Below are 49,314 nucleotides of genomic sequence, written 5' to 3' on the forward strand. Positions count from 1 at the left end.
CCCGGACCTGGTGGTCCGGGCCGCCGTCGCCTCGCGCATGAGCGAATCGAACTCGCAACCGAGACCGTGCGATCTGCGAGAGGCCTTCCTCCCCTGAGCGCCGCCCGGTTCAGATCGCGCCGATGAGTTCGGCCAAAGCGCCGTTCTTCGCGAAGACCGGGATGACTTCGATCGGAGCCTCCACCGCGAGCCACTGCCCGCCCTCATGGCTCGTTCCAGTCCGCAGCTCCGTCCATGAAGCGCCCTCAGGGAGGTAGACGCGGCGGCTCGTGGCATGCAGTTCCACCACCGGGGCCACCAGGATGTCCGGGCCGAACATGTACTGGTCGGCGAGGTCCCAGCAGACCGGGTCGGCGGGGAACTCGTGGAACATGCCGCGCATGACCGGCTGGCCGTCGGTGTGCGCCTCCTCCATCAGTCGCCGTGTGTAGGGCCGCATCGCCTCGCGGAGCTTCACGTAGCGCACGAGGATCTCGTAGACGTCCTCGCCGAAGCTCCACAGCTCGTTGGGGGCGCCGGAGTTGTTGCGCGCCGAGCCGTCGGCGGCGGTCACCCGCTCACTGGGCTGGCGGTCGCCGTGCATGCGCATGACCGGGCAGAACGCGCCGAACTGGAACCAGCGCACGAGCAGGTCGCGGAAGTCGGGGTCGTCGATGTTCCCGCCGGCGAACCCGCCGATGTCGGTGGTGAACCAGGGGATGCCCGCGACGCCCATGTGGATGCCCGCGGTGATCTGCTTGCGGAAGTCCGCGTAGGTCGAGTGGATGTCGCCCGACCACACCAGCGCTCCGTAGCGCTGGGACCCGGCCCACGCGCAGCGCACCAGGTTCACGATCTCGTCCTGGCCCGCCTCGCGTTGGCCCTCGTAGAACATGCGGGAGAACGCCTGCGGGTAGATGTTGCCGACTTGGACGTTCGGTCCGGCGTGGTAGCGGTAGTTGTCGAAGTCGTAGACCCCGTACTCGGGTTCGGCCTCGTCGAGCCAGAAGACTTTGATGCCCAGGTCGTGGTAGTTGCGCCGCACGATCTCCCAGGCCTGTTCGCGGGCCCGCGGGTTCGTGGCGTCCAGGAACATGCTCGGCCCCTGGAACCCCATCTGGACGTCCAGGCCGCGTTCGGTGCGGACGAGCAGGTTGTCCTTCTTGAACGCCGCGAAGTTCTCCGACTCGAGCGAGACCTGGGGCCAGACCGAGACCATGAGCTCGACGCCCATCTCTTGGAGTTCTTTGACCATCGCGGCCGGGTCCGGCCAGAACTCCTCCTCGAAACGGAAGTCGCCCATCTTGGGCCAGTGGAAGAAGTCGGCGACGATCACGTCGAGCGGGAGGCCGCGGCGCTTATGCTCACGGGCGACTTCGAGCAGCTGCTCCTGGTTCCAGTACCGCAGCTTGCACTGCCAATAGCCGAGCCCGTACTCGGGCATCATCGGAGCATGGCCGGTGGCATCGGCGTAGGCGGCGCTGATCGCTGCGGGAGTCGAACCGGCGGTGATCCAGTAGTCGAGCTGCTCGGTCGACTCGGCGATCCACTCAGTCCGGTTGGCCGCGAAGGATGCCGAACCGATCGCCGGGTTGTGCCACAGGAACCCGTACCCGGCGCTGGAGACCACGAACGGCACACTCGCCTGCGAGTTCCTGTGCGCCAGTTCGAACGTGGAGCCCTTCACATCCAAGATCGCCTGCTGGTACTGGCCCATCCCGTACAGCTTCTCCCCCGCCACGGGCTCGAACGCGGCCCGCAGCCGGTGCGCGCCGCCGGCCAAGGGCCGAAACTCGCGGGCGCTGAGCTTGAGCGCACCACCGCTGCCGAGCTCCCGAAGCAGCACCCGGCCGCTCGCGTCACGGAACTCCACCGAGCATCGGAAGACGTCATAGCCGGTCTGGTAGTCGAAACCGCCCCATGCGCGCAGCACTGCCGTGATGGCGCCGTTGGTGAGCGTCGCGGTGTCGCCGTCGACCTCGATGGCGACCTGGACCGGCTCAGGCTCGATAAGCGCGAAGTCGGTGTCGAGCACCTCCCCCGTCCGGGTGCTCCGCACCCGCAGCGAATCGCGGCCCCACGCCTGGACGACGAGCGTTTCGCCGTCACCGCGCCAGGTGATGGCGTCCGCAGAGGACTCGAAGGTGTTCATCAGGTTGTCACTCGTTTCTGCTAGTTCTTGACGGCGCCGGCGGTCACACCCGCGGCGACGTACTTCTGTGCCACCACCAGCAGCACCGCCGCCGGGATCGAGGCGACCACCGCCGTCGCCATCATCGGGCCCCACTCCTGGTTCTGGGCGCCGATGTAGTTGTAGATGCCCATCGTGATCGGTCGGAGCTGGCCCCCCTCGCGGTTGAGCGTCGAGGCGAAGATGAAGTCCGACCATGCCCAAAGGAACGCGAACAGCGCCGATGTGATGATCGCGTTCCGAGAGACCGGCAGGACGATCGACCGGAACGTCCGCCAGTGCGAGGCGCCGTCGATCTGGGCCGCTTGGAGCAGTTCGCGGGGGATGCCCGCCATGAACGCGGTCAGGAGTAGGACGGCGAACGGGACCGCGATCGTGGAGTCGGCCAAGATCAGGCCCGGGAGGGTATCGAGCAGCCCGACGGTGTTGTAGATCGAGTACAAGCCGAGCGACATGACCACGGCCGGGACCATCTGCGCCACGATCAGCGCGAAACCGATGACGCGGCGTCCCGGCACGGCCATGCTGGCGAGCGCGAAGGAGGCCGGCGCCGCGATCGCGAGGGTGAGCACGACGGTCCCCGTGCCGATCACAAGGCTGGTGCCGAGGTAGGGAAGCTGATCGCCGAAGACGACGGCGTAGTGGTCGAAGGTGAAGTCGACCGGCACGAGGTCGCCGCCGCGGATGCTCTCGCGTTTCGTGAACGAGACGTTGAGCATCCAATAGAGAGGGAAGAGCATGAGCGCGGTCATTACGAGCGCGATGGGATTCTTCCACCAGGTGCGAGACATGTCAGTGCTCCTGCTTCCGTTGGGCTGCGATGTAGATCAACCCGAAGGCGAGTGCGGCCAGCAGCAGAACCGTCCCGACGGCCGAGGCTTCGGAGTAGCGGATGACCCCCGAGGCGCCCTTCCCGACCGACATGCCGTACGCCCAGGTGGCGAGCGTCTGGGACGTGCCGGTCCCCATCGACATGATCCAGATGATGTCGACGACCTTGAGCGTGTATACCAGGCCGAGGAGCAGGGTGATGAGCGTGACCGGGCGCAGCATCGGGAGGGTGATGCGCCGGAACTGCTGCCAAGGGGTGGCGCCGTCCATCGACGCGGCCTCGTACAGCTCCTTCGGGATGCCCTGGAGTCCCGAGTAGAGGATCACGAGGTTGAACGGGATGCCCAGCCAGATGTTCGCGATCGCCACCGACATGAGGGCGTTGTCGGTACTGAGCCACCACACGGGATCGGCACCGAACAGGCTGAGGAACGTGTTGAGGATGCCGTCGTCCGGGTTCATCATCCACTGCCACGTGGTGCCCGAGACGATGATGGGAAGGAGCCAGGGGACGAGGAACATGCCGCGAAGCGGTGCGGCGAGCCGGAACCCGCCGCGGTGGAAGAAGACCGCGATCGTCAGCCCGATGAGGTACTGGAAGGCGAGCGAGACGGCGGTGAACACCGTCGTCTGCCACACGATCGCCCAGAACTTCGGGTGCGCGAACACGTCTCGGTAGATCTCGAGCCCGACGAACGGGGCACCGCCGTTGATGAAGGTGCCGCGGTCGAAGCGGTGCAGGCTCATCGTCAGGTTCTGGACGAGCGGGTAGGCGTAGAAGAGGAGGAGATAGATCACCAGCGGGATGACGAACGCGATCGCCGCCCAGTGGGCGGCGCGCCGTTTCGGCTTCGCGGTCCCGCGCTCGGGCGAGGTCGGCGCCTCTGTTCTCGTGGTCAGCGTGGTCATTCGAATTGCTCCGATCCGGTTGCCGGGCCGGTCGGCCCGCCCGAAGGCGGGCCGACGATGCCTCAGAATCCGCCGGCGTCCTGGAACGCGGCCTCGACGGCGGCCTGGTCGCCCGCGGCGTTGAGCGCCGCCTGGATCGCCCCGGAGAGCGAGGCGGAGGCGTCGACGTACTCGCTGCCGAGATCGGTGGTGCGGCCTTGCGCGCCCTCGACGGCGCCGACCCACGGCTCCCACAGCGGCGACTGGGTCGCCTGCTCGGCGCGGACCTCGGGCTTGGCCGAGAGGTAGCCGAGCGTCTCGTTGGTCTGGAATCCGGCCTCGCCTTCGGTCAGGCAGGCGATGACGGAAGAGGCGTTCGCGTAGTGGTCGGACGCGTTCTCGGACTGGATCGGCGCCACGGCGAACTCGCCGCCGGTCGGCACCGGCGCGACGCCGCCGTCCTTCGACGGGATCGGGATGACGCCGACCTCGAAGTTCGCTTCGGCCGCGGCCGAAGCGAACCAGGAGCCGTTCTCAGCGAAGGCGTATTCGCCGGTCAGGAACAGGTCCCAGGCCGCGGACTGGTTGTCGGTGGCCGCCGATTTGGGGGCCAGGCCCTCCCCGATCCAGCCCGAGAGGAGCTGGCCGGCCGCGACGGCCTCGTCCGAGGAGATGTCGGACAGGTCGGCCCCGGCGCCCCAGAACCAGGGAAGGAACTGGAAGACGCCCTCTTCACCGGTGACGCCGGAGAAGGTGATGCCCTTGCCGCCGTTGGCGACGGCCTTGGTCAACGCGGCGTTCAGCGAGTCCCAGTCGGTGATCGAAGCGGGGTCGATGCCGGCCTCGGACAGGAGGTCCGCGTTGTAGTAGAGGCCGAGCGCGTTGGAGCCGAACGGCACGCCGTAGGCGGCGCCGTCGACCACGCCGGGTCCCATCAGGTTCTCGTCCACGCCGCTGGTGTCGATGCCCGCCTGCTCGGCGGTCGCCAGCATTCCGGCGCCGACGGCTTCGGGCATCATCGGGTTGTCGAGCAGCACCACGTCGGGGGCGCCGCCCTCCTTCACCGCGGTCGTGAGCTGGTTGAACAGGTCGGTCTGCGGGGCACTCGTGCGAACGATCGTCGATCCTTCGGGTGCGCAGGACTTGACGTGCTCGTCCCAGGCGGAGCCTTCGGCGTGCTGCGGGTACGGGTCCCAGAAGACGATCTCCGCGGTCGTCGAGCCTTCGCTCGCATTGCCGTCTTCACCTGGTTCGGGCGTGCCGCCGGAGCAGGCGGCGAGGGCGCCCATCGTCAGGGCGGCGCCGGCGGCGACGCACCAGCGCAGTGTCGGGTTGGTCATTTTCATCGGCCTCTTCATCGAGTCGGGATCGCCGGTGACTCGCTGGCTCGAGGGATTCCGACAGTCAGCGAACCGGTTCGCTGACGATACTGCCAGACCGAGTGGCCGCCGTCAAGGCGAACCGGTTCGCTAGCTTGTGAGCTGGGGTCGAGCGCCGGGAGATACAGTCCCGAACGTGGGCCTATGCGACGGTTTCGACGCTGCCCTTCGCCTCCAGACGCGGCACGATCAGCCGCTTCTGCACCGGGCTGTCGGGCGAGGCGATCCGCTTGGCGAGCATCTCGACGGCGGTCTGGCAGACGGCCACCGGCTCGGACTCGACCGAGGTGAACGAGAGGACGTAGAGCCGCGCGAGCTCGGCCGCGTGCAGCGAGACGACGCTCCGGTCGGCGGGCACTTCGAGCCCGAGGTCATACAGCGCGAAGGGGAGCATCGCGACGGCGGCGTCGTTGTGGATCAGCAGCGCACGCGGGTTCTCGGGGTCCTGGAGCACCGCGCGGAGGGCCGCGCGCACCTGCTCGGGCCCCACCGGCAGGGCGACCGGGACGAGCCGCAGGCCGCGCTGTTCGGCCCGCTCGCGGGCCGAACTCGCGAACCGGTTCGCGTAGGTGCTGCCCGAGTCGTACAGCTCTTCGGGCCATTTGAGGAACACCGCTTCGCGGTGGCCCGCGTCGGCGAGGTGGTCGACCAGCATCGCGGCCCCGGCGGCGAAGTCGAGGTCGACCGCGTCGACCCCGCGGGTGTCCTGGGGCATCCCGAGCAGGACTGCGGGGTAGCGCGCCTGGTTGATCGGTTCCAGTCGCGGGTCGTCGTCGACCACGTTGAGCAGGATGAATCCGTCGACCTGGCGGCCGGAGATCGCCCGCCGCACCGCCTCGACACCGTCGGGCTCGGTCAGCAGCACGACCGAGTAGCCCTGCTCGCGCGCCGCGTCGGAGAGGGCGATGAGGTACGCCGCCAGCGCCGGGCTGAACTCGGCCTCGTGGAAGCCGACGACGACTCCCAGCGCCATGGTGCGCGAGGTCGCCAGTGCCCTGGCCCCGGCGTTGACGGAGAACTGGAGTTTGGCGACCGCCGCGTCGACCTTGGCCCGCGTCTCGGGGCTGACGTACTTGCGGCCGGTCAGGACCGAGGAGACGGTACTGCGCGACACCCCGGCCTCACGTGCTACATCGCCGATCGTGGCCACGCTGCTCCTTTCGCTCCTCGCTCGAACTCGGTCCAGTGTACCGGTTCGCTGTGGAGGGTCGATCGACTGAGCGGCGGGCGCCCGCCCGGGCCGGGGGCGCCCCACAGGGGGGGAAGACGGGGGTGGGCGACGGGGGGGGGGGGCGGGGGGCCGCGTCCTCGATCGGATCGAGCTGCAGCTCGAAGCCCGAGTGCCGCAGGTGCTGGGCCGGGAAGTTGTATGACTGGAACGAGGTGCACCACTCGTCGGCCAGTCCTTCGGTCATCTTGAACGTGGCGTCCTTGTCGAACAGCGCCGTGCCGTCGTCGCGGGCCAGCACCATTTCGAAGAACGAGTGCCGCAGGTAGTAGCCCGGGTGGTTCACCGACTCGAACGACACGTACCCGGCCGAGCCGTCGGCCAGTCCCGGGACCATCCGGAACTGCGCGTCAGCCTCGGGGCTGGGGTCCGGTTCCAGCCGGACGTTCCAGTTCTCATGCCGCACCAGGTGATCCGGGTAGTTGTGCGACTGCAGCTCGCGCCAGGCGACATCGCCGAACAGCGGGGTGACCGCGATCCGGTCGAGGTTCGGAGCGAACTGCGAGCGCAGCGGCACGCCGGGCCAGGTGTCGGAGGCGTAGGTCGTGCCGTCGAACTGCGGCTTCTCCTCGCCGCGTACGACGATCGAGTTGACTCCGGCTCGGAGGTCGACCGGGACGGTGAGCTCCCAGAAGTTGTTCTCGTGGAACGTGTGCGGGAAGATCACGCGGACCGGCTCGGCGCCGTTGATCGACACCAGGGCGTACCGCGCCACGGGGTCGGGGTTGTAGTGCGTGGAGGGCGACTGCTCCTCGTTGGAGTACCGGAAGGTCAGCGCGTACTTGCCGGCCTTCGACACTTCGACGTCGTTGAACGTCAAGGTGTTCCCGTTGCCGGGGTCGCCGCCGACGCCCGTGACCGCGGCCCCGCCGGAGGCGAGGGACAGGCTCGTGTCCTGGGCGCTCCCGGCGACCGTGCCGTCCTCCGCTTCGTAGACGGCCCCGGTGGCTTCACCGGAAGGCGTCACGACGAGTCGGTCCACCTCGAGCCCTTGGGCGCCTTTGACGGTGACCTGGTTGATGCCGCCGAGCAGGAAGGCGTTGACGATGCCGCCCTGTCCGGTGGTCACGGTCTGGCCGTTGACCTCGAGTTCGACCTTGCGGTCGCCGCGCGTGGCGACGTCGAGCAGCGCGGACGCGTCGTCCGGGGAGTAGACCCAGAACGTCGCCTCGCCGCCGCCCGGTACTGCGGCCGCGCCCGGGCCCGAGCCGCGGTGCGTGCTCGCGTAGGTGGGGGCCGCGCCGCCGTCGAGTTCGGCGAACTCGGCCTCGTACACGTCGCCGGTGGAGCCCGGGTGGGGCAGCGACAGGTCGATCTTGTCGAGGATGACGTCGCCGGTGATGGCTCCGGTCCCGTCGAGGCTGCGGGTGGCCAGGGTGATGACGTGGTCCCCGGCGGTGAGTTCGACCTTGGTGTCGGTGTGGTCCCACACCACCCACTTGTAGCCCAGGCTCAGGAAGAGCTCCTGCTCGGTGGCGGCGTCGCCGTCGACCCGCAGGAACATGTTCGTCGGCCCCTGGGCCTGCACGTCGGCATCGGTGTTGAGGGAGCTGGCGAAGACGCTCAGGTCGTAGACGCCGTCCTGGGGGACGCTGACATTGAACTCGATCGCGTTGTTCGCGCCGGTCCGCATCCCGCCGACGTTGTAACCGCCGGAGGTGTAGAACTTCGCCAGAGCCGAAGGGGAGCCTTCAGGGCCGTTGCGCTGCAGGCCCGTGCCGGTCCAGGTCGCGGTCTCCGCCTCGTATGTCGCCTCCCACGCCGTCTGCGGGACGGCCGCATCACCGGGTGAGACGCTCGGGGTCACGATGACCTCGTAGGCGGATTCCGCATCGAGTGCCGGCAGTCCGCCGGAACCAAAGGCGAGCTCGGCGGTGCCGCCCGAGACTGCCAGGTCGACTTCGGCCACCGTGGAGGGTTGGGCCGAGTCGCCGAGCTGGCCGCTCCAGCCGATCTCGCGCACGACCGCGTGTACCTTCTGGCCGAAGGTCCCGGACGGGACGTTGTCGAGCGCGAGCTTGAACGCCCCGCTCGCGCCGCCGAGCAGGACGCGGGCCTGCCGCTTGTCGGTGTCGAGGGCCGCCACGCCTTGCAGGGTGTAGCTGACGCCGGGGCGCGGCGGGGTGACCTTGACGGTCTGTCCACCGTGCATCTGGCTGTAGGCGTGCAGCAGCCACCACTGGCCGTTGGCCCGGTTGGCCTGCACGGCCGAGTCCGACAGGTTGCCGTCGATGTTCCAGTAGGCGATGTCGCCGTAGACCTTCTTGTCCTCCAGCGCGGAGATCCACTGGATCATCTGGCCGGGCACCGAGGTGTGGTAGTTGTACGCGTACTCGGTGATGTTGATCGGCAGCTTGGTGCCCTCGTACTCGGTACCGGCGAAGTGCTCGGTCTCCCAGCCGCGATACTTGTCGACGTTGCTGCGGATCGTGGCCGGGTTCGACAGCTCGTGCCACACCATCGCGTCCGGCACCGTTCCCGCTTGGACGGTGTGTTCCAGGAAGCCCTCGACCTGGTTGTAGAGGGTGCTGGTGTTCGGACCGCCGATGCGCGCGTCGGGCAGGACGGAGTGGATCACCTCGTAGGCGCGGTCCCAGGCGGCGAAGAAGTACTGCGGATCGGTGTGCCAGTGGATGCGGTTGTAGCTCCAGGGGCCGGTGCCGAACATGTTCCCTTCGGGCTCGTTGTACGGAAGGAAGACGATGTTGTCCTGCTGCTCCACCGGCAGGGTCGCGACCTGCTCGACCTGGACGCGGAGCTTGTCCATGTAGCCGTCGAGCTTCTCCTGAGGGGTGTCACCGGGCCACTGGTAGGGGAAGCCGCGGTAGATGTCCGTCGTGTAGATGTAGACGTCGCCGTTCGAGGCCTCCACCGCCGAGCCGAGGACTTCGAGCGCGTCCGCGCCCGGGTGCTGCGGGCCGTCCTGCGCTTTGGTGGCGACCGTGGTCAGATCGATGCCGTCGATGAGGTTCTCGGAAGGAAGGCCCTCGTCGTACAGGCCGTACAGGGAGCCGGACGCTCCTCCGAGGAAGTCGCCGGTGGTCTGGCCGAGGTCGACCCTGATGACACCCGCTTCCTGGCCGGCGGCGGGCACCGCAGCCAAGGGGATGATCGCGGCAGCCGCGACCACACTGCATATTCGAGCGGCACGCCGTGTTCGTACGTTCATTTTCGCCTCACTCTCAACATTGAGAAGTCCGCCTCGCGTCGGCACATTCGGGCAGTGCCACAGCAGCGAACCGGTTCGCTGATCAACGTACCGGCTCCGATCAGCGGAAGCAAGAGCTTGGCGCACCGGTTCAGAATCGTGACCCGGCACGTCACCGCCGCAGCGGAAGCGGACCGTGGCGGTCGGCGGCGCCACCGCAGGCGAAGATCGGGGAGCGCGCCGCCGCCTCCGTCGTCGGCTTCGGCAAGGTGGCGACACCGTCCTGAGCACGGTCAATGCCCAGGATCTGTCCTATGTAGCTACGGACAGCAGCGGCGGTCTTCGGGCGGCACAGCAAGAAGCCGACCGGCTCAATCGAACCGGTCGGCGATTGTTTGGTGCGGGGCGGGCAGCCGGAGGTGGATCCGCACGGTGGTGCCTGAGCTGCTGGTGTGCACGCGGACGAGGTCAACGATGTGGTTGGCCAGCAGCAGTCCGCGGCCGTGGCGTTCATCGCCATTGGCAGGGCGGCGTCCGGCGAGCGGATCGGTGAGATGCCCGGCGTCGCTGACATCGCAGATCAGGTGGCGGTCGTCGGCCCAGACGCGCATGGTGCCGCTGCCGCCACCGTGCTTGATGCTGTTCGCGAGCAGTTCGGTGACGGCGATTTCAAGGTCGATGAGCTGGGCGGCTGAGAGGCCGACCTTCCGGCCGTAGGAGGTGAGGAACCAGCGGGCGTTGTTGAGGGTGGCTGGGTCGACGGCGCGCTCGATCGCCGACCGGGGCGGGGTCGGGAGCTGCTGGTTGTGGTCGGCAAAGACGCGCTCGGGGTCGTACTGGTCGCTGTGGCGGCGCCCGGTGTGATCGATGAGGACCGGATGCGTTGCGCGGGCGTCGGCGATCATGTGCCGGTCGAGTCCTGCAGTGTCGTAGGGGCACAGGATGGTGGCGGCGCGGCCGGCGAACGCGAGGTTGGTGAGTGCTTCGTGTTGGGCGCAGGCGGGGTATTCGGCCTCGGTGCGGCCGGGCCAGATCGACTCGGTGATGATCCGCACCCGATGATCGAGGTGGGCGTCGGCGAAGGCATGCAGCACACCCGGGATGATCCGCCCCGGGTTGGCGCCGGCCTCCGCCATGTCGATCAACAGGACGTGTTCGGCGCAGGCGCCGAGCGCCTCCCGCACCGATGCGAGATTGGGCGTGGGCACGGCGACCGCGACCGGCTCGTCGGCGCTGAGGCCCGCGTCGATGTACGGGATCGTGCCTGCCAGGTAGGCATCGGCGCCGCAGTAGAACAGTGCGGGGTGCTCGAACAAGACCTCCGTGGGGAGGTGTGCTCCGGTCATGGCGCGGCTCCTTCTCGTGGCCGCAGCGCCCAGCGCGACACGGTGTTCAGGATGCGGGGCTGGACAGGCTCTCCTTCAGGTCGGTGAGTGTGCGTTTGAGCAGCCTGGAGACGTGCATCTGCGAGATGCCGACCTCTTGGGCTATCTGGGTTTGGGTCATGTCGCCGAAGTAGCGCAACCCGAGGATCGTGCGCTCGCGGTCGGGGAGTTCCTGCAGGAGCGGCGCCAGCGATTCGTGGTTGTCGACCCGTTCGAGGGCGATGTCTTCCTGCCCAAGGGTTTCGGCGAGGGGCGCCCGTTCCTCGTCCGAGAACGGCGACTCGTCGAGCGATACCGCTCGGTAGGCTTGGGCAGCCTTGTAGCCCTCGGCCACTTCGCTTTCGGTGACGCCGAGGTAGCTGGCCACCTCGGCGCCGGTGGCAGCCCTGTCGAGGTGCTGGGACAGTTCGGCATTGGCCTGAATGATCGACGCCCGCAGCTCTTGGAGCCGGCGAGGGACCCGCATCGGCCAGCTGGTGTCGCGGAAGTGGCGGCGCACCTCTCCCATGACCGTGGGCACGGCGTACGACAAGAAGTCGGCACCACGCCCGGGGTCGAACCGGTCGACCGCGTGGATGAGTCCGATGGAGGCGACTTGGACCAGGTCTTCCTTGGCTATGCCTTTGCCTGAGTACCGCTGGGCGATGTGTTGGGCCAGCGGTAGGTATCCGGTGACCAGACGGTCCCGGAGCCGGGAGCGTCGCGGGTCGTCGGATTCGAGTAGCTGGAGCTCCTCGAAGATCGGCGCGAGATGGCCGTACTCGTTCGGAGCGGAGCGGGGTGCCGGGGCATGCTTGTTCATCATGGATTCCGTCCTGCCGGGTTGGCTGCTGGTCGCCGGCTGCATCGTCGGCTTGCTGGGACCGGCCGCCTTGGCGACCGGGCATGCCCGGAAACCAGAGCTCCCCTCCGGTGGGTATCGGCACCGTACGGTGTCGGTGCGCATCTCCCTACGGGAAGACAGGATCCTTGTGCCACCACTTCACTTGCGATTCACCACAGCCGCGGGAACTGACTCGTAAAATATTTGCATCGACTCCCATCATTAGATCGACACTATCACGATATGACATGAAGCCATTCGCTCGCAGGCAGGCGATATCGCTAAACCTCAAAAGCGTGCCAATCAAGAATATTCGCCGAAAAAGCGCCGCATCCCTTCTCACAATATCCCCAGAAAATTCGAATGACCTGACGCAAAGCAAACCTCGGATTCAGGAATATCAAATACTGCGGACTGACTCTGCAGGTGAACCGGCAACTTGCGACGGATTCGAAGTCCATCGGCGAAAAATCCGCAGACCTCCACCAAGATCCATCTGAGGCTCGCGCCCGCATTTACGGGCCGGAACACCCCCACATTCGACTGCTCTATGGATTGCCCATTCGCTTTTATGCGTCGCGGCGCGTAGCATTTGTCAGATCAGCCGTGCAGGTGCCACAGGAGCAGCAGCTCCCAGGAGTACCGTCGGGGCTTCGTGGCCATATAAAGGCGGAACAATGCCAAAGCGCATCAGCACCAGAGCCGATACCGTAGCCAGGCCCGTTCCCTCATCGCCGCCGGCAAAGGTAGAACATCTCGACGATTCGCTGGGGATCACCGAATACGGTAGCCCGCAGATCGTGGGTCTGCGCGCGACTGGAGGCATCGACCTGCGCAGCCACATCGCCTGGGACCACGCACTGCGGCGGGCGGTCGGCCATGGCGAGGAAGTCCACCTGGATCTGACCGGCCTCGAATTCATCGACTCCCGAGGCGCCGCCGCGCTCGTCGAAGCCGCGAACCACCTGACCGGCGGACACCAGATCGTGGTTCACCACGCCCCTCCTTACTTTCAGCGGATCATGCAGGTCCTGTGGCCTGAGGGAGTGCCCTCCATCGTGATCGAACGCGCCGCACGATAATCACCACTCACGATCCATCGGTCACCAACTACTGCGATCGGCTCAACACACCTCAACGCGGCCAATCCTCAAGCAGCCCAAACCGAATCCTCACCGCTCCCCTCCTGGGGCCCCCGCATGCTCCTAGCCCCGCTCGAGCGCCCGTGCGGTCGCCGTGCCTCGCATGTCCGCCACGGGACCCTCGTACAGGACCCGTCCGCCGTGGCGACCCGCGCCCGGACCGAGGTCCACGATCCAGTCGGCGCGGCGGATCACCTCGACGTTGTGCTCGATGACCACGACGGTGTGACCGCCCTCGACCAGTTGGAACAGCACCTCCATGAGCGTGTCGATGTCGCGCAGGTGCAGCCCGGTCGTCGGCTCGTCGAGCACGTACAGCGACGGCTCGGCGGCGTCCCGCAGCTCCTTCGCGATCTTGACGCGCTGGCACTCGCCGCCCGACAGCGTCGTGAGCGGCTGTCCCAGGCGCAGGTAGCCGAGGCCGACCCGGTCGAGATCGCGCAGTGCCTTCCGGATCGCCGGGTCCGCGAGCCGGTGCAGCGCATCCGAAATGGTCAGACCGTCCACATCGGCGATGGTGAGCCCGTCGACGCGGTGCCGCAACGCCTCCTTGGTGAACCGGCGCCCGCCGCACGTCTCGCACACGGTCTCCTGCCCGTCCATGAACGCGAGGTCGGTGTAGACGATGCCTAGCCCCTTGCAGTCGGGGCAACCCCCTTCGGAGTTCGCACTGAAGTACTTGGCCGGCAGGCCGCTCGCCTTCGCGAACAGCCGCCTGACAGGCACGGCGATCCCCGTATAGGTGATCGGCGTCGACCGGCGGTTGGCGCCGACGGGGCGCTGGTCGACGACCATCGCGCCGTGCTGCTCGACGAGTTCGGCCGCCAGGCTCGACTTCCCGGACCCGGCGACGCCGGTGAGGACGGTCAGCACCCCGGCCGGGACGTCGACGGTGACGTCCTGGAGGTTGTTCCGCTCGGCGTGCTTGATCGTGATCGCGTCGGCGGGCTCACGCGGCGCCGTGGTGACCGGCGCCCGTTTCGCCAGGGCGAGCGCGGTCGGCGTCCCGGCCTTCCGAAGCTGCGCGAACGTCCCCTGGAAGACCACCCTGCCGCCGTCGGTCCCGCCGTCGGGACCGATCTCCACGATCTGGTCGGCGACCGCCATCACGGCCGGGTCGTGCTCAACCACGAGCACCGTGTTCCCCTTGTCCCGCAGCCGCTTCAGCAGTCCGATCATGGCGTGGACATCCTGCGGGTGGAGGCCCACGGTGGGTTCGTCGAAGATGTACAGCATTTCGATCAGGCTGCTGCCCAGGTGCTTCACGGTCCTCACCCGCTGCGACTCGCCTCCAGACAGGCTCGTCGTGGCCCGCCCCAGGTGCAGGTATCCGAGTCCGATCGCGTCCATCACGCGCAGCCGCTCCACCAGCGCCGACACCACCGGTACGACGGCCGTCTCCTGAACGTCGGCAACGAGGTCCGCGAGTTCGGCGACTTCCATGAGGGCCATCTCGCCGATGGTGCGCCCGAGCACGGTTACCGCCCGGGCCTCGGCGTTCAATCGGTCGCCGCCGCAGTCCGGGCACGTGCCCGATCTCGTGAACCGGTCGATGGCCTCCTGCTTGCGGTCCGAGAGGCTGTCGGAGGTGTGCAGGTAGATCCGTTCGAACCACGCCACCAGGCCCTCGAAGTCAGCCGGCGGCTTCACGCCGAGCCGGGTGACGTGCGCGCCGCCGTACAGCAGCGCACCGCGCTCGTCGTCGGTCCAGGACCGCAGCGGCGCGTCGACCGGGAGCCACCCGAGGTCGGTGTACTTGGAGAGCCAGTAGCCGCCGTCCACGAAGCCGGGCAGGAGGATCGCGCCCTCCTTCAGCGACCTGGAGAGGTCGAGGAACGACGCGGTGTCGATCTCCACGACCTCTCCCAGGCCCGAGCAGGTGGGGCACATGCCCGCGGTCTCGTTGAACGAGAAGCGGTTCGACTCGCCGAGGTGCGGGTCGCCGATCCGCGAGAAGAGCAGCCGCAGGTACGTCCACGTGTCAGTGATCGTCCCGACGGTCGATCGGGTGTTGCCGCCGAGACGACGCTGGTCGATGACGACCACGGGCGACAGGCCCGAGATCTCGTCGGCCTCGGGCCGCGTCCATTTCGGCAGCCGGTTCCGCAGGAACGGCGGATAGGTTTCGTTGACCTGGTGGCCGGCCTCGGCGGCGATCGTGTCGAAGACCAGTGACGACTTCCCGGAGCCGGAGGGCCCGGCGAACACGGTCAGGCTCCCGCGCGGCACTTCCAGGTCCACCGATTTGAGGTTGTTGGACCTGGCGCCGCGGATGCGGATCATGCGTTCGTTCATGCCTGCGACGCTAGGCGCAGATGCGGCCGGTTTCTGACCGCATTTTCAGGCACACTGGGAACATGTCCGATGTCACCCGCAGGATGCTCTCGCTCCTGGCGTCGCTGCAGACCGGCCGCTCGTTCAGCGGTGGTGAACTCGCCTCGCGGCTGGGAGTGAGCCCGCGGACGCTGCGGCGAGACGTCGACCGCCTGCGCGAGTACGGCTACCCGGTCGAGACCCGCCCAGGACCCGGCGGTCACTACCGGCTCACCGCCGGCACCGTGATGCCGCCGCTCATGCTCGAGGACGACGAGGCCATCGCGGTCCTGCTCGGCCTCGCCGCGCTCGCGGCCACCGGCAGCGCCGATGAGGGCTCGGTCGACGAAGCCGCCACGCGCGCTTACGGAAAGGTCGAGCAGTACCTGCCGAAACGCCTTCGTCACCGGATCGCACGGGTCCGCTCCAGCCTGGAAACCAGCGAGGTCCGCGCCCCGAGCACCAGCGCCGGAGACCTCGGCGGACTCGCCGACGCGATCGCGGCCAGGCAGGTCGTCACCTTCGACTACGAGCGCAAGGACGGCGCGGCCTCGTCCCGCCGCGTCGAGCCCTACCGGCAGGTCCACCACCTCCAGCGCTGGTTCCTCCTCGCCTGGGATCTCGACCGCGGCGACTGGCGCGTGTTCCGCACCGACCGCCTCTCCGGTCTGCGCCTGACCACGACCGGGTTCGAACCGCGGCCCGCTCCGCCGGCCGTCGACTACCTCACCGAGGGCATCGGCAAGCACCGGCAGCCCGTCGTGTTCATCATCGAGGGGAACCCGGGGCCCGTCGCCGAGGCGTTCCGCCACGACACCGTGGAGCTGAGCGCGCTCGACGGCGGGCGCACCCGCGTGGCCCTGCGCCTCGACTCATGGGAGTGGCCGCTCGTCACGCTCGCCTTCCTCGACGCCGACTTCACGATCGAGGCCCCCGACGCCTTCCGGGAGGGGTTTCGCCGCTTCGCCGAGCGCCTGCATGCGGCCGCCGTCTGAGCCCGACCGGGCACGTCGCTCAAGCTCAGCGGCGCCCGGGGCTGCGGGGCCCCGGGCTCGACGTCTTCCTGCTGCGCCGCCGGATTCGACCGGCCGACGCACCAACCGCTGCACACGTCAGCGGTAGCCGCTGGTGTCGGCCGGCTTTCCGGCGTCCTGGACTTCGGTGATGTACCGCCATGCGTCAGGCTGCGAACCGTCCAAGTCCGTGAAGCCGTACTCCTTCGCCAACTCCCCGCTCGAAACCGACCGGCCGTTCCACCGCGCTCGATCAGAGTCCCCCGCAAGCGCCGCGGCGGCGCGCCCGAGATAGCGCGGCGTCTCGGAGATCGCGAAGTGCGGTTCCCTGGCGATGGCGTCGCGCCAGTTCTCCTCGGTGACGCCGAAAACGTCGAGCATCATCTCCGACCGCATCCAGCCCGGGGTCAGCGAGACCGCTGCGGCCCCGTGCTTCTCGAGGTCCTTGGCGTGCGCCCAGGCCATGCGGTTGACCGCCGTCTTCGCCACGTCGTAGAACGGCGAGTTGCGGTAGTGCTGGGCGTTGTACTCAGTCGTCCCGTCGGTGACCTCGATCAGGAGGCCGCCCGGGCGTTCGATGAGCAGCGGGAGCGCGTGGTGGGCGGTGACGAGGTGAGTGTCGACGGCCAGGCGGAGCAGGCGCAGGCCGTTGTCGAGATCGTGCTCCCAGACGGTCTTGTCGAACTCGAACAGGTGCTCGCCGCCCCAGATATTGTTTACCAGCACGTCGAGACGGCCCCGCTCGTCCCGGATGCGGTCGACCAGCGCCCTCACTTCCTCCGAGACGAGATGGTCGACGGAGACGGGGATGCCGATGCCGCCGGCCCGCTCGACCAGTTCGGCGGTGTCCTCGATGGTCTCCGGTCGGCCGTACTCGGACGCTCGGTCGCGCGTGGTGCGGCCGGTCACGTACACCGTGGCTCCCGCTGCGCCGAGTTCGACGGCGATGCCTCGGCCGCCGCCTCGCGTGGCGCCGGCGACCAGCGCGACTTTTCCCTTGAGGTTCAATGCAAGCCCTCTCTCGAGATTATAAACGTACGTTCGGTTATACTATATGCATGACTCGACCGAAGACCCAGACCGACGCCCGGGTGCTCGACGCCGCGCTCCTGCTCGTCCGCGAAAGCGGCGTCGCCGGCCTGACCTTCGCGGCACTCGCGAACCGATGCGGCCTCTCCGCGGCCACCCTCGTTCAGCGCTTCGGGAACAAGGCCGCGCTCACTCAGCGCACCCTGCTGCACGCGTGGGACGAACTCGACGCCCGCACCCGGGAACTGGCCTCGAGCACGCCGCTCACCCCCAGCGGCGCAGTAGAACTCCTTATCGGACTGTCCGAAGGCTACGACGGCGTCGATTCCTACGCGGAGGGCCTACTCCTCCTGCGCGAGGACGTCCGCGACCCGATCCTCCGCGCACGCGGCGCCGCATGGGAATCAGCGCTGACCTCGGCACTCGAAACACGTTTCACGACGGTCCCCGAAGCTCCCGCGGGCATCGGCTTCGCGATGGCCGCGTACTGGCAAGGGTCACTGACGTGGTGGGCCTTCCGTGCGGCCCCGCCCCTTCGCGACTACCTGGAGGCCAAGCTGACCGACTTCCTCGCAATGACCACTGCGAAATAGCGGCGGGGTGCTGGCCGGTTGACCGGAAATCCAGGTTGCTGGCTGTTAGCCAACCGTTCCACCAGTGGATGCCCGCGGGAGGTTTGCGCAGATGGTGTGACAATCTGCGAGGATGCTGCGAAGAGAGTTTGCGGGCCACCGGTTTTCCATCACGGCGACGTACGTCTTGGACGAGGCCTCGTGGGCCCTCGAACTGCGCGAGGAGGCGCCCGCATCGGAGCCGCTGGTCGCCATGAAGTCGTACAGTCCTTCTGGCTGTCAGCGTCGGCGGCGAGGTCGCCGCGGGTGTCGGCCAGTTCGGTGGCGGTGGGGGTCGATGCGGCCGAACAGCATCATGAGGTCGGCGCCGTGGCAGGCGCCCATCTGCGGTCCCATCGGCTCGGCAGCGAGCAGGTAAGTGTGCGTGCGGCCGCCTGCCGCCGTTTGGGCGACGGCGAGGCGGGTGGCCGGGAGGCGGTAGACCGCATCGGTCAGGAACATCGTTCGCAGCCCGGTCTGAGAGGGTCGCGCGGGAGGACGCGCCCATCCAGCACGATGCCCCGGGCACGCCCGCCCGGCAGGCTGCGGCGGCCCATGTCGGTGTCGACGACCGTGTTCTGCGCCTTGAGGATCTGCTCGACCGGCACCTGCAGGAGGTCGTCCACTTTGCTGAGACCGAGGGCGGCGAGCAGGTCGGCGGCGATCGCGGTGCCGGTGTCGGCCTTGGCGATGCGACCGGCGTTGCCGCTCTGCAGGATCGCCCGGTGGAAGGTGCCCGCAGCGGCGGGAGCGGCCAGGAGCGCGGCGATGGAGAACGCCCCTGCGGACTGCCCGGCGACGGTGACGTTGTCCGCGTCGCCGCCGAAGGCCGCGATGTTGTCGCAGACCCACCGCAGCGCGGCGGCCTGGTCCTGCAGGCCCAGGTTGGTGCGGTCGTCCCAGTCCTCGCCACCGAGATCGGCCAGGTGCGGTACCCGAGCGGGCCGAGCCGGTAGTTCGCCGCGACCATGACGGCGCCGGTCAGCCGGGACAGCGCCACCCCGTCGGTCACCGGCGGCGCGGCCGAGCCGCTGTCGGAGCCGCTGTCGGAGCCGCCGCCGTAGATCCAGACGAGCACGGGGCGGCGGCCGCCCGGATCCGGAGTCCAGACGTTGAGGTACAGGCAGTCCTCGTCACGGTCGTCCGGCTCCGCACACAGGTCGTCGTTCGAGGAGGACGCGGTCTGGGTATCGCCGATCAGCGCGCTGACGCGCTGCGCGGGTGCGGAACGGAACCGGGTGGCGTCCCGGACGCCGGGCCGCGGTCGCGGCGGCTGCGGTGGGTGCAGCCGCAGCGGCCCGACCGGCAGTGCGGCGAAGGGGATTCCGGCGAACCGTGCGCCGCCGTCGGGTATCGCCGTGCCGCGCAGCGTGCCCGCGGGGGTGTCGACCAAGTAGGAGTCGTTCATCTGATCGTCCCTTCGAACGGATCGGCTCGGCGGGGTCGGGCACGCAAGCGGGTCGTTCGCGTGGCACGGCGTTCGGGGCCACGATATCGACGTCGGCGACCCTGCGCGCGGAATCGGAGGCGTCCGTCGCCTGGCGCCTGCCGCCGGGGAGGGGCTGGCCGCCGTCGCGTCCGCGGGTCGGCTGCGTCACTCGACGGAACGGTCGGGGAGTGCCGCCGCCGCCGATACGGGAGATCCCCACGGTTCCTCCAGCGCGGCCCGGAGCGCGATGACGGTGTCCGTACCGATGCGTTCGGCGAGCGCGGTTTCGAGCCCGGCGAGCATCTCCATCGTCTCGGAGCGGCGCCGAGCGCCGGCCGCGGTGAGGCGCACGAGCTTCGACCGGGCCGACCGCGGATCCTTCTCCACTGTGACCACGTCTAGCGCGACGAGTTCATGGACCCACTGGTGCGCGGTCGGGGCGCTGACGCCGAGTCGCCGAGCCAGCTCCGCGATGCTCGCCCCTGCTGACGGGAGCTGGCTCAGCAGGGTCACGTGCGCGGCGCTGATCGTCGGCCCGTCCTCCTGGGTCTCGAACGCCGCGGTCAGGGCGGCTCGGAACCAGTGGTGCGCGCGCCACAGCTGCCGGATGAGCGGCTCGGATTCGGACGGTGAGGAGGACATGCGGTTCTGCTTTCGCTGTGGGACGGGCGATCGGCGCGGACTGCCGATGGTAAGCCGACCGGCCTCGGTGACTGACATCACTGGCATTTCGAGATCATCGATAATCATTAGGCAACCTATGATTAGGTTACCTACTGGCGGGCCCAGGTCGATCCCCAGGGCTCGCCATCGAGGGAAAGGCATCGCGATGACGACAGCATCGTCCGCATCCACGCCCGCCGCGCACGCCTCAAGCCGGGCAGTTGACCTCATTGGGCCGCAACATGTTCGACACAACGCTCGAATCACGTTCGAGACTCCCGATTGGAACACCATGATCGCCGCGAAAGGCCTCCATAAACGCTACAAGCAGACCGTGGCGGTGGACGACCTGTCGTTCGAAGTCCGCCCCGGCGTCGTCACCGGGTTCCTCGGCCCCAACGGCTCGGGGAAGTCCACCACCATGCGGCTGATGCTCGGCCTCGACCACGGCGGGGGTGAGACCCTGTTCGACGGTGAGCGGTTCACCGACATCCGCCGGCCGATGAACCGCGTCGGCGCCCTGCTGGAGGCCAAGCCCTTCCACCCCACCCGATCAGCCCGCAACCACCTGAAGATGCTCGCGTCGGCCAACGGCATTACCGACGCCAGGATCGACGAGGTCCTGGAGACGGTCGGCCTCGGCCCTGTCAAGCGCAAGCAGCCCAAGGGCTACTCGCTGGGCATGGCGCAGCGGCTCGGCCTCGCGCAGGCGCTCCTCGGCGACCCCCGCACGCTCCTGCTCGACGAGCCGACCAACGGCCTCGACCCCCACGGCATCCACTGGATGCGCGACCTCCTGAAGCAGCTGGCCACCGAGGGCCGCACCGTGTTCGTCTCCAGCCACCTCCTCTCGGAGATGCAGCTCATGGCCGACGAACTGGTCGTCATCGGCCGCGGCCAGATGATCTTTAACGGCGACGTCGACGATTTCGTCCGCGAGTTCACGCAGTCGAGCGTGATCGTCCGCGGTCCCGACGCCGACGCCTTCGTCCCCGTCCTCGAAGCCGAGGGCGCGACCGTCACCAAGGGCGGCGACGGCGAACTCGTCGTCTCGGACATGGCGATCGGCGCGGTCGGACACCTCGCGTTCACCGAAGGCGTCGAGCTGTCCGAACTGTCCACTCGCAGCGCCTCGCTCGAAGAGGCCTTCATGTCCGCCACCGGCGCCGCCGAGCAGTTCGTCGCCCGAGAACCCGTCCCCGCCACGACCACTGGAGGTGCCCGGCATGCTTGACGCGCTCAGATTCGAATGGACCCGGCTGCGGACGCTCCGCTCGACCTACTGGATGGTCGGCTCCGGCCTAGTGGCCTCCGCCGCGATCCCGCTGACCCTCGGCATCGCCGCCGGCAGCGAGCCGCTCAACGCCGACTCCGTGAACCTCGGCCTCAACGGCGGGGCCTCCTTCGTGATCCCGTTCCTGGCAGTGTTCATGGCCGTCGTCGGCATCTTTGCCACCGGCCACGAGTACCGGCACGGCACGATCCAGCCGACCCTGACCGCGCTGCCGCAGCGCTCGCGCCTGATCCTGGCGAAAATCCTCACGGTCGCTGGGCTGACGGCCGCGGTCACGCTGGTATCGATCGCGATCAACGCGACCCTGATGCTTGCGCTCTGGGGCGGAGTGCCGGGACTGTTCGACGACCCGGTGCGCTCGGCGCTGTTGGGATACGTGGCCTACAACGTGGTCTACACACTGGTCGGGCTCGGCCTGGGGCTGCTGTTCCGCGGCGTCCCCTCGGCGCTGGTGGTGATCTTCCTGATGCCGTTGATCATCGAGACCCTGTTCGTCGGGCTCACCATGGTCCCGGCGCTCGACTGGCTGGCGCCGGTGGTGCGGTTCCTACCGTTCACCGCCGGGTCAGAGCTGATGCTGACCAGCGCGGCGGAGTTCGGTCCCGCGGCCCCGGACTACGACTTCTTCGACCGCTGGGCCTCAGGAGGCGTGTTCGCCGTCTTCGCAGCCCTGATCATCATCGCCGCCTGGACCCTGTTCAAAACGCGCGACGCCTAGATGTTCGATCCCAGACGTTCAGCGGTCCTATGCAGTCAGTGATCGAAGGGCAGGCCTGCCCGGTTGAACGTTGTGCGAGACGGCAGCGGTCAGAGCCAGGTTCCGTTGCGTGACGCGGGCGCATATCCTCTGAGGTGTGCGCCCGCTCCCGCGTTCGAGGTCGCGCTGAACTCCGAAGTCCTTGGGGCAGTGGTGTCCATCGACGATGACGGCCTGGATGACCTTCCACGCGAGCTGGGCTAGCAACCCGTCCGCGACCGATTCAGGCCGCCTGGGGCTTTCCCACTTCCCTGCACCACATGGAGGTCGTTTCAACCTTGGCGGGTTCGGTTGCCGTGCAACATGTTTGATGGCGATTGCGCTGATTCCGGTCGCGGGCAACGAAGGGAGACCCTGGTAAAACCGCGGGTGCTGAATCCTTCGCTTTGCCAGGAGCTTCTTTCCACCCGCGCACCTCCTCATGCGTTGCTTCGGTGTAGAAATTGGAACGCCGGTCGTCGTCCTGAGACGGATGCGGGCCGCTGTAGCGGTTCAGGAACTGCCGATCGACGTCCGGATCGCCGATTTCGAATCGGTACGGCCAGACATTCTCGTCCTCGAGGCCATGTGCGCTCATGGCACTCCTCTCCATGAGGGATCTGAGTCGCAACGGAACAGGATTCAGGGGAGCGGGGCTGCGGGTCCCCGAGTCGTGTCACGGAACCGGGGAAGCGCGGCCGTCCTCTCGCACCGGTGTCAGGCGATGCTCAGCGAGCTGATGACCTCCTCCACCTGGGCCTTGAGCGCGTCCTCGCCGTTGAAGGTGTTCCCGACCATCATCGCCAGGCTGCCGTCGACATCGACGACGACCACACGGAACCATGCGATCGTCGTGTCGAACTCTGCGATCGTGCTCTCCAGGCCTTCAACCGACCCCGATTCGACTCGAATCCCCGGTGCATCCGGGCTGACGTCAGTCAGGAACGCCATCATCTGGCGCGCCGCGTCCTCGGTGTCGGTCGCCGTCATCGCATCGGGAATCGGTCCCGCAGCCACCCAGACGTGCCCGGAATCGGACTGGACGACACTGGTGTAGTCGGAGCCTTCCAGCTCGGCGTTCTCGACTTGCACCCAATCCGCGGGAATGCTGAAACACAGGCCCACCTCACGGTCGACCAGGTGTGCTGCGTCCTCCGCACATGCAGGGGCGGGAGCGGCTTTCCAAGGGCTCCACCAGATCAGGGCGCCGGCGAGGACGCCGCCGATGGCCAACGCGGCGATCAGGCCGGACCAGATCTGCGCCGCACGGCTCACGGTCGCAGCATCCTCGCTCGGCTGTGCTGGGGAAGGTGTGTCGCTCATGCGGACAAGGTACGGCGCCCCTTCCGGGACCGGTCCCGTCCACACAGGGCCGATGTCGCGGCGGGCCGAACGACACGGGATCCGAGCTGCCGGGCCACAGGATGCCACCATCGAGGTATGACCTCTACTGACCTCACTACTGCTGTTGGGATGGTGGCGTAGTTGGAGCGCACGCGTCCATTGAACGAGCGGCAGCTCAAGGTCCTTGGACTCGTCGGTGGTGGCGACGACCTCGGCGACTGCGCGTCGGTGCAGTTTCGGAACTCGGCGAGAGCACTTGAGTCTCGTGGGTTGGTCGCGGTCAACCGGAGCGGGAGCCGGTGGCAGGCCGTGATCACCGAGGCTGGGCGCTTCTACCTCGAGCACGGTGCTCACCCCGAGGCTGGGCGTGCATCCGCAGATGCGGTCCGAACGCCGAGACAACGCACCCGCCCAGCCGATGATGCTTCTTCGGACGCGAGTCCCCGGTATGGGCCGCCTGCGCTGAAGCGGCCGACATCGGCGGGTGAGCGGTATCGCGACGCCGTCGAATTGGTCGAGCGGCTTCGCGCGGAGCGGATCGTGGACCTGCTGTCGCTGTCCGAGGCCGAACTCGACCGGTGGCGCAAGACCATCGATTACGCGAAACGGCACGGCCTAGTGCCCGAGGGCCATCGGATCGAATGCAACCACCCAGCCGCCAGCACGATGACTGTTCGACTCGTCGCCGCGACGCATCCCACCGCCGCCTTGTAGCGGGCAAACAGCGGGTTCGCCTCGCCCGTGAAGGAGTGATCCGGATTGGTATCGGCGGGTTCACCTACACGGTCACTGTCGACCAGAAGTCCCCGCAGGCACCTGATCTGGCCAAGGCCTGCCATCTCAAGATCGCCCTGCCCAGTCGCATACAGAGTTGCAATCGACGTGGGCCGATGCGAAGACCGTCTCGTTGGAGCGACGTCTGCCCGAAGTGATCGAAGCACTCGCTCAGCGCGCCGCGGCAGATCAGGAGCGGACGTCAGCGGAAGCAGGCGCAAGGGCCGCCCAACAGGAAACCCGGGAAGCCGACGCCGCCAGCGGCGAGCGCGGGCAGTCGAGATCTTCCTCGGAAGCGAGCTCGACTGCCGAGCCCGGGCAGTCGACCCGTTCAAGGAGCTACCAAGCATGCCCAAAGTGCCCGACGACCTTCACCTTGGCGGGTATTTGGCGGAAAACTGGCTGGCGACCACTGGACGGAACTGTACGCAACTGGCTGCGAAGAGTTAGACAAGTGGTATTTCGCCAGTTGCGAGGCCGCGAACGTCAGATTCTCGTACATAGTCGCGGATGTTCGAAGACGACTGCGGGGACACTGTCCTTCGTGACAGTATCCCCGCAGGTCATGTACGTCGCTACACGCGAAAGTGGCGGAGGATATGGGATTTGAACCCATGATCGGGTACCACCCGAAACCCGCTTGAGAGGCGGGTTTCAAGTTCGGTATGCACGATGTGCGCCCACCAGGCAGTTTACTGTCGCAAGGTGAGACCTCGAGTCGACGCATGCCAGGGTTTCTGTTTAGGCTCCGCGGGATCGGCCAAACTCGGAGTCCGATCGTGCGAGTCCTGGCACATTCGGACTCTCTACATCTTCCCTAGTCCTCCCAGGTGCGGGTCGGATTGCGCAGCATTTCCGCGACGAGGAACGCGAGTTCGAGCGACTGCTGCGTGTTCAGGCGCGGGTCGCAGGCGGTCTCGTACCGGTCGGAGAGCTGGTCGTCGCGGATCTCCTGGGCGCCGCCGACGCATTCGGTGACGTCCTCGCCGGTGAGCTCGATGTGGATGCCGCCCGGGTGGGTGCCGGTCTGGCGGTGCACTTCGAAGAAGCCGAGGACCTCGTCGACGACCTGGTCGAACGCGCGGGTCTTGTAACCGGAGGCGGACTCGTACGTGTTGCCGTGCATCGGGTCGCACTGCCACACGACCTTGCATCCGGCGGCCTGGACCTTCTCGACGATCGGGGGCAGGACGGTGCGGACGTTCTTGTGGCCCATGCGGGTGATGACCACGAGCTTCCCGGGGATGTTGTCCGGGTTGAGCTTCTGGCACATCTCGACCACGCCTTCGGGCGTGGCGGTCGGGCCGATCTTGCAGCCGACCGGGTTCGCGACGCGGGAGAGGAAGTCGATGTGGGCGCCGCCGAGCTGGCGGGTGCGCTCGCCGTTCCAGAGCATGTGGCCGGACAAGGCGTAGGCCTTGCCGTTGAAGATGCGGGTGAGCGCCCGGTCGTATTCGATGGCGAGCATCTCGTGGGAGGCGAAGACCTCGGCGGTGTGGAGGTTCTCGTCCTCGACGCCGCAGGCGGCCATGAAGCGCACGGCGCGGTCGATCTCGCGGCCGATAGCCTCGTAGCGCTCGCCGGCCGGGGAGGTGCGGACGAAGTCCTTGTTCCAGTCGTGCACGGCCATGAGGTCGGCGAGGCCGCCGCGCAGGTAGGCGCGGAGCATGTTCATGGTGGCGGCGGAGTTCGCGTAGGCGCGGATCATCCGCTGCGGGTCGCAGACGCGGGCCTCTTCGGTCGCTTCGAGCGAGTTGAACATGTCGCCGCGGTAGACGGGCAGGCCGAGCGAGTCGAGCGCGGCCGAGCGCGGCTTGGAGTACTGGCCGGCGACGCGGCCGACCTTGACCACGGGCAGCGAGGCGCCGTAGGTGAGCACGACCGCCATCTGCAGGAGGGTGCGCATGTTCGCGAGCACGTGGTGCTCGGTGTTGTCGATGAACGTCTCGGCGCAGTCGCCGCCCTGCATGAGGAAGGCGCGGCCTTCGCAGACCTCGGCGAGGGACTCGCGGAGGTGCTCGACCTCGTAGGGCGCGACGATCGGGGGGACCCCGGCGAGCACTCCGGCGACGTCTTCGACCTCGGCGTAGTCGTCCCAGGGGGGAACCTGCTCACGGGGCAGGTTCCGCCAGGCGTCGAGCTGATAGCGCTCGGCTTCCTCCGCGTCGATGACGGTCGGAGCGAGGCCGCGGTTGCTCAATTCAGGCCGCAATGGGTTCACTCGAAAATCGTATAGCCGACTCCTTCGAAGTCGTATGGCTGTTTTCCTGGCACCGAAGACCTGCAGACGATGCCCACCATGACCCCGGTGCAATGCTCCCGTATATCGGGATACAGCCATGGCATCTCCTGTTCGCTTCAACTAGAGTCTGCTCACGTGACCCGCTTTGGATTCGAATCCGTCTATCTGGCCCGTCATGGGCAGACACAATGGAACACCGAAGGTCGTCGGCAAGGCCGCCTCGACTCCCCATTGACCGAGGAGGGACGCGGACAGGTGACCCGATATGCGGAGCGGCTCGGTGGGGAACCGATCGACTCGCTCTTCGCAAGCCCGCTAGGGCGTGCGAGCGCTTCGGCCGGCATCGTCTCCGAGCGGCTGCATCTCCCGATTCGGTTCCTGGACGATCTCAGCGAAGTCGATCACGGGGTGTGGTCGGGACTCGTCGACGAAGAGATCGACGATCGATGGCCGGGTGAGAGCGAAGTCCGTTCGAACGACAAGTACCGTCATCGGTTCCCGGGCGGTGAGAGCTACGCTGACGCCTCCGTTCGAGCGCATCAAGCACTTGCGGCGGTCGAGCGGAGCGGATCCAGGGCACCCCTTCTGGTTTCACATGAAATGATAGGCAGGATGCTTCTGAAGCATCTGACCGGAATGGATTACGAGGATGCGCTCGAGCTAAAGCAGCCGAACGAGATCGTCTATCGGGTCGACCCTGACGGGATGATTTCGAGTCTCGCGTGAGGTTCTACGCGTCGGCGAGCCGGGTGATCTCCTCCAGCAAGCCCGCTTCGATGCGAAGCCGCCCGGTGTCACTCACCGGCATGGTCTTCGATCGGGAGCCGGGGAGCCGGACTCCGTTGCTGCCGGGTAGGGGTGGGCAAGAGGTCAGATACGCGGCAAGCCTGGCCACATCCGCGGCGACGTCGTCTGCCTTCCGTTCGAAGACCTCCAAAGGGAGCGTCAGGAAGAACGCGGCATTCCCGCGGGATCGCTTGCCAGATGCCACGAAATCGGGACCCGCCAGGACTCCCGACAGCACTTCAGCGATCAGTGCGAGGCAGAACCCCTTGTATCCTGCGGCTCCGGTCAAGAACGTCTCGGTCGGCTTCTTCTGCAGGTCCTGCGGATACGAGGCGGGTCTGCCGAGCCTGTCGCTAAGCGGGCTCTCAACGAAGACCCCACCCGCCCGAGCCACCGCCTGTACCGATCCGTCCGATGAGGCGGAGCTGCTCATATCCACGACCAAGGGGGCGTCGCCTGAAACCGGGCACCCGAACACCAGCGGGTTCGTGGCCAGTCTCGCTTCGGCACCGCCGAATGGGGCGACCTTCTGAGCCCCGCCGGAGAAATTCGAGAACCCGAGCACGATCATGCCCGCATCGGCGATCGGCTTCGCGATATGCGCGAGCCTTCCGAGGTGGCCGCTTCTCCTGACGGCGATGACGGCTGGCGCATTCACACCGCGGCTGGCGATAGCCGATTCAACGACAGTTTGCCCGACCAGTTCGCCGAATGACCAATGGCCGTCGATGACCATTCGAGTACCGTCGATGCGATGCTTCTCGGGGGTCGCGTTCGCGTCGATGCGCCCAGTGCGGATCGACTTCGCGTACTCGGGGACCCTGAGCAGGCCATGTGAAGGGTAGCCTTCGAGCTCGGCGTTGACCAAGGAACCCACCACGTCCGACGCGGCGTGCTCGGGCGCGCCGGCACGTTGCAGTGCGTTGACCGCAAGTCGTGCGACCTCTTCCACGCCGACCTCAATCGGATGGCGCCGCGCCTTTCCCATCGGAACCACTCGCCAAGCGCGCAGGGCCGCATGCAATTCGGCTTCCCCGCTGTACGCGGTGACCTTCGTGGAATGGGAGAGCAAGCGTTCGAATCCGCTCGGTCCCTCAGCTCCGGCCATGCCCACCGGAGAGAGGATCCGACAGCGGCCTGAGGCACTGGCATGCCGGATCGCCCAATTCGTCACCTCCTCCGAATACTGGCCGTCCCGCTGGAAGAGGACGATCAGATCATGCTCTGCGGTCGCCAGCGCCGCAAGCGCCGCAGCGGCCGTCGTCCCGGACGCCGGACCTCGCAGGCTTTGCTCCAACGCGAAGACGTCGACCAGCTGTACCGGCGCCCCTGATTGCTCGCCGATGTGCTCCGATGGGATGAACGTCGAATCCGTTTCTTTCTCGCAGAAGATCAGCAGGGACCTGCCCGGGTGGCTCCAAGTCATTCCCATCCTTCAGGCTCCAATCTCCGAAGGGCACGAAGCATCGCCCAGTCGGGCGGTGGTCACTGCGAGGGAGTAGGGGTCCGCAGCACCCCCTGTCGTCCGCAAGCCACTAGCCATCTGCGCCACGGTCTCCAACGTGACGCTGCCCGAGTCCCAGCTGCCCGGAAGCTGGTTCTGGTCCTGAAAGCAGACCCGTGTCGTGTAGATGTTGACGAAGTCCATCGCCATGAACCACTGCACGAGCCGCGCATCAAGATCGTCCGGCAGCCGTGCCGCGAGCATGGCGCAAACCCGCTCCAGAAGCGGTAGCCGCGACGAGTCGCTCATGGAGAGCAGGCCCATTCGCATCAGGAATCTGGCGATGTCGCATTCCCTCCATCCGAAGGCGGGCAGCGGATCGATGAGCATCGGTTGAGCTCCCTCCCGCAAGAGCACATGTTCAGGCTTGAAATCGCCGTAGACGAGTCGCATCGTCTTGCTCGACGGCCACGGGGTTCGCGCGATCGTTTCGACCAGCGAGGAGATGCCGCGCGCGAGCTCGGCACTGGGAACGACCCTGTCGACGTACCGGCGATGCCGTCCCCGCAGGAACTTGCGCCGGAACGTGCCGACCATTCCGAGTGCATGTGCCCTGTTCACCGCATCGGCATCCGTTGGCTCGAGTCTCGCCGGTGGATACTCCCAAAGCCGCTCGAGCAGGCCTACCGCGTAAGCTGAAGCTTCCGATGCCTTCTCGTCGGGGACATCGCGATCGGCGACGGAAGGCGTCGAAGCACGCTCGGCCGCGACCACGAGCACGCCGTCCACCAAGCCGATGACACGCGGCACGGCGTCGGTGCCCAGGATGCCGGTGAGCAACCTCAGTCCTCTGGCCTCATCAAGGCACGCACTCGATGCGGCGGCGTACTCCCGCTGTGCGCGAGTGATCTCACCGAGTTCACGGGCGCGGACGCCGCCTTCCCGGCGCAGCGATGATCGCGCCTTGCCCAGAATCGAGCATTTCGCGACCGCCCGCCCGACATCGGACTCGAACATGTACACGTAGCTCGTGACGCTGGGGATAACGGTGAGCGGCTCAGAAAAAGCGATCCCGAGCTGCTGCAACGCATGACGAACCTGTTCTCTCGCGACGGTTTCGAAGACATCGTCAATGAACGGACCTGTTCGGGCGGTCCCCGGCAGTGCCGGTTCGGGCCCCGATAGGGCTGTCATCTGGTCTTCAGGTGGTCGGCGATGAGATAGGCCAGGTCTATGACCTGCCGCGCGTTCAACCTCGGTGCCTTCGGCAAGATGGCGGGTGAGCGGCCGCTGCCGCTCAGCCAGGTTCCCCCGATGCACTCGTCCACGTCTTCATGGGTGAGCGGCATTCTGATGCCGGATAGAGCTATGCCCGCCGATTCGAGCGCCGCTTCCGTGGCCAGGAAGCGTTGGTGGACACGGCCGAATGCGACCGGAGCCGCGATGCCGGATACCTGCGGCACCGCGTCGCACATCCACACGGGCGTGCAACCGAGGTCCGAGATCCGGCGTGCGAGCGCGGCGATCTTCTCGCCTTCGGCGTCATCCTCCGCCGCGACCGCGATGGCGAGACGCCCATGCGGATCGCCAGCAGATACGGCCTCGACGAATCTGATGAGGATTTCAGGATCAGATCGGGAGTCGAACACCGTTCCGACGGGGTTGTTGATCCCTGTGATGAGGTGTTCCGGAAAGCGATGTTCGGCGAGCTCACCCGCATCGACCCAGAGCATGTGGGTCGAGGTGTCGAACCAGTCGGCGTCGGAGCGGCTCCTCCGCGTCATACCCTGCTCGTAGTCGGGGTCGGTCGCCTGGTGCGATACGTAGAACTCGGACGAGAACAGGCTTCCCTCGTCCGCTCCCATTCGACACGCGTCGAAGAACGACAACGCCCGCTCGATCGCGTCGACGGTGAGGTCGTAGCGCAGTCCGGAAGGGCTTTCGCGGATGAACTCCGGGCTCCAATGTCGCACGTTTCGTAGATCGGCCTGGCCTCCCGATGAGCATCCGCGCACGAAGTTCAAGACGCCGACCTCGCTGCGGTACCGGTCCGACAGTGTTCGCTCTTGGACCGCGCCTCCTTCCCCGTCGGTAGAGGCCACTCGCACGACCCGCAATCCCGTTTCGTACATGACGATCGCTGAGAACGCGAGGATGATCTCGAGGTGCGACTGCACCGATTGCGCGGACATTGGGTTCCCGGCTGGAAGCCCGTTGGCCGCGGCGAAGACGAAGGCCTTGCGTGCGGCGGCCTCTCCGAGTCTCCGCCTGAGACGGCTCACCTCGGTGTCCATCACCAACGGAGGAGCCGAGTAGAGGACTTGGAGGTCCTGGCGAAGATCTGCGGCACGTCCGTGCTCCGCTGCCCCGGGTTGACCGCTGTACGGCGGCGTCCGGGTCGTTTCAGTGTCGGCGGGTGTCACTGGACTCACGCACCCAGAATCCGGCTTACATCCTCAAGACTTCTCCACGAAGCCGTGGTCGCCGGGAGCCGAGCGGCTGCAAGCAGCGTCGCTTCAGTGCTTTGAGGGGCGAACCATCCGAGCCAGTCCGGACGGTTCACGTCCCGACCGGTTACCACGTGCTGTTCAAGGAACAGCTTCTTGGACGCGAAGTCAAGATCGGCGACGTCCAAGGGAGCCTTCGCGTTGTACGTGGGAAACACCAGGCGGCTCAGATAGGCGGGCGCGAGCCGCGGCACCAGGCCCAGGCAGGCGAACATGTCCTGCCAGTGGACCCTGATCTTGGCAGCCCTGGTCCACTCTGTCGTTTCGTCGAATGCTCCGGACAGGTGCTCTGTGCCGGGGAAGGAGCGCAGTGTTCCGGCGAAGGTGCTGATCCGCTCGGGGCATGCGAGGACCTGGATACCCGACGGGCCGGGGACCAGGATGAGCCTCTCGCATGACAGCGCCTCTCCGCCGCCGGCGCCCGCTCCGGCCATGAAGAAGGTGGTCTTCCCCGCTCCGCGGTCGCCGAGCACCAGCGTGACCTCGTCGCCCTTGCCCAGGATCGCCGCGCCGTGCACGACGAGGCCGCCCATCGACTCGAGCCAGGGAATGAAGAGCAGGTCCCGTACTACCCTTCGAACATCCGAGGCGGCGTTCGCGGGATCGGGGTTGGCGACCCGGATACGTCGTGAGCCGGGGTCCGCGAGTATCCACGAACCGGTGTCCGCAGAGTGGATGAGGGTTCCAGATTCCGCCTGGAAGGACAGGCCTCGCCGCAGGTCGTACGAGTGGCTACCGGAATGGAGCAAGATCGGATGTCCGGAGGACGACCTCTGGGCCTGTTCGCGGGCCTCCGACACTGCAGGGATCTCGGCTGAGGCCTCGATCGCCGCGAGCCGGGGGATCTCCGAGCTTTCACCCGATTCCACCTGGAAGAAGGCTCCGAGCTCCCTGCGGAGAAGGGTGGGCACCTCAGGGATGTCCGATCGGATGTCGACCGTTCTTCCCATGAGTGTCGCCGAGGTGTGCTCGAATCCGGCAGGCGCTGCCGAAGATGTCATGATGATGGTCCCTTTCTGGAGGGTGGTTTGTTCCTGCGGCGTTCGCCGTGGACCGGGCTATGCGTTTCTCGGACGCAGCTCGGGAGTCGGGGCGTCCGAGGTGGGTGTCCGATCGAAGTCGAGGCCGAGGAGACGGCCGTCCATATCGCCGTCCCACTGGAAATACCCGCCGGGTCGGGCTCCACTGGCGATCCATTCATGCACGCAGTACTGCCGGAGACCCAGCGTTCCGACCGTATCGAGGCCGAAGACCCGATCGAGGTGATGGCAGACCCAGGCGACAGGGGCTTCGATCTTGTTCTCCTTGACCAGTGCGGCCAAGGAGGCGCGAGTCGGCATATCGAGAAGGTGCCATCCGCGCCATAGGTCGACGAATTGACTCAGTCTCACGTCCTTCTCGATGATTGAGCGCTCGAACCACCCTTCCCGGAAGAGGTGCAGCAGGTGGAAGAGATAGTCGTACTCGATTGCCAAGGCGGGGAGTCCGGCTTCTGCATTCTCGTTCTGGCAGAACACTGTTCGGATCGACCCGAGCGCTTTGTCGAGGGACACTTCCCAGGGACTGTCGTGCCAGGTGAGGCTGAACGCCGCGTCCAGGCTGTGGCTTCGCGGCAGCCGCGCGTCCCCATTCACTTTGAAGAACGGTGGAAGATGGTCGGGGTGCAGGAGGTACATGGCCCGGTCGGCGGCGGAGAAGTCCTCCCAGGAGCCTGTTCGCGCACGGTACCGTTTCCGGTTCGTGTAACCCAGTGACTCCATCAAGGCTGTGAATGCTCCCGCATCAGTCGGGGAGATCATCACGTCCATATCGGCGAACTCTCGGGATCCTCGGCCGGAGTAGAACTCTTGCTGGCAGACGATTCCCTTCGTGAAGGCGATGTCGAGCCCTTGAGCCTCCGCAGCTCTGGCGATGGACGCCGCCTCCCTCAGGTAGTCAGCCGTCTTATGGCGTCCGAACGACAACGATTCGACTAGGTATTTCCGAGTCCGATGCGGCACAAACGCAGAAGTTCCCGAGTCGATGAGGAAGTCCGCCAACACTCCCACCAGGCCATGCCTGGCGGCAAGCCCGATCAGCACGTCGACGTTGTACCGCCGGTCTTCGATGCTCTCCCGGGCGAGCTCGAAGTGCTCATTTCCGGGCGCTGCGACCGAAACGCGCTTCAGCAGATTCCAGGTCTTCCCGAGTGCTTCCATCCCCACCTCTCACATGCGGATATCGTCCGCTGGTTCCAGCCGCAGTCTTCGAACTCCACTGCGTCACCGCGCAATTCGACTGGGCGATGCTTTACGGAAATGATTCTTCACACCCCGTCCGTGCTGTGCAAGCTCTGTCTTTCAGCCGCTGGGTATCATGTGGATGTATTCCATGGCCGGGTACGACTTATGTCGACTGTGATCAGCCGACTCGGACCGGCGAGGCAAAATCGCGATCGAACCAGATGAGCGGATTCGTACCCTTGCAACGCACTGCGGTCACCAATCCGACGAGGATCAGGTGGTCCTCCACATCTGAGGCGAAGTGCCTGACACATGTCATCGACGCGAGGGCTCCCTCGATCCACGGGGGCCCGCCCACCGATCGCATCACACCAGGCGCGTCGAACTTGTCGGCGCCGCGAGTCGCGAAGAGCACGGCGAGGTCGCGCTGGTCCTCTGCAAGGAAGTTGACGGTGAAACGCTCGGCCGCGCGTATCGCCCGATGGGACTGGGTTCCATGATCAACGCAAACCAGGAGCGAGGGCACGGACGCGCTGAACGGGCATACCGAACTCGCAGTGAAGCCGGCGGCCCCGATTTCCCCACCCTCGGCCATAACAATCGCAACGGCCGCTGGAACCTGGGACATCGCGTCTTTGAACGCGGCTTCTTCAACGGTCTTGTCGATGTCCGGAGGATTCATGCGCGCTGAGCGGCTTCGATCATCTGCCAGAGTCCGCCGGGCGTCTTGAACGCCTCTGGTGTGATGAGCTCATCGGGAATCGCCCTGCCAAGGTGTGCCTCCAGGGCGACCAGGAGCCCTACCGTGGCCAGCGAGTCGAGGCCGAACGCGACCAGCGAGTCGGTCGGGAAGATCTCCTGAGTGGGATCGACCCCCTGAAGGTGGGCGCGCAGGATCGCCTCGAACTCACTCGACCATTCAGATTTTTCCATGATCAGTCTCCATCTCATCTCTTAGGAATTTGGTATGCCGTCCGCTACTACACCGAGGTCGGAATCGCCGATCGTCTCCCTGCGCTACTCGCCTCGGCTGCGGGCAATCGCGGCGAGCGATGCGATACCGGTGAAGTCGAGCGGATGCGACTCGAATCCGGCATTACGGAGCGAAGACACCATGCTCGGGATCATCGTGAACCTTCCGCCAGCCGCCGCGTACGACAGCGCAGGATCGCAAGCGGAACCGGGATGGCAGGATTCGAACACGTCGACGATCGCGAGAATCCGGGGGTCGTCGTCGGCGGCGGGACGGTAGTCAGGATCAACGTCGAGCACGGCGGTCGGCTCGTCTCCCCGAGGGGAATCGGAGGTGAACGCCGCGTATGAGGTCGGGACTCGGATAAGCGGGTCGTGGGATGCAGTGAGAAGCATCCGCTCATGCAACGCGATCAGATCGGGACGGTCACCTGCCACTGCACAACGCAGCCCGTCACGCTCCTCCAGCCATGCCTCCTCGACTTCCGGGTGCGCCAGCGCGACAGCTCGGATGCGCGCGCCCAGATGCCGCGAATTGCCGTTGGCGATCCAGTCGGCCTCCGCCGGAATGACACGCGTCGGAATCCGTGAGAGCAGCTCCTGCAGCGGGGCCTCCGGTTTCCCGAGCAGAGCATCCGCGAATCCGATGACGGCGTCGAAGAGTTCTCTGCACTCCTCCGGCGCCGCCACCTCGCCGCCGCATTTCAGGAAGAACTTGAACTCACGATCGCCGGGATAGAACGCGAAGAGCATCCGGTCGAAGCCGCCGTCGGTCGTCCGCTCCTCGATCCGTCGAGAGCCTGCAACACCTGCAGCCTCTTGCCGCCCTTGATAATCGAGGTACTCGATGCGCACGGGCCGCTGCAGGATGCTCCCCGACTCCGAATCGATGCGGTCCTTCGCCGCGACGCCGGCCTCCTCGTCACGGACGCCGTACGGATAGGCGCGAAGCAACAGGCCGTGCGTGCGGCGCACGAAATCGGCGCCGGTCGCCCCCGGAGGGAACTCGAGTCGGCAGTCGACCTCTGTCGCGATCCTGGCCATGAGTCCGGCACTGCGCGGTCGCCAGCGGTTGGAGACCGCCGTCGTGAGGAACAGGTCGTACGTCTGCGTCCAGGCGGCAATCGCACCGCCCACCACTGCATGGAAGAACGAGGCCGGGCTGACGCCGTGCGTGGTCGAGTACCGCTGGACGCTCGCATAGAGGTCGGCATCGTTGAGCGTGAGCTGCAGGGTCTTGCCGGCGACCCCGGCCGGAGGCAGGAAATTCCTCGGAGCTTCTCGCCACAGGCCCGAGAGCGCCTCAATGGCGCGAGCGCTCGCGGCCTGCATCGCCTCCTCCGATTCGGCAGCCGCGCAGTCGAGAGGCTGGAACGCCTCGTCGCCCGCGAAGAGCGCACCCTGGCCGTCGTCCACCAGGTGTCGTTCGACCTCGCGAGCCAGGCGCGAGAACGCAAAGCCGTCGATGTCGATCTGATTGGCCCGCAGCACGGCTTCGCTCACGACGTCGCCGTCGGTGCGCACCATGCACCGGAAGCCGGGCCGTTCCTTGACATCGACGGGTACGACGGGGCCGTCGGTCAGCTCGACCTGCGGAGGCTCGAAATGCGCAAGCACGCATTGCTCCGGTTGTCCATCGGGCAAGACCCGGTACATCGTCCTCAAGGCCTCGTAGGCGGCAGCCGCGGCGTTGAGCGTCTGCTGCAGCCGCTCCTTCGTCAGACCTTGAGGGACGCTCAAGGGACGGCTCAGGTGGAACTCGATGCCGTATTCGCGGATGAAGGTCTCCTCGTTGAGGAACCAGAATGACTGCTGCCCCCAAGCCAGGCTCCCTGTACGCGCAAATTCCATCGTCATGTCCTCATTTCCCTGCGCCGAGATAGGAAGCGGAGTGGATCTCGAAGAGCTCCTTGTAGAGACCTCCGGACCGCATGAGCTCGTCGTGGTCGCCGGATTCGATCAAGGCCCCCTCCTTCATCACTAGGATCAGATCAGCACCGGCCACCGTCGAGAACCGGTGGGAGACAATCACTGTCACCGCCCCGATCGATCGCCCGAGAGACTTCGCCCTATCCATATAGGATTCGAACACCGCCTGCTCGCTCGGCGCATCAAGGGAGGCCGTCGGTTCGTCGAGCAGCAGCACCACCGGTTCGGGACGCATGCACGCGCGGGCGAGGGCGACCTTCTGCCACTGACCTTCCGAAAGATCGATGCCGCCGAACGCGCTGCCCAACTGGGTGCGGTCCCCGTCCGGCAGCCGCGAGCGGAGCTCGTCGGCGTCGGCCGCGGTCACCGCCGCGTCCAAGGAGGCCGCGGTACCGTGCCTGAGGTCGCCGAGGCCGATCGACTCGGCGAAAGTTGTTTGGTAGCGCCCGAAGTCCTGGAACGCGGCGCTGAGCGATTCACGCCATGCGACCGTGTCGATCTCCGCGAGGTCGTCCCCGTCGACCAGGATGCGACCACTGTGCGGGCGGTGGAGCTTGGCGAGCAGCTTCACCAACGTCGTCTTGCCTGAGCCGTACTCGCCGACGACCGCGACGACCGCCCCCGCAGGGAGGGTGACCGACAGGTCGTCGACCGCGTTGCGATCGGTCCCCGGGTACGAGAACGTGAGGTTGGACAGCGTGATCCCATCTGTCAGCCGACGGGGCGCGGGGACGTCGGTGCGCGAGAGCCCACGACGCTCCGCATATTCGCGAAGCCACAGATACGGCTCGAGGACGCGCGCCGCGCCGGAGGCATCCGAAGTAGACTGCAGTGCCCGGTCGAGCACTCCCCGGAGCAACGCTCCGATCGTCACTGCCATCATCACGTCGCCCACGCTCGCTGCGCCGTCGGCCACCTGCACCGCCACCAGGCCGATGACCGACGCGTATCCGACCGTGAAGACGGTCCAGCCGACGGCGCGCCAGCATCCACTAGCGATCAGCGCCCGTGAGCGGCTGGCACGCACCTGCTCGGCCGCAGCGACCTGGCGATCGACCAGCTGCGGTCCGACACCAGAGACGCGCAGTTCCTTCCCCGCGCTGCCGCTGATGCACAGCTTGAAGAAGTGGATCTGAGCGCGCTGGTTTCGAGCCGCAACGAGTTCCGACCGCTTGAGCCTCACCTGTGCGCGCCGGTCGAACCAAAGTTGGAGGACCACGCACGGCAGCATCAGAAGCAGCCAAGGACTGGCGGCGCCCAGAATGAGCAGTGTCAGAATGAGCCTGACGCCCATGGAGACCGCCTCGACGGCGTTCCACGCCGAACCTACGATCGCCCAGGACCTCCCGCGGATCGCAGTAATGCGGTCCAGGTACTCCTGGTGCTCGAGATGGTCGATCTCAGGCAGCTCAGCGGAGGCCCGCATGATGCCCGGCTCGATCTCGATATGGCCGACCTTCTCCATCACGTGGAACCGCATCGCACTGGCGGCGCCGCTCACCGTGCGGTCGGCCGCATACGCCAGCGCGGCCAGGACTCCCCCGATAGCCGCTGACACGGCCGCCCCAGCGGCCATCGAGTCGACCGTGTACTTGAGCGCCAGGCCGATACCCGCGAACGCCACGGCGTTGACGGCCATGGCCGCAAGCAGAAATGCGGTGACCGCCGGTTCGCGACGCAGACAGATGCCCAAGAGGGATGCGAGCAGGCGTGCATACTTGCTGATGTTCGTCATACGATCGCGCCTTCCTCGAGACGATCATCGAATCCAGCGGCGAACCGCTCTGCCTGAAGCCGATACATCCGGGCGTAGGTGCCGCCCAGGGACATGAGTTCCTCGTGGGTCCCCTGCTCGGCGATTTTTCCGTCGTCGATGAGGACGATGCGGTCCGCCCGGCGGACCGTCGCAAGACGGTGGGAGACCAGGATCGTGGTGACCGGCTCGGTCAGCTGCTCAAGCCGGTCGAATAGCCGCTGCTCCGTGCGGACGTCGAGGTGGGCGCTCGGCTCGTCGAGGACGAGGATGCGCGCACCCGACTTCACGGCGTACAACGCCCGGGCGAGGGCGAGTTGCTGCCACTGCCCCCCGGAAAGATCGACGCCGCCGTCGATGGACGCGTCCAGTGAGGTGTCCTCCCCGGCGGGAAGGCCGTCCACGAGTGCCTGGAGTCCGGATTCCGCGATCGCTGATTTCAGCGCCGCCTCGTCGACGGGACCGCTGCGTCCGAGGGCGATGTTCTCTGCGATGGTCAACCGGTACTTCACGAAGTCCTGGAAGACCACGGCCAGGTGCGATCCCCAGTCGTCGATTCCTCCGATGTCGCGGCCGTCGGCCGTGACGATCCCGGCGGTCGGTCGGTATGCGCCGGCGAGGAGTTTGATGAGCGTCGACTTGCCGGCACCGTTGAATCCGACCACGGCTAGAGACTCATCGGGTCGGATCTCCAGGTCGAGGCCCTTGGTGACCGAGGCGCCCCTCTCATAGCGGAAGTGGACGTCCTCAAACCGGATGTGGGGTGCCCGTGTCACGGAGAGCGGCTGCAGGTGCTGTACCTCGGACTTGCGTTCGAGCGAGTCCTTCAGGGCGGCGAACGCGGCCAGGCCAGGACGGGCGCCTTCCATCTCCATCATCGGGCCGACGCCGGATGCGGCTGTGAAGATGCCCCATCCGGCGGCGAGTGCGGCGCTGGCGATCCCGACGTCGGTGCCGTTCGCCACCGTGGCGAAGCCGACCGCTCCGAAGATGGCACCAAGCGGCAGCAGCGTGATGGCGAACTGCTGCCAGTGCGCACGGGCCATAGCGCGGTCGTCTGCCCAGACTGGCGCGAGGTGGGCGCGCATGTCGTACTGATGCCGTCCGATGATCCAGTCTGCGAGCCCGAAGATCCGCAGCTCTTTGGCTTCCGAGCGGGAGGCGGTCAGCTCGCCCCAGTACTGGTAACGGCGATGGTGTTCGATTCCGTCAACCCAGATCCGGTAGTGCCGGACCCAGAGCCGGGTCGCCAGGCGGCGTGTCACCAGAGCGGGGATGATGAGTGCGGGGACGAGCCAGAACGACCAGTACGAGACCACGATCGCCGAGGAGATGAGGCCGACGTACTCGAAAATAATCCGCAATGCTCCGATTGCGCCATCCCCGGGGGTCTTCTCTACCCACTCGGTCGGATCGGCCGCCGCGGTCTTGAAAAGATCCTGCGTCGCCTTCGGTTCGATCATGTCGACCGTGGGTGCGCCCACGGCGAGCCGCGCAACTTCGGCACGGTGCCGAAGATTGACACCGCTGACGACAAGGTGCTTGGCCCACCGAAATGCGAGGCTGCTGACCTGTCCGAGAAGGAACACCGCGCCGAACACCACGAGAGGAACTGTGAGATCGGCGTCCACACCCGAGATCAGCAGGCCCACCGAAGCCGCGCCGATCGCGGGGAACACCGCGTGCAGCACACCGATAGTGATGATTGCTGCAAGGGTCCCCGGATCGCTGTGACGGAGCAGTCTGAGAAAGTTCCAGCGGTCTCGGAAGACCGTCATTAGAGGTTCCAACGTGCTCTCATTCCTGCTCGAGTGAGGAGTGATGTGTCGACTTGAGCTCGGAGTCGACGCCGTCCAGGATCCCGATCCGGTCAAGATGGGACTGGATCAGTTCGAGTCCGTGGCCTCCCGCTGCCGCGGCGACAGCCCTCGCGAGCCGTTCGATCCCGAAACCCAGGCACATCGACAGAGCCGGAGTCCCGTCGTCGAGACTGATTTCGAACGGGCGGGTGAAATGCGAGTGATGCTGGTTGAGTGAAGCCACGGCTACGCCGTCGGGGGCATCGTCGTGCAGTGCGACCAGTTCGAACTTGCTGTCCCAGAGCATCTGCGAGGCGGTTCTCTGCGAAGCTTGCTCGCCGAAGAAGATGTCCGTCGCCGTCTCGAGCCGGAAATCGAGCCCGAACAGTGCGGCCACTGCAATCGTGAAGTCGGCAAGTTCCCCATGCAGACGTTCAAGGTCCTTCTCACTGCCGATGAACAGATTCTCCCGGACTGTGAACTCCCTCAGCCGTTCGACTTGGTTCAGGTTCCCTTTCTCATCCCGAAAGCAGCGGCCGCTGAACGTCATGATGGTCGGTGCTTCGGAACTCACTGCCGCCGAGGCCAGCACCGGGAAGCAGTGGAGACACATCGCCGGTGTGAGGACTTCCTCAGGTGCGCTGAGGAAGTCAGCGATACCTCTGCCGGCCGGATCTCGTTGGCTCCAGAACTTGGGGAATTCGTCGTACACGGCGGGGTGAGGGTCGAACGGGGACACGAAGCTGATGTGCTGCCTCGCGGTATCGAAGTAGCCCGCACGGTCGACGTCCTCAGCCCTGATCATTGACGGGACCGCGATCCGTTGCGCACGATAGGCCCGCTGAAAGTAGTTGCCGATGAACCGGTCAAGAAGGTCGCACAGCACGCTGAAGTCGTGGCTGTAGAGGTTCAGTCCGCGGCCGGTGCGTGTACCGATCCGGTCGGTATACGAGCCCCGCGGGCTCAATGCGCGCTGCTCCTCTAGTTCAGCGACAAGGCCAGAGAAGGCTGCAGCCAATGCATTCGAGTCAACGAGAGAGAGGTCGATACTACCTTCGCCGTTGGAGTCGAACCGGACCCGAGGGCTGCGATCAGGGATCGAGGACAACTCCTTCGCCAGGCGGAGCACAAGATCGGCGACCCCTACGGCTCCTGCTGAGCGGCCCGTGAGCACTACCGAGTCACCTTCGAACTCGACTCGGGCGACCCCTGGATAGTGGAATCGCAGTTGGGTGGCCAAGGTGCGCCGCGCCTGGCGGCCCAGGACTACCTGCCCCATCGGGAAGGATTCCTGGCGAGCATTCTCGACGATGTCCTTCACAGCAGAGTCACCTTCCGGTCCATGAGAGCCAACCCCCCGGTATCCGACCAGAGCCGGTTGTTCGCGTGGGTCAGCGAGGCGGAGCGGAGGTCCCTAAGCGAACGCGCCAGCGGCACTTGGGAGTCTTCCGTGTAGCCGACGGCCATTCCCGCGACCTCGACCATGTGGTTGACCGCGTCGAAGGTAAGTTCCGAGGCCAGCAGCTTCAACGTGTTGAAATGGATGCGCGCCGGTGCGTCTCGAAGCGTGGCGATATCCTCGCAGCGCGCGCTTTCCACCTTGTCGACCGCGAGTTTCAGGTAGCCGCCGACCGCTTCGAGCCGGGCTCTGATCTGCGCCAGCTGGTAACGGGTGAGGTCGGAGCTCACGTCCGGTCCGCCTCGGCGGCCGGGATCCCGCAGCCATGCAACGAGCTGTGCGAAGGCTCCACTTGCGGCCCCGAGCCAGCAAGCGGCCCAGGCGACATGTGCGACCGGGATGATGGTTTCCGCAGCAATCTCACCGAAGTCGCGGTCACCCGCGATAACGGCCGACTGGTCGACGGCACCCTCGATGTACAGTCCACCGCTTGCGGTGCCTCTCATTCCGAGGGTCGACCACTGTGCTCGGGGCTCGATGCTCAGTTGATCACGATCCGCGTACACCAAGCGGACTTCCCCCGGGCCGGCTTCAGGGTGGGAACGCAGGGTGAGCAGAAAGCCGTCCGCGTTCATCCCGCCAGTGACGACTGGCGCATGGCGTTCGAATTTGTAGCCGTCGTCCTTCTCAATGAGGGCCGCCTGTGCGGATTGAAGGCGGGCGCCTGTGCCCGGTTCCGTCGTGACCGAAGCGATGTACACCTGGCCTCGCGCGATCCTCGGCAGGAGATGTTCGATCAGCCGAGGTTCTCCAAGCCTGGCGATGGTATCCGCCTGTTGGCAGTGCATCGCCCAGATGAGTCCCGTAGACATGCAAGCCGCACCGATTGTTCGGGCCGCCCAAGAGAAGTCTCCGAGGCTCCACCCCAGACCCCCGTATGCCTTCCCAACAAGGGCACCCATGAATCCGCTCCGACGAAGCAACTCGAGATTCTCCACAGGGAATCTGCCATTTAGGTCAGTCTCTCTGGCTCGATCTCGAATTTGATCGGCGATGCCGAAGACAGCTTGCCTGTCCAATCCCATTTGCCCATCCTTTCGCGGTCGTGGAGCTCTCGAACTCTGTCGAGTCTCCAAGACTTCCGGGAAAGCGGCAATGGTCATTCACCTTGGGTTGGAATCCACGGGAGATTCGCAACGGTGCGGTTGCTCATAGGTTAGGCTGCACCTCAATGCCATGAGCGATACCGGGCAGCTCATTCACAGAGGTACATCATCGGTCTACGAACAGCGCCATCTCCGATCCCACTTCAGAATCTACGATTGCTGCCACGACTTCTGACTCTGCCGTATTGGCATTATCCCTGCCATCGAGGAATTCTGGAGTATTGAAATTCATCGGTGAACCCGGAACGGCTCTGAGTACTTCAAAGTATCCGACCACTGCCAGCAGGCAGCGACTATCCACACCGAGCCGGTACTTCAGATCCTTTACATGATTCTCGACAGTAGGACTGGCGATGCCGAGACGGTTTGATATCTGCGCGTTCGTCGCCCCTCCGGCAATGAGCTTCAGGACCTCACGTTGCCGTTTCGAAAGAAGTGCAAGACGTTCGACGGACTGACGAACAACCTTGACGGTCGAAAGCTCACTGAGCTGGGCAGAAGACACAACAGAGGGGTTTGGGGTAGTGAACTTCATGTGAACAGAATACAACAGTATAGCTCACATCAAGTGACAATCTCAATATTCGGGATAATCGTTGCCCTTACTGTGCAAACTGACCGAACTCACTGCGGCTCACAACCAAGGACTTGGCGTCCCACCTCCGAACATCACTGCGCTCCACGCTCGATCCTCCATGCAGGAGCCCAAAGAGGCAACCAGTGTCTTTCACCTGAAGGAAAACCAGGTGGCGGTTTTCCTTACCCACCTCCAGAAAGCACCGCCAGATGCGCCTTTCATTCCTCCGCGATCGCCCGCTTCTCAGCCGAGTTCCTGATGATCCCAAACTCGGAGACAGCTCGCTGATGTGACGGCCCTCTGCCAGAGGCGGCCATTGGGGAGATGAATCCATCTCTGATAACCGGTTTTCTCGAGCGTTCGCCGAAGCTGGGCGGGGTCATCCCTGCGCTGCGCGTCCCGCATCCTGCAGGTACCTGATCCCTGGCAGGAATCCCCTCCGGCGCGTCTCGATCCGGAACGCGCGCACGCCCGATAGGAAAGAACCGTGCCGGGCCGCAATCTTGTCCAGGTTCACCGATGCACCAAACGTCGCAGCGACTACGTGAAGGGTCAGGTGGATGGAGCGTTCAGGTCCGTTGAATGACAGGCAGCTCGAAACCTTGCGGCTGGTCGGGGCCGGTGACGATCTCAGCGGCGGGGAGCACGTCGGGCGCAGGGTCACCGGTCGAGCTCTGCAGTCGCGGGGCCTGGTGACCGTCAGCAAGCGCGATGGAATCTGGCGGGCGGCAATCACCGACGCGGGGCGGTACTACCTCGAGCACGGCGAACATCTCGGCCCGTCGGATGCCTCGACCGCGACGGCCCGGCCGCCGAAGCAGCGCAGCCGCGAAAGCGGCACCACACCGAGTGCGACCCGACATCGCTCGTTGGGCCTGCCGCCGGTCGCGGTCCCCGACCGTCTCGACCGATGCCATCCGGTCATCGCCGGCCTGCGGGATGACAGCGCTCGGATGGAGATGCCGGACGAGGTGCGCCACCGCACATTGCGGCTCCTGCAAGGCCTCGTCGCTGCCGCGGTCGAACGCGGCTGGGGCGTCGCGGGTCTTCCGGTCAGTCTGGAGGGCTGCCACACCGATTTCCAGCAGGAAGCCCGCTGCCGCACCGCCACCATCGAGATCAGGATCGGCGAATTCGCATACGCCGTCACCCTCGACCAGAAGTCTCCCAAGGCATCCGACCCCCTCAAGGCCGCTCGCCTCGAACTCGCACTCCCCTCCTCCCACGCCGACCTCCAATCGGCATGGACCGACGGAAAGACTGCCTCACTGGAGGAGCGACTGCCCGAGGTGATCGAAGCGCTCGCCGAGCGCGCCGGAGCCGACCTGGGTCGTACCGAAGCTGCAGCACGTTCGCGGGTCGCCGCACAAGCGCCCCGCGAACGTGCTGCAGCACACGACCGGGCCCTGACAAGGGAGCGATTCCTCGCCGGCGAACTCGATCGCCAGGCGCATGCGCTGGAGCGCTGGCGCCGCCTCACTGCCTACTGCGACCAGCTCGAAGCGCGCCTTTCTGCAGCCGATCCCCAAGCGCACCAAACTAAATCAGTCCGCGAATGGCTGGCCTGGGCGCGGACCTACACCGCAACGGTCGACCCGTTCAAACAGCTGCCGGGCATGCCCGCTCTACCGGACGACCGCGGCCCTTCGACGCAGCAGGAAGTTCTCAATGAGATAGTGCGGGATATATCCGCAGGTAAAGAGCCCGCCAACGCCCGAACTCCCAGAGAATGGGATCATGGCGGAAGGTTTCACCCGCAGGAGTGAACGATGTTGAGGCACCGTCGCCTTCGGCCGAAAACTTTGGCCGGTATTTGGCCGGAAACTGGTTGGCGACAGCTGGACAGGGCTGGACGCCATTGGCGGTGGCGATCCGGACAGGCGGCGTAAGCGCAGGTTAGTGGCATCGAACGGCGAAATTTCGCACATAGTGGCGGATGTTCGATTGCCAGAGACGCCAGAAGCCCCGGTGACGCTGCATTTCCGCAGGTCAGCGGGGCTTGATGGCGGAGGATATGGGATTTGAACCCATGATCGGGTATCACCCGAAACCCGCTTAGCAGGCGGGCGCACTAGGCCACTATGCGAATCCTCCAGGACGCGCCGGAGCGCGTACCAAGCACAGAGCATACCGGGCCTGTCCCGGTTCGCCCAAGCGGGTTTGGGGTTAGTCAGAGCCAGCTCACGTGAGGTGCGACCAGGAGGTATCCGACGAACGCGGCGATGTCCAGGAGGGTGTGGGCGACGATGAGCGGCCCGGTGCGCTTCCAGCGGAGGTAGAAGACCGCGAAGACGGCGCCCATGACCGCGTTGCCGATGAACCCGCCGAAGCCCTGGTAGAGGTGGTACGTGCCGCGGAGGAGGGCGTGGGCGACGATGATCGCGGGCATGCTCCAGGCGATCTGGCGCAGGCGGGTGACGAGGTAGCCGAGGCCGACGACCTCTTCGATGATCGCGTTCTTGAGCGCGGCGAGGACGAGGATCGGGACGGCCCACCACACGTCGTTGAGGTTCGCGGCCGCGATTTCGGCGTTGAGCCCGAGGGCGCGGGCGGTGAAGTAGAGGCCGAGGCCCGGAATGCCGATGCACAAGGCGAGGCCGGCGCCGCTGAGCAGGTCGAAGCCGGGGCGGCGGGTGTCGAGGCCGATCGCGCGGAAGGGGTTGCCGCGGTCGAGGCTGAGGAAGTGCAGTGCGAGGGCCACAGGCGCCATGGCGAGGGCGAGACTGACGAGCTGCCGCGAGAGGTCGTACCAGGGCCGTTCGGCCTCCGCCTTCGCGGAGTTCATGGACTGGACGCTGTCGGCGAGGCCGCCCGGTTCCGTGAGGGTGCCGATGATGTCGACGATCGACCAGATCGCGGATGCGCCGAGGGAGAGAGCGAGGACGATCCAGATCTCGCGCCGGACGATGCGGGGCGCGAGCAGCGGCGCGATCGCCGGTTCATCGGCGAGCGCGGTCTCGGGGCGGTTCGACATGCGTTCCAGCCTGCCAGAACCGCGGGGCGGGCGCACCTGCCGGGCGACACGCCGAGGAGCCGCGGTTTTCGGCGGGGTCGCACCTCGTGTGCGACGCGTCGGTCCTCGTCGCGGGCATGATCGTTTTGCGAGGCGAGGTGCTGTGAATCTCATCCCACTCGGCGACGCTCACCGCTCACGGCACCTCGCTTTTCTACACCCCGTGGTCATCCCATGTCTGTCGGTTTCTTGACATTCGTTGATGCGAATCAGGTAAGGTTAGCCAGTCCTTACCTGAGAGGGGTGCGCTATGCGGCTCGCGACTGCGGAGGCTCACGTCCTGAGCACCACCGCGCTCGGCCGCCGCCCCCTCGCCGCACCGCGAATCCTCCAGCCGATCGACGCGCTCCGCACCGCCGCCGACCGGGTCGACCGCGAGGTCGGCGTCCACCCGCTCGCGGGCGTCCGCGCCTGGCTGGACGGCGAACCGGCGCAGGACGGGATCGAGTTCCGCGGCGCCGAGCTCGCCGCGGGCGAGCGGATCGAGGAGCTCATGGGCACGGCCGCCGCGCTGTGGGGCGGTTCCGCCCACGCGAACGCGGCGCTCGCCTGGAAGTCCTACTGCTACTGGACGCTCGCGCCGGTCGTGCTCGGCTACATCACCGCCCGCCGCGTTCCGGTCCTTGACGCCTCGAACGCGGTCTTCCGCGTCGCCGAGGAAGCCCCGATGTTCTCGGTGCGCCAGCTCCGGCCCCGTTTCCTCGCCCTGCCGCACGACCCGTGCGCGTCGCACCCCGACGTTGCAGTGGTCGCGAACGAGGCGCTGCTGCTGGACCGCTTGCGCGCCACCGTGTTCGACGGCCACCTGCTGCCAGTACTGGAAGCGTTCCTCGCGAAGGCGCGGGTCGGGCGCCGGACGCTCATGGGCTCGGTCGCCTCGGGCATCGCCTACGGGGTCGCCTCGATCGCGCAGGTCGTGCCGGAGCCGGGCGACGTCCTCGCCAAGACCCTGCTGGAGGCGTTCGACGTCAGCGACCTGGTCGACATCAGCACGGACGAGGAGGGGCGGCTGGTCTACCGGCGGCGCACCTGCTGCCTCGCGCTCACGATCGAGGGCAATCGCACCTGCTCCACCTGCTGCGTCCGGACCGAGCGGCCCTGACGGCCGTTTGGTAGATTGGCGCTTGCCTCAACGGGCCCTGGAGGGGTCGCATAGTGGACTAGTGCAGCGGTCTTGAAAACCGCCAAGGGTGTCAAAGCTCTTCGTGGGTTCGAATCCCACCCTCTCCGCCACCTGGCAGCGTTCACGGACGCGCTGCTCACACGATCTCGTTGCCACAGGTCATTTCCGCCGAATGGCGCATTGCGCCTGAATCCCGTTCGCACTGCCCCTCGCCACCGCTGTGCGCCTGGGGTCTCCCCGTGCCCGGGACATGAAAAAGGACTCAGCACCCCGGCACGGTGCTGAGTCCACGATTAGGGTAACCCCATGGCGCAACATGCTTCACTTCCGGGTCGGGATATTCACAGAATCGTTACGATGGCGCACCGCTGCGAGGAGGTCGACGGCATCGCCCCGTTCAACGAGCAGACGACGCTCGCGCTGACCCGCCATCCCGAGAAGCATCGCAGGCATTTCGTTGTGCGCCTTGGCGATACGGTCATCGCGTATGCGGGCGCCGAGAAGGTCGGGGACGCCGCGGAGGCGGAGCTGGCGGTCGATCCGGCGCACCGCGGCAAGGGGGTCGGCCACAGATTGCTCGCCAGCGTCTTGGATTGGATTGAGGCGGACATCACTGAATTGCGGGTGTGGGCGCACGGCGATCTGCCCGTTTCACAACGCTTTGCAGTGAAGCGCGGCTTCACGAGAGACCGGGTGCTGTACCAGTTCTCGCGCGACCTCGCCGGATTCACCTGGCCTTCGGCCTGGCCGGAGGGCATCGGGCGGAACTGGCCCGTCGGCGACGGCCCGGCCGCAGCACTGGCTGCGGGAGTGCGCCTGCGGCCCTTCAGGGTCGGCAGCGACGAGGCCGAGTGGCTGCGGGTGAACGCGGCCGCGTTCGCCGCGCACCCCGAGCAGGGGCGCTGGACCGCAGCGGATCTCGCGGCGCGCGAAGAGGAGACCTGGTTCGACCCCGACGGACTGCTGGTGGCGGAGGATGAAGCGGGCCTGCTCGGCTTCCACTGGACCAAAGTGGAAGACGGCATCGGCGAGGTCTACGTCCTCGGCGTCGACCCCCGCGCCCAGGGCACCGGCCTCGGCCGGACCCTCACCCTCGCCGGACTCGCCCACCTTGCGGCGCACGGCATCCAGCAGGTCGACCTCTACGCGGACCAGTCGAACGCCAAGGCGGTCAGCCTGTACCGCTCGCAGGGCTTCGCGATCGTCCGCACCGACGTCCAATGGGCGAAGCGCCTGCGCTGAGCCGGACGCTGCCGTGAGAGGGCAGCCGGGCACGCGTCGCCGCGGCACGCTGGGAGTGCGATCCGATTCAAGCCGAGGCGAGCGCGTCCCTCGGGTAGCCCTCTTCGCCCGGCAGCACCAGGCGGGCGTCCTCGCCGTCGACGGCGACCCGCGGCAGGATCGGCGACATGTCGCGCTGCTCCGCCGCGGCGAACACCTCGCCCACCGTCGAGTACCGCGCCAGCTCGGCGAGCGTCGTCGCCTCCGGGATCGACATCTGGCCGCCGTACTGGCAGACCGCCTGCTCCGGCCCGATCCACGTCGCGTACTCCGGCTCGCGCACCCTGATGCGCGGCTGGAAGCCCTCGGCCAGTGTCGCCACATAGATCCACGAGTCGAACCGCACCGGCTCGTACTCCGGCGTCACCCAACGCGCCCAAGCGCGCTGGAGGGCGACCATCGCGCCGGTCTCCTCCTCAACGGCCCGCAGACCGGTCATCGCCACGTCGGGGTCGTCCGGCTTGTGCCTGCCGCCCGGGAAGCCGTACTGGGCGCCTCGGGGCCCGTTCATGGCGTTCTCGTAGCCGTCGACGTCGAGGTGCGCCCACCGCTCGCGCACCTGGAGCGTCTCGGCGCGGCCACTCGAGGGGAGGCCGAACGGCTCCTTCGCCGCGTGCCGCAGCAGGAACACCCGCAGCGGCGCCTCGCGGAGGAGCACGACCGCGGCCGCGGGCTCGGGTTCGGCGGGGGCACCCTGCTTGCGGAGGCGGGCGAGAGCGCGAGCGGCCGACGCCGATTCGACTGCCCTGAAGTCCCATTTCCCGAAGCGCTGGATGGACATGCCATCACGCTAGCCCAGAACCGGGCCTTTCCAGTGCTCAACGACCGAAACGACGGCGGCCCCGCCCCAACCGGGGCGCCCCGGGGGACCCGCGCGCCCCGGGACAGGGTCGGCCGGGGG

42 protein-coding genes, 2 tRNA genes and 2 pseudogenes are annotated in these 49,314 nt (G+C 66.5%); 12 read left to right on the top strand and 34 right to left on the bottom strand.

Translation table 11 applies throughout. From position 1 onward, the window contains the following. Positions 1 to 109: 109 nt before the first annotated feature. The 8 genes from O1R50_RS23920 to O1R50_RS23955 all read right to left on the bottom strand — a co-directional run bounded on the left by O1R50_RS23920 (position 110) and on the right by O1R50_RS23955 (position 11,834). Positions 110 to 2,131, bottom strand: a complete 2,022-nt coding sequence (locus O1R50_RS23920) for a glycoside hydrolase family 31 protein (protein WP_270112771.1) — start codon at positions 2,129 to 2,131, stop codon at positions 110 to 112. A gap of 20 nt (positions 2,132 to 2,151) precedes the next feature. After that, positions 2,152 to 2,961, bottom strand: a complete 810-nt coding sequence (locus O1R50_RS23925; protein ID WP_270112772.1) for a carbohydrate ABC transporter permease — start codon at positions 2,959 to 2,961, stop codon at positions 2,152 to 2,154. A gap of 1 nt (position 2,962) precedes the next feature. After that, positions 2,963 to 3,910, bottom strand: coding sequence for a carbohydrate ABC transporter permease (locus O1R50_RS23930; RefSeq protein WP_270112773.1), 948 nt, complete (start codon positions 3,908 to 3,910; stop codon positions 2,963 to 2,965). 62 nt (positions 3,911 to 3,972) lie between these two features. Then, a complete protein-coding gene (locus tag O1R50_RS23935) occupies positions 3,973 to 5,235 on the bottom strand; it encodes a sugar ABC transporter substrate-binding protein (protein WP_270112774.1) in 1,263 nt (420 codons plus the stop codon). A gap of 175 nt (positions 5,236 to 5,410) precedes the next feature. Beyond that, positions 5,411 to 6,418, bottom strand: coding sequence for a LacI family DNA-binding transcriptional regulator (locus O1R50_RS23940; protein ID WP_270112775.1), 1,008 nt, complete (start codon positions 6,416 to 6,418; stop codon positions 5,411 to 5,413). Next, positions 6,390 to 8,000, bottom strand: a complete 1,611-nt coding sequence (locus O1R50_RS26565; protein WP_408612804.1) for an AbfB domain-containing protein — start codon at positions 7,998 to 8,000, stop codon at positions 6,390 to 6,392. Before O1R50_RS26565 ends, O1R50_RS23940 begins: the two co-directional genes overlap by 29 nt. Before the next feature lie 2,015 nt (positions 8,001 to 10,015). Beyond that, the gene (locus O1R50_RS23950; protein ID WP_270112777.1) at positions 10,016 to 10,990 is read right to left on the bottom strand and encodes a sensor histidine kinase; all 975 of its coding nucleotides are present in this window, start codon (positions 10,988 to 10,990) and stop codon (positions 10,016 to 10,018) included. 46 nt (positions 10,991 to 11,036) lie between these two features. Beyond that, positions 11,037 to 11,834: a SigB/SigF/SigG family RNA polymerase sigma factor gene (locus tag O1R50_RS23955; RefSeq protein ID WP_270112778.1), complete on the bottom strand. Its 798-nt coding sequence runs from the start codon at positions 11,832 to 11,834 to the stop codon at positions 11,037 to 11,039. A 695-nt stretch (positions 11,835 to 12,529) separates the two neighbouring features. Between O1R50_RS23955 and O1R50_RS23960 the strand changes: the two genes are divergently transcribed. Then, a complete protein-coding gene (locus tag O1R50_RS23960; protein WP_270112779.1) occupies positions 12,530 to 12,934 on the top strand; it encodes an STAS domain-containing protein in 405 nt (134 codons plus the stop codon). 123 nt (positions 12,935 to 13,057) lie between these two features. On the opposite strand, the gene O1R50_RS23965 is transcribed toward O1R50_RS23960, so the two are convergent. Further along, complete coding sequence (locus O1R50_RS23965) at positions 13,058 to 15,289, bottom strand: excinuclease ABC subunit UvrA (RefSeq protein ID WP_270112780.1); 2,232 nt, start codon at positions 15,287 to 15,289, stop codon at positions 13,058 to 13,060. Between the two features lie 62 nt (positions 15,290 to 15,351). On the opposite strand from O1R50_RS23965, the gene O1R50_RS23970 reads away from it, so the two are divergent. After that, entirely contained in the window at positions 15,352 to 16,302 is a 951-nt protein-coding gene (locus O1R50_RS23970; protein WP_270112781.1) for a helix-turn-helix transcriptional regulator, read from the top strand. Between the two features lie 117 nt (positions 16,303 to 16,419). Here the strand turns inward: O1R50_RS23970 and O1R50_RS23975 are convergent, their stop codons facing one another. Then, positions 16,420 to 17,328, bottom strand: coding sequence for an SDR family oxidoreductase (locus O1R50_RS23975; protein ID WP_270112782.1), 909 nt, complete (start codon positions 17,326 to 17,328; stop codon positions 16,420 to 16,422). Between the two features lie 50 nt (positions 17,329 to 17,378). On the opposite strand from O1R50_RS23975, the gene O1R50_RS23980 reads away from it, so the two are divergent. Then, the gene (locus O1R50_RS23980) at positions 17,379 to 17,942 is read left to right on the top strand and encodes a TetR/AcrR family transcriptional regulator (RefSeq protein WP_270112783.1); all 564 of its coding nucleotides are present in this window, start codon (positions 17,379 to 17,381) and stop codon (positions 17,940 to 17,942) included. 258 nt (positions 17,943 to 18,200) lie between these two features. On the opposite strand, the gene O1R50_RS23985 is transcribed toward O1R50_RS23980, so the two are convergent. Together O1R50_RS23985 and O1R50_RS23990 are read right to left on the bottom strand one after the other, a co-directional pair. Then, complete coding sequence (locus tag O1R50_RS23985) at positions 18,201 to 18,422, bottom strand: hypothetical protein (protein ID WP_270112784.1); 222 nt, start codon at positions 18,420 to 18,422, stop codon at positions 18,201 to 18,203. Next, the gene (locus O1R50_RS23990) at positions 18,413 to 18,796 is read right to left on the bottom strand and encodes a carboxylesterase family protein (protein WP_270112829.1); all 384 of its coding nucleotides are present in this window, start codon (positions 18,794 to 18,796) and stop codon (positions 18,413 to 18,415) included. Before O1R50_RS23990 ends, O1R50_RS23985 begins: the two co-directional genes overlap by 10 nt. Here O1R50_RS23990 and O1R50_RS23995 point away from each other — a divergent pair. Then, positions 18,686 to 18,916 carry a hypothetical protein gene (locus O1R50_RS23995; RefSeq protein ID WP_270112785.1) on the top strand — a complete coding sequence of 77 codons (231 nt, stop codon included), beginning with the start codon at positions 18,686 to 18,688 and terminating at the stop codon, positions 18,914 to 18,916. The two genes, O1R50_RS23990 and O1R50_RS23995, sit on opposite strands and share 111 nt — an antisense overlap. A 35-nt stretch (positions 18,917 to 18,951) precedes the next feature. Here O1R50_RS23995 and O1R50_RS26570 read toward each other — a convergent pair. Together O1R50_RS26570 and O1R50_RS24000 are read right to left on the bottom strand one after the other, a co-directional pair. Then, positions 18,952 to 19,368, bottom strand: a pseudogene (locus tag O1R50_RS26570) (carboxylesterase family protein); the annotation flags it as partial. A 186-nt stretch (positions 19,369 to 19,554) separates the two neighbouring features. After that, positions 19,555 to 20,031, bottom strand: coding sequence for a MarR family winged helix-turn-helix transcriptional regulator (locus tag O1R50_RS24000; RefSeq protein WP_270112786.1), 477 nt, complete (start codon positions 20,029 to 20,031; stop codon positions 19,555 to 19,557). Positions 20,032 to 20,344: 313 nt separating this feature from the next. Between O1R50_RS24000 and O1R50_RS24005 the strand changes: the two genes are divergently transcribed. Then, a complete protein-coding gene (locus tag O1R50_RS24005) occupies positions 20,345 to 21,286 on the top strand; it encodes an ABC transporter ATP-binding protein (protein ID WP_270112787.1) in 942 nt (313 codons plus the stop codon). After that, positions 21,279 to 22,064 carry a hypothetical protein gene (locus tag O1R50_RS24010; protein ID WP_270112788.1) on the top strand — a complete coding sequence of 262 codons (786 nt, stop codon included), beginning with the start codon at positions 21,279 to 21,281 and terminating at the stop codon, positions 22,062 to 22,064. The genes O1R50_RS24005 and O1R50_RS24010 overlap by 8 nt, the downstream gene beginning before the upstream one ends. A gap of 27 nt (positions 22,065 to 22,091) precedes the next feature. Here O1R50_RS24010 and O1R50_RS26640 read toward each other — a convergent pair. The 3 genes and pseudogenes from O1R50_RS26640 to O1R50_RS24020 all read right to left on the bottom strand — a co-directional run. Continuing rightward, a pseudogene (locus O1R50_RS26640) lies at positions 22,092 to 22,241 on the bottom strand (IS982 family transposase); the annotation flags it as partial. Positions 22,242 to 22,326: 85 nt separating this feature from the next. Continuing rightward, positions 22,327 to 22,680 carry a hypothetical protein gene (locus O1R50_RS24015; RefSeq protein ID WP_270112789.1) on the bottom strand — a complete coding sequence of 118 codons (354 nt, stop codon included), beginning with the start codon at positions 22,678 to 22,680 and terminating at the stop codon, positions 22,327 to 22,329. A 119-nt stretch (positions 22,681 to 22,799) separates the two neighbouring features. Continuing rightward, positions 22,800 to 23,405 carry a hypothetical protein gene (locus O1R50_RS24020; RefSeq protein ID WP_270112790.1) on the bottom strand — a complete coding sequence of 202 codons (606 nt, stop codon included), beginning with the start codon at positions 23,403 to 23,405 and terminating at the stop codon, positions 22,800 to 22,802. 162 nt (positions 23,406 to 23,567) lie between these two features. Between O1R50_RS24020 and O1R50_RS24025 the strand changes: the two genes are divergently transcribed. Continuing rightward, a complete protein-coding gene (locus O1R50_RS24025) occupies positions 23,568 to 24,140 on the top strand; it encodes a hypothetical protein (RefSeq protein ID WP_270112791.1) in 573 nt (190 codons plus the stop codon). Positions 24,141 to 25,017: 877 nt separating this feature from the next. Here the strand turns inward: O1R50_RS24025 and O1R50_RS24030 are convergent. Then, entirely contained in the window at positions 25,018 to 26,421 is a 1,404-nt protein-coding gene (locus O1R50_RS24030) for a class II 3-deoxy-7-phosphoheptulonate synthase (protein WP_270112792.1), read from the bottom strand. Between the two features lie 156 nt (positions 26,422 to 26,577). Between O1R50_RS24030 and O1R50_RS24035 the strand changes: the two genes are divergently transcribed. Next, positions 26,578 to 27,168 carry a histidine phosphatase family protein gene (locus O1R50_RS24035; RefSeq protein WP_270112793.1) on the top strand — a complete coding sequence of 197 codons (591 nt, stop codon included), beginning with the start codon at positions 26,578 to 26,580 and terminating at the stop codon, positions 27,166 to 27,168. A gap of 4 nt (positions 27,169 to 27,172) precedes the next feature. Here O1R50_RS24035 and O1R50_RS24040 read toward each other — a convergent pair whose 3' ends face one another. The 13 genes from O1R50_RS24040 to O1R50_RS24100 form a co-directional block, all read right to left on the bottom strand. After that, entirely contained in the window at positions 27,173 to 28,654 is a 1,482-nt protein-coding gene (locus O1R50_RS24040) for an Ldh family oxidoreductase (RefSeq protein ID WP_270112794.1), read from the bottom strand. A 9-nt stretch (positions 28,655 to 28,663) separates the two neighbouring features. After that, positions 28,664 to 29,866, bottom strand: a complete 1,203-nt coding sequence (locus O1R50_RS24045) for a hypothetical protein (protein WP_270112795.1) — start codon at positions 29,864 to 29,866, stop codon at positions 28,664 to 28,666. After that, positions 29,863 to 31,104: a 3-deoxy-7-phosphoheptulonate synthase gene (locus tag O1R50_RS24050; RefSeq protein WP_333490278.1), complete on the bottom strand. Its 1,242-nt coding sequence runs from the start codon at positions 31,102 to 31,104 to the stop codon at positions 29,863 to 29,865. Before O1R50_RS24050 ends, O1R50_RS24045 begins: the two co-directional genes overlap by 4 nt. Next, positions 31,101 to 32,129, bottom strand: a complete 1,029-nt coding sequence (locus O1R50_RS24055) for a hypothetical protein (RefSeq protein ID WP_270112796.1) — start codon at positions 32,127 to 32,129, stop codon at positions 31,101 to 31,103. Before O1R50_RS24055 ends, O1R50_RS24050 begins: the two co-directional genes overlap by 4 nt. A 108-nt stretch (positions 32,130 to 32,237) precedes the next feature. After that, a complete protein-coding gene (locus O1R50_RS24060) occupies positions 32,238 to 33,377 on the bottom strand; it encodes a nucleotidyltransferase family protein (protein WP_270112797.1) in 1,140 nt (379 codons plus the stop codon). A 202-nt stretch (positions 33,378 to 33,579) separates the two neighbouring features. Next, complete coding sequence (locus O1R50_RS24065; protein WP_270112798.1) at positions 33,580 to 34,083, bottom strand: flavin reductase family protein; 504 nt, start codon at positions 34,081 to 34,083, stop codon at positions 33,580 to 33,582. Next, on the bottom strand, positions 34,080 to 34,334 hold the full coding sequence (locus tag O1R50_RS24070) for an acyl carrier protein (protein ID WP_270112799.1): 255 nt from the start codon (positions 34,332 to 34,334) through the stop codon (positions 34,080 to 34,082). The genes O1R50_RS24065 and O1R50_RS24070 overlap by 4 nt, the downstream gene beginning before the upstream one ends. Positions 34,335 to 34,418: 84 nt before the next feature. Next, on the bottom strand, positions 34,419 to 36,230 hold the full coding sequence (locus O1R50_RS24075; protein WP_270112800.1) for a condensation domain-containing protein: 1,812 nt from the start codon (positions 36,228 to 36,230) through the stop codon (positions 34,419 to 34,421). Positions 36,231 to 36,234: 4 nt separating this feature from the next. Further along, entirely contained in the window at positions 36,235 to 38,037 is a 1,803-nt protein-coding gene (locus tag O1R50_RS24080; RefSeq protein ID WP_270112801.1) for an ATP-binding cassette domain-containing protein, read from the bottom strand. Then, on the bottom strand, positions 38,034 to 39,746 hold the full coding sequence (locus O1R50_RS24085; protein WP_270112802.1) for an ABC transporter ATP-binding protein: 1,713 nt from the start codon (positions 39,744 to 39,746) through the stop codon (positions 38,034 to 38,036). Before O1R50_RS24085 ends, O1R50_RS24080 begins: the two co-directional genes overlap by 4 nt. Before the next feature lie 106 nt (positions 39,747 to 39,852). Next, the gene (locus tag O1R50_RS24090) at positions 39,853 to 41,175 is read right to left on the bottom strand and encodes a class-II aminoacyl-tRNA synthetase family protein (RefSeq protein ID WP_270112803.1); all 1,323 of its coding nucleotides are present in this window, start codon (positions 41,173 to 41,175) and stop codon (positions 39,853 to 39,855) included. Beyond that, a complete protein-coding gene (locus tag O1R50_RS24095; protein ID WP_333490279.1) occupies positions 41,172 to 42,416 on the bottom strand; it encodes an acyl-CoA dehydrogenase family protein in 1,245 nt (414 codons plus the stop codon). Before O1R50_RS24095 ends, O1R50_RS24090 begins: the two co-directional genes overlap by 4 nt. A 109-nt stretch (positions 42,417 to 42,525) precedes the next feature. Next, positions 42,526 to 42,954, bottom strand: a complete 429-nt coding sequence (locus O1R50_RS24100; protein ID WP_270112805.1) for a response regulator transcription factor — start codon at positions 42,952 to 42,954, stop codon at positions 42,526 to 42,528. Between the two features lie 620 nt (positions 42,955 to 43,574). Between O1R50_RS24100 and O1R50_RS24105 the strand changes: the two genes are divergently transcribed. Further along, a complete protein-coding gene (locus O1R50_RS24105) occupies positions 43,575 to 44,762 on the top strand; it encodes a hypothetical protein (RefSeq protein ID WP_270112806.1) in 1,188 nt (395 codons plus the stop codon). A 237-nt stretch (positions 44,763 to 44,999) separates the two neighbouring features. Here O1R50_RS24105 and O1R50_RS24110 read toward each other — a convergent pair. Next, positions 45,000 to 45,090: transfer RNA gene (locus O1R50_RS24110), tRNA-Ser, on the bottom strand. A 76-nt stretch (positions 45,091 to 45,166) separates the two neighbouring features. Then, positions 45,167 to 45,970: a CPBP family intramembrane glutamic endopeptidase gene (locus O1R50_RS24115; RefSeq protein ID WP_270112807.1), complete on the bottom strand. Its 804-nt coding sequence runs from the start codon at positions 45,968 to 45,970 to the stop codon at positions 45,167 to 45,169. 289 nt (positions 45,971 to 46,259) lie between these two features. On the opposite strand from O1R50_RS24115, the gene O1R50_RS24120 reads away from it, so the two are divergent. From O1R50_RS24120 to mshD, 3 genes are all read left to right on the top strand, one after another. Continuing rightward, entirely contained in the window at positions 46,260 to 47,111 is an 852-nt protein-coding gene (locus O1R50_RS24120; protein WP_270112808.1) for a hypothetical protein, read from the top strand. Between the two features lie 39 nt (positions 47,112 to 47,150). Further along, positions 47,151 to 47,242 (top strand) — tRNA-Ser (locus O1R50_RS24125). 196 nt (positions 47,243 to 47,438) lie between these two features. Continuing rightward, positions 47,439 to 48,374 carry a mycothiol synthase gene (gene mshD, locus O1R50_RS24130; protein ID WP_270112809.1) on the top strand — a complete coding sequence of 312 codons (936 nt, stop codon included), beginning with the start codon at positions 47,439 to 47,441 and terminating at the stop codon, positions 48,372 to 48,374. Between the two features lie 67 nt (positions 48,375 to 48,441). On the opposite strand, the gene O1R50_RS24135 is transcribed toward mshD, so the two are convergent. Further along, on the bottom strand, positions 48,442 to 49,194 hold the full coding sequence (locus O1R50_RS24135; RefSeq protein WP_270112810.1) for an NUDIX hydrolase: 753 nt from the start codon (positions 49,192 to 49,194) through the stop codon (positions 48,442 to 48,444). Positions 49,195 to 49,314: the final 120 nt, after the last annotated feature.

This window comes from Glycomyces luteolus (genome assembly GCF_027622875.1).
GTDB classification, from domain to species: domain Bacteria; phylum Actinomycetota; class Actinomycetes; order Mycobacteriales; family Micromonosporaceae; genus Glycomyces; species Glycomyces luteolus.

Bases quoted from the DNA above. Each gene is read 5' to 3' on its own strand.
- O1R50_RS24045 (WP_270112795.1), bottom strand. From the start codon at position 29,866: ATGACAGCCCTATCGGGGCCCGAACCGGCACTGCCGGGGACCGCCCGA.
- O1R50_RS24075 (WP_270112800.1), bottom strand. From the start codon at position 36,230: ATGACGATGGAATTTGCGCGTACAGGGAGCCTGGCTTGGGGGCAGCAG.
- O1R50_RS24135 (WP_270112810.1), bottom strand. From the start codon at position 49,194: ATGTCCATCCAGCGCTTCGGGAAATGGGACTTCAGGGCAGTCGAATCG.
- O1R50_RS23965 (WP_270112780.1), bottom strand. From the start codon at position 15,289: ATGAACGAACGCATGATCCGCATCCGCGGCGCCAGGTCCAACAACCTC.
- O1R50_RS24005 (WP_270112787.1), top strand. From the start codon at position 20,345: ATGATCGCCGCGAAAGGCCTCCATAAACGCTACAAGCAGACCGTGGCG.
- O1R50_RS23950 (WP_270112777.1), bottom strand. From the start codon at position 10,990: ATGACCGGAGCACACCTCCCCACGGAGGTCTTGTTCGAGCACCCCGCA.
- O1R50_RS24100 (WP_270112805.1), bottom strand. From the start codon at position 42,954: ATGAAGTTCACTACCCCAAACCCCTCTGTTGTGTCTTCTGCCCAGCTC.
- O1R50_RS23970 (WP_270112781.1), top strand. From the start codon at position 15,352: ATGTCCGATGTCACCCGCAGGATGCTCTCGCTCCTGGCGTCGCTGCAG.
- O1R50_RS23920 (WP_270112771.1), bottom strand. From the start codon at position 2,131: ATGAACACCTTCGAGTCCTCTGCGGACGCCATCACCTGGCGCGGTGAC.
- O1R50_RS23930 (WP_270112773.1), bottom strand. From the start codon at position 3,910: ATGACCACGCTGACCACGAGAACAGAGGCGCCGACCTCGCCCGAGCGC.
- O1R50_RS24060 (WP_270112797.1), bottom strand. From the start codon at position 33,377: ATGGAAGCACTCGGGAAGACCTGGAATCTGCTGAAGCGCGTTTCGGTC.
- O1R50_RS24000 (WP_270112786.1), bottom strand. From the start codon at position 20,031: ATGTCCTCCTCACCGTCCGAATCCGAGCCGCTCATCCGGCAGCTGTGG.
- O1R50_RS24095 (WP_333490279.1), bottom strand. From the start codon at position 42,416: ATGACCATTGCCGCTTTCCCGGAAGTCTTGGAGACTCGACAGAGTTCG.
- O1R50_RS24065 (WP_270112798.1), bottom strand. From the start codon at position 34,083: ATGAATCCTCCGGACATCGACAAGACCGTTGAAGAAGCCGCGTTCAAA.
- O1R50_RS24010 (WP_270112788.1), top strand. From the start codon at position 21,279: ATGCTTGACGCGCTCAGATTCGAATGGACCCGGCTGCGGACGCTCCGC.
- O1R50_RS23960 (WP_270112779.1), top strand. From the start codon at position 12,530: ATGCCAAAGCGCATCAGCACCAGAGCCGATACCGTAGCCAGGCCCGTT.
- O1R50_RS26565 (WP_408612804.1), bottom strand. From the start codon at position 8,000: ATGTTCCTGCGGGTCGACGGCGACGCCGCCACCGAGCAGGAGCTCTTC.
- O1R50_RS24015 (WP_270112789.1), bottom strand. From the start codon at position 22,680: ATGAGCGCACATGGCCTCGAGGACGAGAATGTCTGGCCGTACCGATTC.
- O1R50_RS24055 (WP_270112796.1), bottom strand. From the start codon at position 32,129: ATGGGAAGAACGGTCGACATCCGATCGGACATCCCTGAGGTGCCCACC.
- O1R50_RS24020 (WP_270112790.1), bottom strand. From the start codon at position 23,405: ATGAGCGACACACCTTCCCCAGCACAGCCGAGCGAGGATGCTGCGACC.
- O1R50_RS23935 (WP_270112774.1), bottom strand. From the start codon at position 5,235: ATGAAAATGACCAACCCGACACTGCGCTGGTGCGTCGCCGCCGGCGCC.
- O1R50_RS23925 (WP_270112772.1), bottom strand. From the start codon at position 2,961: ATGTCTCGCACCTGGTGGAAGAATCCCATCGCGCTCGTAATGACCGCG.
- O1R50_RS23980 (WP_270112783.1), top strand. From the start codon at position 17,379: ATGACTCGACCGAAGACCCAGACCGACGCCCGGGTGCTCGACGCCGCG.
- O1R50_RS24080 (WP_270112801.1), bottom strand. From the start codon at position 38,037: ATGACGAACATCAGCAAGTATGCACGCCTGCTCGCATCCCTCTTGGGC.
- O1R50_RS24115 (WP_270112807.1), bottom strand. From the start codon at position 45,970: ATGTCGAACCGCCCCGAGACCGCGCTCGCCGATGAACCGGCGATCGCG.
- mshD (WP_270112809.1), top strand. From the start codon at position 47,439: ATGGCGCAACATGCTTCACTTCCGGGTCGGGATATTCACAGAATCGTT.
- O1R50_RS23955 (WP_270112778.1), bottom strand. From the start codon at position 11,834: ATGATGAACAAGCATGCCCCGGCACCCCGCTCCGCTCCGAACGAGTAC.
- O1R50_RS24040 (WP_270112794.1), bottom strand. From the start codon at position 28,654: ATGACTTGGAGCCACCCGGGCAGGTCCCTGCTGATCTTCTGCGAGAAA.
- O1R50_RS24070 (WP_270112799.1), bottom strand. From the start codon at position 34,334: ATGGAAAAATCTGAATGGTCGAGTGAGTTCGAGGCGATCCTGCGCGCC.
- O1R50_RS23985 (WP_270112784.1), bottom strand. From the start codon at position 18,422: ATGTTCCTGACCGATGCGGTCTACCGCCTCCCGGCCACCCGCCTCGCC.
- O1R50_RS24120 (WP_270112808.1), top strand. From the start codon at position 46,260: ATGCGGCTCGCGACTGCGGAGGCTCACGTCCTGAGCACCACCGCGCTC.